This is a genomic window from Nocardia sp. NPDC055321 (genome assembly GCF_053645575.1).
Genome location: NZ_JBSHMS010000004.1, coordinates 222,755 through 280,425, shown reverse-complemented (window position 1 = coordinate 280,425; position 57,671 = coordinate 222,755). Strand labels below are relative to the sequence as shown.

Annotated in this window: 30 protein-coding genes (2 of these 30 running past the window's edge); 8 read left to right on the top strand and 22 right to left on the bottom strand. The window is 70.1% G+C overall.

Annotated features, from left to right (window positions below):
* The 5 genes from ACWIGI_RS08330 to mftF all read right to left on the bottom strand — a co-directional run.
* Window positions 1-9 carry the 5' portion of an MbtH family protein gene (locus ACWIGI_RS08330; RefSeq protein ID WP_354985897.1) on the bottom strand. Its footprint begins 207 nt before the window's first position, so 9 of the gene's 216 nt are visible here — the first part of the coding sequence; the start codon lies at window positions 7-9; its stop codon lies off the left edge, out of view.
* 102 nt (window positions 10-111) lie between these two features.
* On the bottom strand, window positions 112-19,080 hold the full coding sequence (locus tag ACWIGI_RS08325) for a non-ribosomal peptide synthase/polyketide synthase (protein ID WP_454201669.1): 18,969 nt from the start codon (window positions 19,078-19,080) through the stop codon (window positions 112-114).
* Window positions 19,080-30,536 (bottom strand): amino acid adenylation domain-containing protein, encoded by an 11,457-nt coding sequence (locus tag ACWIGI_RS08320; protein ID WP_454201668.1) that lies wholly within the window; start codon window positions 30,534-30,536, stop codon window positions 19,080-19,082. Before ACWIGI_RS08320 ends, ACWIGI_RS08325 begins: the two co-directional genes overlap by 1 nt.
* A gap of 571 nt (window positions 30,537-31,107) precedes the next feature.
* Window positions 31,108-32,457 carry a GAF domain-containing protein gene (locus ACWIGI_RS08315; protein WP_454201667.1) on the bottom strand — a complete coding sequence of 450 codons (1,350 nt, stop codon included), beginning with the start codon at window positions 32,455-32,457 and terminating at the stop codon, window positions 31,108-31,110.
* 360 nt (window positions 32,458-32,817) lie between these two features.
* The gene (gene mftF, locus ACWIGI_RS08310) at window positions 32,818-34,218 is read right to left on the bottom strand and encodes a mycofactocin biosynthesis glycosyltransferase MftF (protein WP_454201666.1); all 1,401 of its coding nucleotides are present in this window, start codon (window positions 34,216-34,218) and stop codon (window positions 32,818-32,820) included.
* Between the two features lie 230 nt (window positions 34,219-34,448).
* Between mftF and mftR2 the strand changes: the two genes are divergently transcribed.
* Window positions 34,449-35,069, top strand: a complete 621-nt coding sequence (gene mftR2, locus ACWIGI_RS08305) for a mycofactocin system transcriptional regulator MftR2 (protein WP_454201665.1) — start codon at window positions 34,449-34,451, stop codon at window positions 35,067-35,069.
* A 43-nt stretch (window positions 35,070-35,112) separates the two neighbouring features.
* Window positions 35,113-36,168 (top strand): 2Fe-2S iron-sulfur cluster-binding protein, encoded by a 1,056-nt coding sequence (locus ACWIGI_RS08300; protein ID WP_454201664.1) that lies wholly within the window; start codon window positions 35,113-35,115, stop codon window positions 36,166-36,168.
* A gap of 122 nt (window positions 36,169-36,290) precedes the next feature.
* Here ACWIGI_RS08300 and ACWIGI_RS08295 read toward each other — a convergent pair whose 3' ends face one another.
* Together ACWIGI_RS08295 and ACWIGI_RS08290 are read right to left on the bottom strand one after the other, a co-directional pair.
* Window positions 36,291-36,830 carry a transglycosylase SLT domain-containing protein gene (locus ACWIGI_RS08295; protein ID WP_454201663.1) on the bottom strand — a complete coding sequence of 180 codons (540 nt, stop codon included), beginning with the start codon at window positions 36,828-36,830 and terminating at the stop codon, window positions 36,291-36,293.
* 211 nt (window positions 36,831-37,041) lie between these two features.
* The gene (locus ACWIGI_RS08290; RefSeq protein WP_454201662.1) at window positions 37,042-37,785 is read right to left on the bottom strand and encodes a DNA alkylation repair protein; all 744 of its coding nucleotides are present in this window, start codon (window positions 37,783-37,785) and stop codon (window positions 37,042-37,044) included.
* 90 nt (window positions 37,786-37,875) lie between these two features.
* Here ACWIGI_RS08290 and ACWIGI_RS08285 point away from each other — a divergent pair, with 90 nt between their 5' ends.
* On the top strand, window positions 37,876-38,196 hold the full coding sequence (locus ACWIGI_RS08285) for a hypothetical protein (protein ID WP_454201661.1): 321 nt from the start codon (window positions 37,876-37,878) through the stop codon (window positions 38,194-38,196).
* A gap of 40 nt (window positions 38,197-38,236) precedes the next feature.
* Here the strand turns inward: ACWIGI_RS08285 and ACWIGI_RS08280 are convergent, their stop codons facing one another.
* The 5 genes from ACWIGI_RS08280 to ACWIGI_RS08260 form a co-directional block, all read right to left on the bottom strand.
* Complete coding sequence (locus ACWIGI_RS08280; protein WP_454201660.1) at window positions 38,237-38,536, bottom strand: hypothetical protein; 300 nt, start codon at window positions 38,534-38,536, stop codon at window positions 38,237-38,239.
* A gap of 104 nt (window positions 38,537-38,640) precedes the next feature.
* Window positions 38,641-41,463, bottom strand: a complete 2,823-nt coding sequence (locus ACWIGI_RS08275) for a hypothetical protein (RefSeq protein ID WP_454201659.1) — start codon at window positions 41,461-41,463, stop codon at window positions 38,641-38,643.
* 152 nt (window positions 41,464-41,615) lie between these two features.
* Window positions 41,616-42,830 (bottom strand): lipase family protein, encoded by a 1,215-nt coding sequence (locus ACWIGI_RS08270; protein WP_454201658.1) that lies wholly within the window; start codon window positions 42,828-42,830, stop codon window positions 41,616-41,618.
* Window positions 42,831-42,948: 118 nt separating this feature from the next.
* Complete coding sequence (locus ACWIGI_RS08265) at window positions 42,949-43,566, bottom strand: TetR/AcrR family transcriptional regulator (protein ID WP_454201838.1); 618 nt, start codon at window positions 43,564-43,566, stop codon at window positions 42,949-42,951.
* A 5-nt stretch (window positions 43,567-43,571) separates the two neighbouring features.
* Window positions 43,572-43,925: an SPW repeat protein gene (locus ACWIGI_RS08260; protein WP_454201657.1), complete on the bottom strand. Its 354-nt coding sequence runs from the start codon at window positions 43,923-43,925 to the stop codon at window positions 43,572-43,574.
* 150 nt (window positions 43,926-44,075) lie between these two features.
* Here ACWIGI_RS08260 and ACWIGI_RS08255 point away from each other — a divergent pair, with 150 nt between their 5' ends.
* The 4 genes from ACWIGI_RS08255 to ACWIGI_RS08240 all read left to right on the top strand — a co-directional run bounded on the left by ACWIGI_RS08255 (window position 44,076) and on the right by ACWIGI_RS08240 (window position 46,901).
* Window positions 44,076-45,263 carry an NAD(P)/FAD-dependent oxidoreductase gene (locus ACWIGI_RS08255; protein WP_454201656.1) on the top strand — a complete coding sequence of 396 codons (1,188 nt, stop codon included), beginning with the start codon at window positions 44,076-44,078 and terminating at the stop codon, window positions 45,261-45,263.
* Window positions 45,264-45,385: 122 nt separating this feature from the next.
* Window positions 45,386-46,177 (top strand): glutamate racemase, encoded by a 792-nt coding sequence (locus ACWIGI_RS08250; protein WP_454201655.1) that lies wholly within the window; start codon window positions 45,386-45,388, stop codon window positions 46,175-46,177.
* A 10-nt stretch (window positions 46,178-46,187) separates the two neighbouring features.
* Entirely contained in the window at window positions 46,188-46,517 is a 330-nt protein-coding gene (locus ACWIGI_RS08245; protein WP_454201654.1) for a hypothetical protein, read from the top strand.
* 63 nt (window positions 46,518-46,580) lie between these two features.
* Window positions 46,581-46,901 carry a hypothetical protein gene (locus ACWIGI_RS08240; RefSeq protein ID WP_454201653.1) on the top strand — a complete coding sequence of 107 codons (321 nt, stop codon included), beginning with the start codon at window positions 46,581-46,583 and terminating at the stop codon, window positions 46,899-46,901.
* A 90-nt stretch (window positions 46,902-46,991) separates the two neighbouring features.
* On the opposite strand, the gene tuf is transcribed toward ACWIGI_RS08240, so the two are convergent.
* From tuf to hppD, 7 genes are all read right to left on the bottom strand, one after another.
* Window positions 46,992-48,182 carry an elongation factor Tu gene (gene tuf / locus ACWIGI_RS08235; RefSeq protein WP_454201652.1) on the bottom strand — a complete coding sequence of 397 codons (1,191 nt, stop codon included), beginning with the start codon at window positions 48,180-48,182 and terminating at the stop codon, window positions 46,992-46,994.
* 119 nt (window positions 48,183-48,301) lie between these two features.
* Window positions 48,302-50,407: an elongation factor G gene (gene fusA / locus ACWIGI_RS08230; RefSeq protein ID WP_454201651.1), complete on the bottom strand. Its 2,106-nt coding sequence runs from the start codon at window positions 50,405-50,407 to the stop codon at window positions 48,302-48,304.
* Window positions 50,408-50,570: 163 nt separating this feature from the next.
* A complete protein-coding gene (rpsG, locus tag ACWIGI_RS08225; RefSeq protein ID WP_030525248.1) occupies window positions 50,571-51,041 on the bottom strand; it encodes a 30S ribosomal protein S7 in 471 nt (156 codons plus the stop codon).
* Window position 51,042: 1 nt separating this feature from the next.
* Entirely contained in the window at window positions 51,043-51,417 is a 375-nt protein-coding gene (gene rpsL / locus ACWIGI_RS08220) for a 30S ribosomal protein S12 (RefSeq protein ID WP_019049359.1), read from the bottom strand.
* Window positions 51,418-51,727: 310 nt separating this feature from the next.
* On the bottom strand, window positions 51,728-52,306 hold the full coding sequence (locus ACWIGI_RS08215; protein ID WP_454201650.1) for a DUF3558 domain-containing protein: 579 nt from the start codon (window positions 52,304-52,306) through the stop codon (window positions 51,728-51,730).
* 11 nt (window positions 52,307-52,317) lie between these two features.
* Complete coding sequence (locus tag ACWIGI_RS08210) at window positions 52,318-52,848, bottom strand: DUF3558 domain-containing protein (RefSeq protein WP_454201649.1); 531 nt, start codon at window positions 52,846-52,848, stop codon at window positions 52,318-52,320.
* 101 nt (window positions 52,849-52,949) lie between these two features.
* Window positions 52,950-54,158, bottom strand: a complete 1,209-nt coding sequence (gene hppD, locus ACWIGI_RS08205; RefSeq protein ID WP_454201648.1) for a 4-hydroxyphenylpyruvate dioxygenase — start codon at window positions 54,156-54,158, stop codon at window positions 52,950-52,952.
* Between the two features lie 139 nt (window positions 54,159-54,297).
* On the opposite strand from hppD, the gene ACWIGI_RS08200 reads away from it, so the two are divergent.
* The gene (locus tag ACWIGI_RS08200; protein ID WP_454201647.1) at window positions 54,298-54,816 is read left to right on the top strand and encodes an Lrp/AsnC family transcriptional regulator; all 519 of its coding nucleotides are present in this window, start codon (window positions 54,298-54,300) and stop codon (window positions 54,814-54,816) included.
* A gap of 189 nt (window positions 54,817-55,005) precedes the next feature.
* On the opposite strand, the gene ACWIGI_RS08195 is transcribed toward ACWIGI_RS08200, so the two are convergent.
* The 3 genes in view from ACWIGI_RS08195 to ACWIGI_RS08185 are tightly spaced (at most 26 nt apart) and all read right to left on the bottom strand, a layout consistent with a single transcriptional unit that may run on beyond the window.
* Window positions 55,006-55,650, bottom strand: coding sequence for a GntR family transcriptional regulator (locus ACWIGI_RS08195; RefSeq protein WP_454201646.1), 645 nt, complete (start codon window positions 55,648-55,650; stop codon window positions 55,006-55,008).
* Window positions 55,651-55,676: 26 nt separating this feature from the next.
* Window positions 55,677-56,663 carry an isopenicillin N synthase family dioxygenase gene (locus tag ACWIGI_RS08190; RefSeq protein ID WP_454201645.1) on the bottom strand — a complete coding sequence of 329 codons (987 nt, stop codon included), beginning with the start codon at window positions 56,661-56,663 and terminating at the stop codon, window positions 55,677-55,679.
* 25 nt (window positions 56,664-56,688) lie between these two features.
* A protein-coding gene (locus ACWIGI_RS08185) for a nitrate ABC transporter substrate-binding protein (RefSeq protein WP_454201644.1) crosses the window boundary here: on the bottom strand, window positions 56,689-57,671 show its 3' portion. It continues 181 nt past the right edge of the window; only the last 983 of its 1,164 coding nucleotides appear in the window; its start codon lies beyond the right edge, outside the window — the gene reads right to left on this strand; it ends in the stop codon at window positions 56,689-56,691.

Below are 57,671 nucleotides of genomic sequence, written 5' to 3'. Positions count from 1 at the left end.
ATTGCTCAACGAACTGCCTTTCTTCACCGACACAGCAAGCTGTGAAAACGATGCTTTTCAGAATGTACATCAGGCGTCAGTTCGACGCACCTGAAACTTCGAACTGTGGAATTACCGGTGACCCACCTGCCTGCGGAGGGCGTTGAGCACCCGGGCGACGCGCGCCAGGGCCTCGGGCGAGGCCATCTGCCAGTGCGTGGCCTCGACCGCGTAGCTGTGCACGATGCCGTCGACGACATCGCGCCAGCCCGAGACCCCGATGGCGCCGCTCGGATCGTCCAGGGCCGCAGCGAAATACAGGAGGTTGCCCTTGAAGCTGCGGGGTTCGTAGGCGCCGATCAGGCCCAGCGAGGCGAGACCGGAGTCGATGATGCGCGCCACCCGCTCCGCGGTGACCGAGGCGAACGGCTCCGGCAGCACCGACAGGCGTTCGGCCAGCGCGACGGGATCCGGATCGGCCGAATCCGCGGCGGCGTCGTCACCGAGCAGCCCGCCGAGCAGTTCGGCGACCGGCAGTCGCACCGGTCCCCGCACCTCGCCGGTGTCCAGTGAACTGTCCAGCATGGCCAGCGTCGCGACCTCCTGGCCCTGTTCCTGCAACTGCACCGCCATGGCGTGCGCGAGCACACCGCCCAGCGACCAGCCCAGCAGGTGGTACGGGCCCTCGGGCTGCACCGCGCGGATCTCCTCGACGTACCGGCGCGCCCAGCTCTCGATCGAATCCGGCAGCGGCGCATCCGATCCCAGCGTCGGGGACTGCAGACCGTAGATGGGCCGGTCCTCGTCCAGCTCCGCCGCCAGCGCGGCGAAGGACCAGGCGACGCCGCCGACCGGATGCACGCAGAACAGCGGCGCGCCCGCGCCCTGCGGGCGCAGCGGCAGCAGCACCTCGAACGCCGCGTTGGCGTCGAGATCGCCCGCGCTCCTGGACAATTCGGCCACGATGTCGGCCGGGGTCGGCGCGGTGAACAGCAGCACCACCGGGATCTTGCGGCCCAGGGCGGCGCCCAGTTCGGCGGCCAGGCGCACCGCGATCAGCGAGTTGCCGCCGAGCTCGAAGAAGTTGTCGTCGAGCCCGACCGGATCCCGGTCCAGCACCTCGGCGAAGACCCGGCACACGGTGACTTCCACCTCCGCGGCGGGCGCCCGGAACTCGCGGGGTGCGAACTCGGGCTCGGGCAGCGCGGCCCGATCCAGCTTGCCGTTGGTGTTGAGCGGCAGTTCGGCCAGCACCACGAACGCGGACGGCACCATGTACGACGGCAGGCGCTCGGCCAGTGCCGCGCGGATGCGGGCCGGATCCGGTGCGGCGTCGTTCTCACCCGTGCCGACCAGGTAGGCGACGAGGCGATCCGAGCCGGCCGCGCCGTCCGCCTTGGCCAGCACCGCGGCGCGCGTGATCTCGGGCTGGGCCAGCAGCGCCGCCTCGATCTCGCCGAGTTCGATGCGGAAGCCGCGGATCTTCACCTGGAAGTCGGTGCGGCCCCGGTAATCCAGTTCACCGTTCGCGTTCCACGCCACCAGGTCACCGGTGCGGTACATCCGCTGTCCGGGCTCGAACGGGTTGGCCACGAAGCGATCCGAGGTCAGATCCGCCCGCCCGAAGTACCCGCGGGCCAACTGCGCGCCCGACAGGTACAGCTCACCCGAGACACCCACCGGCACCGGACGCAGACGCGCGTCCAGCACGTACACCCGGCTGTTCCACTCGGGCGCGCCGATCGGCACCGAGACCCGATCCGCCCCGGTCACATGGTGATTGGTGATCGAGACCGCGGCCTCGGTCGGACCGTAGAGATTGAACAGCGCCGCGCGCGGATAGGTCCGCCGGAAGCGCTGGGCCACCGCGGCCGGCAGTGCCTCGCCGATCGCCAGCACCCGGCGCAGCGGCGCGGCCGCCCGGCCGGTCCCGGCGATCAGCAGCGCGTCCAGCATGGACGGCACCGCGTGCAGGGTGGTGACGTTCTCGCGGACCATGAGGTCGTTGAGGTAGTCCGGATCGCGGTGCCCGTCCGGGGCCGCGATGATCAGGCGGCCGCCCGCGACGGCGGCGGACCAGAACTCCCAGACCGACAGGTCGAAGGTGGCCGGGGTCTTGAGCAGTACGGCGTCCTGCAGGCCCAGTCCGAATTCGGCTGTCTTCCACTGCAACTGGTTGGCGATGGCGGCGTGCGTGACGGTCACGCCCTTGGGCCGGCCGGTCGAACCGGACGTGAAGATCACGTACGCGGCGTGCTCGGGACGTAGCGGCGCGCGCCGCTCCGCGTCGGTGACCGGGGTCCCCGGGTACACCGCGAGCTCACCGTAGGACTCCAGCAGGTCGATGCGGACCTGCGCGGTGTCGATCGGCAGATCGTCGCCTGAGGTCAGCACCGTCACCGGATCGGCGGTGTCCAGGATGTATTCGATGCGGTCGGCGGGCTGATCCGGATCGATGGGCAGGTACACACCGCCCGCGACCGCCACCGCGTACATCGCCACCACCAGGTCGGCCGAGCGCCGCAGCGCCAGGCCGACCCGGACCTCCGGGCCGACGCCCATGGCGATGAGGTGCCGCGCCAGGCGGTTCACCCGGCCGTCGAGCTCGCCGTAGGTGACCTCGGTGCGGACGCCGTCCGCGCCGTCGCCGACCAGCGCGATGCGGGCGGGTGCGGCGGCCACCGTCCGCGCCAGCAGCGCGGGCAGCGTGGCCGTGGCGTCCACCACGTGCGCGGTGTCGTTCCAGGAGCGCAGGATTCGCTTGCGCTCGGGGACCGCGAGCAGGTCGTAGTCGCCGACCGGCAGGTCCGGGGTCAGCGCCGCGATATTGAGCAGGGTGCGCAGCCGGCCGACGATCGCGGCCGCGGTGCTCTCGTCGTACAGCGCCGTCGAGTAGGTGAGCTGGGCGGTGAGACCGTCCGGCGCGCCCTCGGCGGTGTACCGGTCCACGATCACCAGGTGCAGGTCGAACTGCGAGATGGTGGTCTCGAAATCGGCAGCGCCGATGCGCAATCCGGCCAGTTCCAGTTCCGGCGCCTCGGTGTTGTTGAACGAGAAGCCGACCTGGAACAGCGCGTGCCGCGCGGTGGAGCGAACCGGGTCCAGGGCCTCCACCAGGCGTTCGAAGGGCACGTCCGCGTTCGAGAGCGCGGCCAGGTCGGCCTCGCGCACCCCGGCGAGCAGCCCGGTGAATCCGGCGCCGGTATCGACCCGGGTGCGCAGCACCAGGGTGTTGACGAACATGCCGACCAGATCGTCCAGCGCGTCCTCGCCCCGGCCCGCGACCGGCGTGCCGACCGCGATGTCGGAGGTGCCGGACAGCCGCGCGAGCAGCAGCGCCCACGCGGCGTGCATCACCATGAAAAGCGTTGCGCCGTTGGCGCGCCCGAGCTTGACCAGACGATCGTGCAAATCGGCGTCCAGGTCGAACTCGACCGCGCCGCCCGCCGTGGACAGCACCGGCGGCCGGGGCCGATCGGCGGGCAGCTCCAGCTGATCGGGCAGACCGGTCAGTGTCTCGGTCCAGAACTTCAGCTGGCGCGCCAGCAGCGACCGCGGATCGTCCTCGGTGCCGAGGCGGGCGCGCTGCCAGACCGCGTAGTCGGCGTACTGCACCGCCAGCGGCGCCCAGCCCGGTTCCTGCCCGGCCTGCCGGGCGGCGTAGGCGGTCATGACGTCCCGCGCCAGCGGGGCCATCGACGCGCCGTCGGCCGCGATGTGGTGCACGACCACGACGAGCACGTACTCGTCCGTGGTGCCCGCCGGGGCGAACAGCCGCCCGCGGATCGGCACGGTGGTGGTGACGTCGAAGCCCGTCGAGACGAATTCGGTGATGACACCGAACAATTCGTCGGGGGCGACGGCGACCGGGGTGAGCGCGGGCAGGTCCACCTCACCGGCGGGCTTGATCACCTGCACCGGCCCGGCGTGGGTCAGCGGGTACACCGTCCGCAGCACCTCGTGCCGCTCCACCAGGTCGGCCATGGCGGCTTCGAGCGCGGGGATGTCCAGGGCGCCGGTCAGGCGAATGGCCATCGGCATGTTGTAGGCCGAGGATTCGCCGTCGAACCGGTTCAGGAACCACATGCGCTGCTGCGACAGCGACAGCGGGACCGGATCGTTGCCGGTGCGCGGCACCAGCGGCGGAATAGCCCACAGCGCCACCGATTCGGCGTCGACGGTGGCCGCCAGGGCCGCGACCGTCGGATGCTCGAAGACCGTGCGCATGGCCACCTCGACCCCGAGCCGGGCCGAGAGCCGGGCCGAGAGCTTCACCGCGCTCAGCGAATTACCGCCGAGGGCGAAGAAGTCGTCGTCGAGACCGACCCGCTCGGCGCCGAGCAGTTCGGCGATGACCTCGGCCACGACCGATTCCACCTCGGACTCCGGCGCGCGGAACTCCGCGGTCCGGAACACCGGTTCCGGCAGGGCCTTTCGATCCAGCTTGGCCATGGGGGTGAGCGGGATCGCGTCGATCACCATGATCACGGCGGGCACCATGTAGGAGATCAGCGAGCGGCCCGCGAAGGCGCGCAGCTCTTCGGGATCCACCACGTGCCCGGCCGCGGGCACCACGTAGGAGACCAGCGACACGTCGCCGCTGCGGCCGGTGTGGCCGATGGTGACCGCGAAATCGACGCTCTCGTGGGCGAGCAGCGCGGAGTCGATCTCCCCGAGCTCGATGCGCAGACCGCGCACCTTGACCTGGTCGTCGGTGCGGCCCAGGTATTCGATCGTCATCTCGCCGGCGCGCTCGACCCAGCGCACGAGGTCGCCGGTGCGGTAGAGCCGGCCGCCGGGCGCGCCGTACGGGTCGGCGACGAAGCGGTCCGCGCTCAAGCCCGCACGGCCGTGATAGCCGCGGGCCAGACCGGGTCCGCGCAGGTAGAGCTCGCCCGCCGAACCGTCCGGCACCGGGCGCAGCCGCGGATCCAGCACCACCGCGGACTGGCCGTCGACCAGATCGCCGAGCACCACGCGTTCGCCGGGGCGCAGCGGGGAACTCTGGTGGCTGATGATGGTGATCTCGGTCGGTCCGTAGCCGTTGTACAGCTCGCGGGTGCCGCCCCAGCGATCGACCAGGTCCGCGCCGAAGCCCTCGCCGCCGACGATCAGGTACGGCATGCCCCGCAGGGTCTCGGGATCGAGGGTGTTGATCACCGCGGGGGTGAACACGCCGTGCGTGACGCCCTCGGATTCGATCAGCTCGCGCAGCTCCGCGCCGCCGATGATCTCCACCGGCGAGACGACCAGCGCCGCGCCGACCGGGAGCGCCATCAGCAGCTCCAGGATGTTGGCGTCGAAGCTGGGCGAGGTGCGGTGCAGCACGCGGGAGTTCGCGTCGGTCGGCGAGTGCGAGTGGTGCACCGCCGCGATGCCGATGATGCCCGCGTTGCCGACGACCACGCCCTTGGGGCGGCCGGTCGAACCGGAGGTGTAGACCATCCAGGCGGCGTTGTCGGTGTGCACCGGGCGCACCAGCTCAGCGGCGGTCGGGCGGGCGCCGGACAGCCCGGCCAGATGCTCCTCGATCATCGGATCGTCGAGCACGATCCAGGTGTCGCCGGGCAACCGGTCGACGTACTCGCGCAGGGTGATGCCCACGGCCGCACCGGAATCGGACAGCATGAAGCCGATGCGCTCGGCCGGGTAGGTGGGGTCGACGGGCAGGAAGGCCGCGCCGGTCTTGGCGACCGCGAACAGCGCGACCACCGACTCCACCGACCGCGGCACCGACAGCGCCACGAATTCCTCTGCCCCGACGCCGCATTCGATGAGCAGCCGGGCCAGGCGCGAGGAGCGCTCGTCCAGCTCCCGGTAGCTCACGTGCGCGCCCCGGTAGATGAGCGCGGTGGCCTCGGGATCGAGATCCACTGCCGCGTGCAGGATCTCGGCCAGGCTCCGCGGCGCCAGCGCCGCCGGGCCGCGCCGGGCCAGGATGGCGGCCTGCTCGCCCTCGGACAGCACCTCGACGCTGCCGATGGTGCGACTCGGATCCGCGGTGACCGTGCCGAGCACCCGGGCGAAGCGGCGCAGCAGGTCCCGGGCGGTGGACTCGTCGTACAGGTCGGTGGCGTAGACGATTTCGACCATGAGGTTGCCGTCGGCGTCGAGTTCCTCGCCGACCGAGAAGGTCAGGTCGAACTTCGCCACGGTGTCGTCGAACTCGACGGGCTCGAGCACCAGGCCCGGGACCGCGTGCGTGCCCGAGTCCAGGTCGAGGTAGTTCAGCGTCACCGTGAACAGCGGATGCCTGGACTGATCGGCGGTCACCCCGAGCGCGGTCACCACCTGCTCGAACGGCACGGTGGCGTGCGCGAACGCGGCCAGGTCCACCGCGCGGCTCTCGGCGAGCAGTTCGGCGAACGTGCGGTCCTGCGCCGGATTGGTGCGCAGGGCAAGGGTATTGACGAACATGCCGACCAGGTTGTCCAGCACCGGCTCGTCGCGCCCGACCACCGGGGTGCCGATCGCGATGTCGTCGGTGCCCGAGAGCCGCGCCAGCAGTGTGGACAGCGCGGCGTGCAGCACCATGAACGGCGTCGCGTGATGCCGCTTGGCCACCTCGCGCACGCGCTCGCCCACGCCGCCGCCGATCCGGCCGCGCACCACCGCGCCGCGGAAGGAGGGCGCCGGCGGGCGCACCCGGTCCACGGGCAGGGTCAGCTCGTCCGGCAGACCGGTGAGCGTCTCACGCCAGTAGTCCAGCTCGGCGGGCCCGACCTCGTCGAGCACCCGGGTACGCCACAGCGCGTAGTCCGCGTACTGGACCGGCAGCGGCTCCCACAGCGGCGCGCTGCCCGCGGCGCGGGACAGGTACGCCGTGATCACGTCGCGCAGCAGCGGATCGGTCGACGCGCCGTCACCGGCGATGTGGTGCAGCACCGCCACCAGCACGTGGCTGGAATCGGATTCGCGCAGCAGCATCGCCCGCAGCGGCAGTTCGGCGGTGACGTCGAAACCGGTGGCGGCGAAGCGGTAGAACCGTTCGACCACCGAACCGGTGACGGTCTCGACGGGCAGGTCGATGACGGTCTCGGGCGGCAGGATCACCTGGTGGCCTTCGCCGTCGGCGTCCATCGGGTAGATGGTGCGCAGCACCTCGTGCCGGGCCATGACATCGGCCATGGCGGCGCGCAGGATGTCCTCGTCCAGATCGCCGATCAGGCGCACCGCGAACGGGATGTTGTAGGCGGGCGAGCCCGGGTCCAGGCGGTTCAACAGCCAGATACGGGTCTGGGCGGCGGACAGCGGAATACGCTCCGGGCGTTCCAGCGCGAGCAGCGGCGGCAGGGTGCGGCCGGCCGCGCCGGTGATGTGGCGCGCGAGTTCGGCCACGGTCGGGGCCTCGAAGACCGCGCGTACGCCGATGTCGCGGCCGAAGGCGGCGTTGATCCGGGCCACCAGCCGCATGGCCAGCAGCGAGTTGCCGCCGCGGTCGAAGAAATCGTCGTCCGCCCCGATCGGAGCGCCGCCGAGCAGCTCGCCGACCAACCCGGCCAGCACGGACTCCGCGCCGTCGCGGGGCGCGCGGTAAGCGGTTGCCGCGGCGGTGAACTCGACCTTCGGCAGCGCCTTGCGATCCAACTTGCCGACGCTGGTGCGCGGCATGTCGGCCAGCACCACCAGGTGCGCGGGCACCATGTACGCCGGCAGCGCGGAGCGCGCGTGCGCCAGCAGCGCCTCGGCGGAGATCTCGGTGCCCGAGACGTAGCCGATCAGGCATTCGGTCCCGGCGCTGTCGCGATCGAGCAGGACCGCGGCGTTGGCGACCCCGCCGCCGGCCAGCAGCGCCGCCTCGATCTCGCCGAGCTCGATGCGCTGACCGCGCAACTTCACCTGGAAGTCGTTGCGGCCCAGGTAGACCAGATCACCGGCCCGGTTCCAGCGCACCAGGTCGCCGGTGCGGTACATCCGGGCGCCGGGCACCCCGAACGGATCGGCGATGAAGCGCTCGGAGGTGAGCCCGCCCCGATCCTGGTAGCCGCGGGCCAGCTGCTCACCGGCCAGGTAGAGCTCGCCGACCACGCCGGTGGGCACCGGCTGCAGTCGCGCGTCCAGCACGTAGGCCCGGGTGTTCCAGTTGGGCAGGCCGATCGCGACCTCGTAGTCCGGGTCGGCGTCGGTGAATTCGTGATAGATCGCCGAGATGGCGGCCTCGGTCGGCCCGTAGGCGTTGTGCACCGCGCCGCTCACCTGCGCGCGCAGCGCGCCGAGCAGCTCGGCGGGCAGCGCCTCGCCGCCGGTGTGCAGATGCCGGAACGAGCGCAGCGCCTCGCCGTGGCCCTCGGCCACCAGCGCCGCCAGCACGGACGGCACGTGCTCGGCGATGGTGACGCCGTGCTCGCGCATCCGCGCGGCCAGGTAGTCCAGATCCTGGTGCCCGCCGGGCTTGAGCAGCGCCAGCGGCGCACCGGTCAGCGCGGGCAGGAAGCACTCCCACACCGAGACGTCGAAGGCCAGCGGAGCGCGCTGCATGATCCGGTCGGCGCCGGTCACCTCGTAGCGGTGCTCGAGCCAGCGCAGCTGGTTCATGATGGCGCGATGGCTGGTGCCCACGCCCTTGGGCTGACCGGTCGACCCCGAGGTGAACAGGACGTAGGCCAGGTTGTCCGGCCGCAGCCGGGCCACGCGCTCGCTCGGGGCGATGGGCTCGGCCGAGAATTCGGCGGTGTCCAGGCCGGCGATCGCGACGGTGGACACCCCGTACAGCTCGGGCACGGTGGCCCCGCCGACCGCGAGCACCAGCCAGGTGTCCGAGGTGGTCAGCACGTGGGCGATGCGGTCGGCCGGGTGCGCCGGGTCCACCGGCACGTAGGCCGCGCCCGCGTGCACGACGGCGTAGAGCGCGACCATCATGTCCAGACTGCGTTCAGCGGTGACGCCGACGATGTCGTCCGGGCCGATGCCCTCGCGAATGAGCCAGCGCGCCAGGCGATTCGACTCGGCGGCCAGTTCGGACCAGGTCATGGACTCGCCGTCGAGCGAGACCGCGATCGCGTCGCCGTCGGCCCGCGCGCGCAGGTCCAGCAGATCGGCCAGGGTCTCCTCGGGCAGGTCCCGCGCGGTGGCGTTGCGATCGGACAGCAGCCCGCCGCGCTCGGCCACCGACAGCAGCGGCACCTCCCCCACGACGAGGCGCGGGTCGCCGACGAGCGCGCGCAGCACGCGTTCGTACCAGGCCAGGAAGTCGGCGATGGTCTCCGGATCGAACAGATCGGTGGCGTAGTGCAGGTGCACGTCGATGCCGGCGGGCGCGCCGTCCGCGTGGCGATCGCTGAGCGTCCAGTCCTGATCGAACTGGATGGGCAGCACGCCCGCGTCCAGGCTCCTGATGCCGAGCCCGCGCAGCTGGAACTCCGGCTGCGCCATGTTCTGCATGGTGAAGCCGACCTGGTAGATCGGCGAATGCGCCTGCGAGCGCACCGGATTGAGCGCGTCCACCAGGGTCTCGAACGGCACCGCGGAGTGATCGAACGCCGCCAGGTCGGCGTCGCGGACCCCCGCGAGCACCTCCGAGAGGCGGGCGCTCGCGGGCACCGCGGTGCGCAGCGCCAGCGTGTTGACGAACATGCCGACCAGCTCGTCCAGCGCCTGATCGCCGCGACCGGCCACGGGGGTGCCGACCACGATGTCCTCGGTCCCCGACACCCGCGCCAGCAGCACCGCCAGCGCGGTGTGCAGCACCATGAACGGGGTCACCCGGTGCGCGGCCGCGAATTCCACGACGGCGGTGTGCAATTCGGCGTCCAGGACGGCGGTGCGCACGTCCGCGCGGTTGGAGTGCACCGCCGGGCGCGGGCGATCGGTGGGCAGGGCCAGCAGATCCGGGGCCCCGGCCAGCTGCCGGGTCCAGAACCGCACCTGGCGCGCGAGCACCGAGTTCAGTTCCTCCGGCGAGCCGAGGGCCTCGCGCTGCCAGATGGCGTAGTCGGCGTACTGCACCGGCAGCGGCTGCCAGGTGGGGGTGCTGCCCGCGCAGCGAGCCACGTAGGCGTGCGCCAGATCCCGGGTCAGCGGGGCCAGCGACCAGCCGTCGGCGGCGATGTGGTGCACCACGATCAGCAGCACGTAGGCGTTGGGCTCGTCGGCCACCTGGAGCAGCCGCACGCGCAGCGGCACCTCGGCGGTGACGTCGAAGACGGTGCGCGCCAAGCCTTCCGCGAGCGCCGGCAGTTCGGCGGCGGTGACCTCGCGGGGCTCGAGGTCGACCAGGCGGGTGCCCGCGGGCAGCACCACCTGACGCGCCACCCCGTCCTGTTCCGGGTACAGGGTGCGCAGGGTTTCGTGCCGGTCGATCAGATCACCGACCGCGGCCCGCAGCGCCTCGATGTTGAGCGAGCCGGTCAGGCGCAGCGCGAACGGCAGGTTGTACCCGCCGCCCGCGGTGTCGAAGCGGTTCAGGAACCACATGCGCTGCTGGGAGATAGACAGCGGCACGGAGTCCCCGCGCTGCTGCGGAACCACCGGCGGCAGTGCGGCGTTCACCTCGCCGGCGTCGGCCAGTGCGATGAGTCGCGCGGCCAGCTCGCGCACGGTGGAGGCGTCGAAGACGGTGCTCAGCGGCACCGCGAGGCCGGTCGCCTGCGACAGCCGGGACACCAGCTGGGTGGCGATGAGCGAGTTGCCGCCGCGGGCGAAGAAGTCGTCCCCGGCCCCGACCCGCTCCAGGCCGAGCAGCTCGCCCATGACCGAGGCCACGAGCAGTTCGGAATCCCCGGCGGGATCGACGAATTCGGCGGCGGCGAAACTCGGAGCGGGCAGCGCCCGGCGATCCAGCTTGCCGTTCGCGGACAGCGGCAGGGCCGCCAGCTCCACGAACACCGCGGGCACCATGTAGGCCGGTAGTCGTTCGGCCAGTTCCCCGCGTAGCGCGCCGGTGTCGACACTCGCGCCGGGCACGGCGGGCACGAGGTAGCCGACCAGCAGCTCACCGGTGTGCTCGGCGGCGTGCACCAGCACCGCGGCCTGGGCGACGGACTCGTGCGCGGCCAGGGCGGCCTCGATCTCGCCGAGCTCGATGCGCAGACCGCGCAGCTTGACCTGGAAGTCGGTGCGGCCCAGGTATTCCAGTTCACCGTCGGCGGTCCACTTGACCAGGTCGCCGGTGCGGTACATGCGCTCGCCGGTGCCGAAGGGGTTGGCCACGAAGCGATCCGCGGACAGATCGGGCCGCGCGACATAGCCCACGGCCAGCTGGGCGCCGGCCAGGTAGAGCTCGCCGGGTACACCGGCGGGGACCGGCGCGAGATGCGAATCCAGCACGTAGACGCGGGTATTGAAGACCGGGCGGCCGATCGGCACGGTCCGGGTGTCGGCGTCGGTCACCCGGTGGTAGGTGACGTCGACCGCGGCCTCGGTGGGGCCGTAGAGGTTGTGCACCTCCGCACCGGTGAGGGCGCGCAGGCGCTGCGCGGGCGGCGCGGGCAGCGCCTCCCCGGAAGCGAACACCATGGTGAGTCCCCGGCCTTCGCTCCGCTCCGGCGCGTCCGCGGATCGGGTTTCCAGTTCCGTCACGTAGAGCTCGAGCATCGACGGGACGAAGTGCGCGACCGTGATCCGCTCGTCGGCGATGGTCGTCGCCAGGTAGGCGGGATCACGGTGGCCCTCGGGCCGGGCCAGGACCAGTCGGGCGCCGATCTGCAAGGGCCAGAAGAACTCCCACACCGAGACGTCGAAGGTGGCGGGGGTCTTCTGCAGGACGGCGTCGGCGGGGGTCAGCGCGTACTCGGCCTGCATCCAGGCCAGGCGGTTCACGATGGCCGCGTGCGAGACGGCCACGCCCTTCGGGCGGCCGGTCGAGCCGGAGGTGAAGATGATGTACGCGGTGTGCGACGGGCGCAGCGCGGCACGGCGATCGGCGTCGGTCAGCGGCGCGGTCGCGTACCCGGCGAGCGTCGCAGCGTCGGCGGTCAGCTCGTCCAGGCGGATCTGGCGCACGCCGAGCGGTTCCAGATCCGCGCCGGAGGTGAGCACGCAGACCGGGGCGGCGGTGTCGACGACGTAGCGGGTGCGCTCGATCGGGTGATCCAGATCCAGCGGCACGTACGCACCGCCCGCGGCGATGACCGCGTACATGCCGATCACCAGGTCCAGTGAGCGGCGCATGCCCAGCGCCACCGGGACGTCGGGGCCGACGCCCTGCTCGACGAGGTAGCGCGCCAGGCGGTGCACGCGGGCGGCGAGTTCGCCGTAGGTCAGGCTCTCGCCTTCGACGGCGAGGGCGATCGCGTCGGGCGCGGTGCGCGCGCGGTCCTCGAACAGCGCGAGCAGGGTCTGCTCCGTGTCCACCGCGGCGGTGGTGTCGTTCCAGACACGCAGCACGCGTTCACGTTCGGCGTCGTCGAACAGATCGATGTCGCCGAGCCGGATCGAGGAGTCGGCCACGACGGCCGCCAGCACGCGCTGCCAGCGGGCCAGCAGCGTCTCGATCGACGCCCGATCGAAGAGCTCGGCGGCGAAGCGCAGAGCTCCGCCCAGGGCGCCGTCGGTGCCGTCCTCGATCACCAGCTGCAGATCGAATTTGGCGGTCGGGTCGGCCAGGGGCACCGGGCGTACGGTCAGGCCGGGCAGCTCCAGTTCCACGGCGGTGTTGCCGTTGTCGCCGAAGCTGATCATGACCTGGAACAGCGGGTGGGCGCCGGTGGTGCGATCGGTGACGATGTCGTCGACGATCTGCTCGAACGGCAGGTCCGCGTTGGCGAAGGCCGCCAGGTCGGTGTCGCGCACCGAGTTCACGAACTCGGCGAAGCCGGCGGCGCCGTCCACCGCGGTGCGCAGCACAGCGGTGTTGACGAACATGCCGATGAGACCGTCCAATTCGCGTTCGCCGCGACCGCCGACCGGCGTGCCGATGACGATGTCGCCGGTGCCGCTGACGCGGGCCAGGGCGGCGGCGAAGGCCGCGTGCACGACCATGAACAGGGTCGCGCCCTGTTCCCGGGCGAGGGCACGCAGTCCGACGGCGACCTCGGCGGGCACCGCGAAGTCGACGGCGTCGCCGATGTTGCGGGGCTGCGCCGGGCGCGGGCGGTCGGTCGGCAGCGCGAGCCGCGCCGGGGCCCCGGCCAGGGTGTCACGCCAGAACTCCAGCTGCTGGTGCGCGAGATCGCCCGGGGTGCCGGCGGATCCGAGCACCTCGCGCTGCCACAGCGCGTAGTCCGCGTACTGCACCGGCAGCGGCTCCCAGCCGGGGGCAGTGCCGGAGTGCCGCGCGTGATAGGCGGTCATGAGGTCGGTGATCAGCGGGCGCAGCGACAGCGCGTCGGCGGTGATGTGGTGCACGACCACGACCAGCACGTACTCGTCGGTGGCCGGCGCCTCCTCGGCGCCGTGATCGAGCACCAGCAGCGCTATGCGCGAGGGCAATTCGGCGGTGACGTCGAACGGGGCCTGGGCCAGCGCGGTGACCGTGCCGGTCACGTCCTGCGGGCGCACCGGCACCGGGGTCAGGCTCAGCCCGACGTCGGTCGCCGCGAGCAACTGCTGGAAGGGACCTTCGGCGTCGGCGGGGAAACTCGTGCGCAGCGACTCGTGCCGGGCGAGCACGTCCAGTACCGCCTGCTCCAGCGCGGTCACGTCGAGCGTGCCGGTCAGGCGCAGCACCACCGGCAGGTTGTAGAGGCTGGGCCCGTCCTGCTCGTTCTCCAGGCGGTTCAGGAACCACAGCCGCTGCTGGGCCGGGGACAGCGGTACCCGGTCCGGGCGCGGGCGCGCGGTCAGCGCCGGGCGCGGTGCGGCATCGGACAGCAGGCCGACGGCCGCGGCGAAGCCGGCCACCGTGCCCGCCTCGAACAGCACGCGGACCGGAATCCGCACGCCCAGTTCGGCGCCCGCGCGCGCGGTCACCTGGGTGGCGAGCAGCGAGCTGCCGCCGAGGGCGAAGAAGTCGTCGTCGAGCCCGACCCGGGGCAGGCCGAGGACCTCGCCGAAGACGCGCGCGACGACGCGCTGGGCGGCGTCGACCGGCGCGCGGAAACGCTTGGCGGCCAGCACCGGAACCGGCAGGGCGCCGCGATCGAGCTTGCCGCTGGTGCCCATGGGGAACTCGGCCAGCTCGAGCACGACGGTCGGCACCATGTAGGACGGCAGCAACCGGGTGAGCCGCTCGCGCAGATCCGCGGTGTCGAGGCCGGCGTCCTCCGCGCGAATCACGTAGCCCGCCAGGTAATCCCCGGTGTCGGCGGTGATGAGCCGGACGGCCGCCTGACCGACCTCGGGCTGGGCGAGCAGCGCGCTCTCGATCTCGGCGAGTTCGATGCGCTGGCCCCGGAACTTGATCTGGAAGTCGATGCGGCCCAGGTAGGCCAGCTCGCCGTCCGCGGTCCACTTCACCAGGTCGCCGGTGCGGTACATGCGACCGCCCACGGCGCCGAAGGGGTTGGCCACGAAGCGATCCGAGGTGAGGTCTGCGCGCCGGTAGTAGCCGCGCGCGAGCTGCACGCCGGCCAGGTAGAGCTCGCCCGGAACGCCGATCGGCGCGGGGCGCAGGCGCGAATCCAGTACGTACACCTGGGTGTTCCACTCGGGCTCGCCCATGGGCACCGCGGGGGTGCGCTCGTCGGCCTCGCGGTAGGTGACGGTGACCGCGGCCTCGGTCGGGCCGTACAGGTTGTGCAGGGTGGCGTCCGAGAGCGCGCGCCAGGCGGTGACCGTCTCCACCGGGAAGGCCTCGCCGGCGACGAAAACGTCGCGCAGCGACGCGAGTTCGCTCGCCGCGGCGTGCGCGGTGAACACCGCGAGCATGGAGGGCACGAAGTCGGTGAGGGTGACCCCGCGCTCGGCGATGGTCTCGGCGAGGTAGCGGGCGTCGCGATGACCGTCCGGGGTCGCGAGCACGAGGACCGCGCCGACCCGCAGCGGCAGGAAATAGCCCCACAGCGAGACGTCGAAGGTGCTCGGCGTCTTCTGCAGGTAGACATCGGAGCGCGAGATGCCGTACTCGGCCTGCATCCACGCCATCTGATTGGCGATGGACCGGTGGCTCACCGCGACGCCCTTGGGCGTACCGGTCGAGCCGGAGGTGAACAGCACGTACGCCGGGTGCTCCGGGTGCAGCGGGGCGCGGCGGTCCCGGTCGGTCAGCTTGGCGGCCGAGAACCCGGACAGGTCGAGCTCGTCGACGCGCAGCAGCGGGGCCGCGGTGGTCTCGAACGCGTCGGCGGCGGTGGTGAGCACCAGGGCCGGTGCGGCCGTGGTCAATACGGTGGCGATGCGCTCGGCCGGATGGCTCGGGTCGACCGGCACGTAGGCGGCGCCGGCGCGCAGCACGGCGTACATGCCCGCGACCAGATCCACCGACCGCGCCATGGCCAGCACGACCAGGGACTCCGGGCCCACGCCCTCGGCCACGAGCAGCCGGGCCAGGCGGTTGGCCCGCTCGGACAGCTCCCGGTAGGTGAGCGACTCCGATCCCGAGACCAGCGCGACCGCGTCCGGGGTGCGCTGGGCCTGGGCGTCGAATCCGGCGTGCAGCAGCGTGTCCTGGACCTTCGCGCCGGTGGCGTTCCAGCTCTCGAGCACGTAGTCCAGCTCGCTGCCGTCCAGTAGCGCGATGTCACCGACGGCGCGGTCGGCGTCGGCGGTCGCCGCGGTCAGCAGGCGCACGAACTTGGCCGCGAACTCGCGAACGGTGGCTTCGTCGAACAGATCGGTGGCGTAGGTGAATTCGACGTTGTAGCCCGAATCACGCTCCACCACGTTGAGATTCAGGTCGAACTTGGCGAAGGCGAGTTCGAAGTCGATCAATTCGGCACGCATGCCGGGCAGTTCGGGCGTCGTGACGCCCTGGTTCTGCATGAACAGCGCAACCTGGAACAGCGGGTGCCGGTTGCGGGCGCGCACCGGGTTGAGCACCTCGACCAGGCGCTCGAACGGGACGTCGCGATGGGAGAAGGCGCGCAGATCCCGTTCGCGGGCATGCGATACCAGCTCGGCGAAGGAGCGGTCCCCGCGCACCTCGGTGCGCAGCACCAGGGTGTTGACGAACATGCCGATCAGATCGTCCAGCGCGGCCTCGCCGCGACCGGCGACCGGGGTGCCGATGGCGATGTCGGTGGTGCCGGACAGCCGGGCCAGCAGGGCCGCCAGCGCCGCGTGCAGCACCATGAACGGGGTCGCCTGGCCGCGGGCGGCGACCGCGTCGACGGCGGCGCGGAGTTCGGCGGAGAGCTCGACGTCGAACGTCGCGCCCCGGTAGCTCGAATCGGCCGGGCGGGGCCGGTCGGCGGGCAGGTCGAGCTGGGCGGGCAGCTCCGCGAGTTCGTTCGTCCAGAAGGCGAGCTGACGGGCGGCGAGCGATTCCGGATCGGCCTCGTCGCCGAGCACCTCGCGCTGCCACAGCGCGTAGTCGGCGTACTGCACGGCCAGCGGCTCCCAGACCGGCACGAAGCCCGCCTGGCGGGTGGCGTAGGCCAGCACCAGGTCGCGCACCAGCGGGCCGAGCGAGAAGCCGTCGGCGGCGATGTGATGCACGACGAGCACCAGCGCGTGATCGTCCGCACCCAGGCGCAGCAGCCGCAGCCGCAGCGGAACACCCTCGGCCACATCGAAACCGCGCCCCGCGGCCGCGTAGACCGCCTGCGGCAGTTCCTGTTCGGTGACCTCGGCGGGCGTCAGGTCGAGTGCGGCGGCCGCGTCGAAATCGGCGGCCGGGAGAACCACCTGGACCGGTCCGGCGGGCGTCTGCGGGTAGTAGGTGCGCAGGATCTCGTGCCGGGTGACCAGGTCGGTCACGGCCGCGGTCAGCGCCGCGAGGTCCAGCTCACCGCGCAGCCGCAGCGCGGCCACCACGTTGTCGACCGCGGCGGCGTCGAAACCGGCGGTCGCGCCTTCGGATTCGGTGTGGGCGAGCCGATTGAGGAACCACATGCGCTGCTGCGCGGGCGAGAGCGGAATCGCCTCCGGCCGCGGACCGGCCACCAGCGGCACCGCCGGCGCACCGGCGGCCGCGCTCTGCCCGGCGGCCGCCGCCAGCGCGGCCACGGTCGGGTTGTCGAAGAAGTCGCGCACGTCCACCGCCGCGCCCAGGGTGTCCCGGATCCTGGCGATGGCGCGGGTGGCGACGAGCGAATTGCCGCCGAGGGCGAAGAAGTCGTCGTCCGCCCCGACCCGCTCGCGCTCGAGCAGCTCGGCGAAGATCGCGGCGACCGCGGCCTCGGCCTCGGTCGAGGGCGCGCGGTAGGCGGCGCTCGCGTCGGCGAACACCGGTTCGGGCAGCGCGCGCCGATCCAGCTTGCCGTGCACGGTGATCGGGAACTCGGCCATGACGACGAGCGCGGACGGCACCATGTAGGCGGGCACGTGCGCGCGGGCGCCGGACAGCACGGCGGCGGTGTCGATCACGGCGCCGCGCGCCGGAACCACGTAGCCGACCAGGGACTGCTCGCCGTTGGCGCCGGTGTGCAGCAGCACCGCGGCCTGGGCCACCGTGTCGTCGCGCAGCAGCGCCGACTCCACCTCGCCCAGCTCGATGCGCTGGCCGCGCAGCTTGACCTGGAAGTCGGTGCGGCCCAGGTATTGCAGCTCGTCCGCGCCGCCGTCGACGCCGTGCACCCAGCGCACGAGATCGCCGGTACGGTACATGCGGTCGCCCGCCGGGCCCTCGGGGTTGGCCACGAAACGGTCCGCGGTCAGGCCGGGGCGCGCGAAATAGCCACGCGCCAGCTGCATTCCGACCAGGTAGAGCTCGCCGACCACACCGTGCGGGACCGGGCGCAGATCCTCGTCCAGGACCAGCAGCTCCACCTCGTCCCCCGGGTGACCGAGCGGGACCGAGTCCACGTCCACCGCGGTGACCTCGTGCGAGGTGACCAGGACGGTGGCCTCGGTGGGGCCGTAGATGTTGTACAGGGTCGCACCGCTGACGCCGCGGAAGCCGGCGGCGGTGGCGGGCGGCAGGGCCTCGCCGCCGACGTAGACGAAACGCAGGGAATCGGACAGGCCCTCGGGATCCTGCTCGGCCTCGGCGATCAGCACCGAGAGCATCGAGGGCGGGAAGAACGCGGCGGTGACCTGGGATTCGCGCATGGTGCGGATCAGGTAGGCGGTATCGCGGTGCCCGTCCGGCACCGCGATGACCAGGCGCGCGCCGGTCTGCAGGGTCCAGAAGATCTCCCACACCGAGGCATCGAAGGTGGTCGGGGTCTTGAAGAGCATGGCGTCGGCGGCCGAGAGCTGCAGGCGGCGCTGCTGCGAACGGAACAGCGCCAGGATCGCGCGGTGCGAGATCGCCACGCCTTTGGGCCGGCCGGTCGAGCCGGAGGTGAACAGCACGCACGCGAGATTGTCCGCGCCGGCCTGGGTCAGCTCGGTGTCATCGGCCGGGGACAGCGCGGCGCCGGGGACCGATTCCCGTGCGGTGCGCTCGAATTCGTCGATGCGCAGCACCGGCAACGCGGTGTCGAGCCCGGCGCTGTCGGCCGTGGTGGTCAGCACCAGCACGGGCGCGGAGACCTCGAGCACGTACGCGATGCGCTCGGCCGGGTGATCCGGATCCAGCGGCAGGTACGCCCCGCCCGCCTCGAGAATGGCGTACATGCCGACCAGCAACTCGAAGGACCGGCGCGCGGCCAGGCCCACCAGCACGTCCGGGCCCACACCCAGCTCACGCAGGTGCCGGGCCAATACCGTGACCCGGTCGGCGAATTCGGCGTAGGTGAGCTCGGCGCCCTCGAACTCCATGGCCACCGCGTCCGGGGTGCGGCGCACCTGGGCTCGGAACTTGGAGGTCAGCGTCTCGATCGGCGCCAGTTTGGGTTCGAGCAGACCGGAGGCCGCCAGCACGGCGTCGTCGACCAGCGCCTCGAGCACCGCGGTCAGCTCGCCCTCGGGGCCGTCCATGAGCGCGGGCAGCTGCCCGGACACCACGACCTGCACCAGCGCCTCGGGCTCGAGCGCACCGCCCATGGCCTCGCTCAGCATCGCCACCTCGGCGGCGAGCGCGCCGTAGGCGATGGTCTGCTCGGCGTAGCGCAGCGCGATCCGATCGGCGTCCAGCTCGGCCACCAGGGGAATCAAGGTGGGCAGATCACCGACACCGTAGGCCCTTCGCAGGGCCGAGCGGCCGGTTCGGCTGGTAGCGATCGACTCTGCGTAGTGCATCAGAGGTTTCCTTCCGACGAGCTTTCCGAGCGAAGAACCACTGCCTGGGCCTGTGTTGCGAGGTCGCCCAGGACTTGACCGAGACCCGCACCGCCGAGCGCGGTGAGGATGCCGGGCACCAGCCCGGCGAGTGCGACGTTGACCAGGGCTTCCGGTTTCGCCGCGGCACCCATGGCCCGGGCGGTGAGGCCGATCTTGTCGGCCAGCGCCCGGTAGGTGACGGTGTGATCGCCGTGGGTGAGCGCGATCGAATCGGGGTCGATCGCGGCGGCCGCCGCGATCAGGGTCGGCAGATCGGCGGTCGGCCGGTCGTCCGAAACACGCTGCGGCCGAGCCGCTTCGGTGGCCGCGGCCGGCGCACCGGGGCGGCGGTCGCGCTCGGCCGCGGTCCGGATGTCGATGGCGCGCACCGGCGCCGCCGGATCGGCCACGATCGCGCGCAGCACCAGCAGCAGGCGCTGGGCCAGCAGTCGAACGGTGTCCGCCTCGAAAATGTCCGTGGCGTAACCGAATCGCATGTCGAGCCCGACCACGCGGCCCAGCTCGTCCCGGCGCTCCATGCCGGTGAGCTGCAGGTCGAACTTGGCCTCGGTGAGCTCGGGCTCGATCGCCTCGAGCGCGAGACCGGGCAGCGAGACCGGCCCGGCCGCGATGTTCTGGAACGACAGCGCGACCTGGAACAGCGGGTTCACCGCGCTGGAACGCGGACGGCCGGTGGCCGCGAGCACCGCTTCCACCACGCGCTCGAAGGGCACGTCGGCCTGCGCGAACGCCGCCAGGTCCCGATCGCGCACCTGGCGCAGCAGCTCGGTGAACGAGAGCTTGGCGTCCACCTCGGTGCGCAGCACCACGGTGTTGACGAACATGCCGATCAGGTCGTCGAGCGCGCGCTCACCGCGGCCCGCGACCGGCACGCCGATCGAGATGTCGCGCTGGCCCGAGAGCTTGGCCAGCAGCACCGCGAACGCGGCGTGCACGACCCCGAACAGGGTGGCGCCCTGGGCGCTCGCCAGCTCGCCCAGGCGGCCGGTGATCTCGTCGGAGATCTGGAAATCGAACTCGGCGCCCAGCATGTCGCGGCGCGTGGGACGCGGGCGATCGGTGGGCAGCTCCAGCTGGGCGGGCGCGGTGGACAGCTCGTCCACCCAGAAGGCCAGCTGCCGCGACAGCAAGCTCTCGGGATCGGTGTCCGCGCCGAGCACCGCGCGCTGCCAGGCGGCGAAATCGCCGTACTGGATCTCCAGCGGCGACCAGCCGGGCTCGCGCTGCTCGGAGCGGGCCAGGTACGCCTGCACCAGATCCCGGGTCATCGGCAGCACCGAGTACCCGTCCGCGCTGATGTGGTGCAGCACCACGATCAGCACGTGTTCGGCCGGCGACAACTCGAACAGCCGGATGCGCAGCGGCGGGGCCGCGGTGACATCGAAACCGGCGGTGGCGATCTCGATCAGGCGCAGCTGGATCTCGGCCTCGGACACCCGGATCGGGTCGAGGTCGGCGTTCAGCTCGTCGATGCCCAGGACCAGCTGCACCGGCTCGCCGTCCTTCTCGGGATAGCGGGTGCGCAGAATCTCGTGCCGGGACAGCACATCTCGCAGCGCCGCAGCCAGCGCGGGCACGTCGAGCGCACCGGTCAGCCGGATCGCGGCCGGGATGTTGTAGGCGCCGGACTCGGGATGCAGGCGGTTGAGCACCCACATGCGCTGCTGGGCCAGCGACAGCGGCGCGTGCCCGGAGTCCGCGCGCCGGGTCAGTGCCGGACGCAGTTCGGCGCGGTCCGCGGTGGCCAGCCAGGCGGCCAGCTCACCCACGGTCGGAGCCTCGAAGAGCGCCGAAACCGGAACCCGCACACCCAGATCCGAGCCCAGGCGGGCCGCCAGCCGGGTCGCCATCAGCGAGTTGCCGCCGAGAGCGAAGAAATCGGTGTCCAGGCCGACCAGGTCGGCCCGCTCCGCGGCGACGCCGCCGACGACCTCGGCGAAGCCCGCCGCGACCAGTCGCTCGAGTTCGGTGACGGGCTCGCGGTACACCGCGGTGGCGAACACCGGTTCGGGCAGGCGGGCCCGGTCGACCTTGCCGTTGGCGTTGAGCGGCAACGCGTCCAGGACGGTGACCGCGGCCGGGACCATGTACTTCGGGAGCGCCGCGGCCAGCGCGGACCGCAGGGTGGCCGACAGCGCGTCGCGCTCCGGCTCGTCCGCGCCGGGGACCGCCGCGTAGGCGACCAGGCGCGCACCCGCGGCGCCCTGATGCGCCACGGCGACCGCCGCGGCGACGCCGGGCTGCCTGCGCAGCGCGGTCTCGACCTCGCCGAGTTCGATGCGGAAGCCGCCGATCTTGACCTGGAAGTCGGCGCGCTCGACGTACTCGAGGGTGCCGTCGGCCCGCCAGCGCACGATGTCGCCGGTGCGGTACATGCGGCCCGGACCGAACGGATCGGCCACGAAGCTGCCCGCGGTCAGAGCCGGGCGGCCGTGGTAGCCGCGCGCCAGCTGCGCGCCGGACAGGTACAGCTCACCGGGAACGCCGATCGGGACCGGCGAGAGCCGGGCGTCCAGCACGTAGACCCGGCTGTTCCAGGCGGGGGCGCCGATCGGAACGGCCTGCTGATGCCGGGCGCGGACCGGGAACGAGGTGATCGACACCGCGGCCTCGGTGGGGCCGTACAGGTTGTACAGCGATCCCACGCCACCGTCCAGGAAGTCCGCGGCGGTCGCGGCGGGCAGGGCCTCGCCGATGGCGAGCACCGCGCGCACCGAGGACGGCAGCGGGCCGCTCGCGAGCAGCATCCCGAGCAGCGACGGGACCGGATGCAGCACGGTGACCCCGTGCGCGTCGATGACCGCGCGCAGGCGATCGGGATCGCGCTCGTCACCGGCCGCGGTCACCACCAGGCTGCCGCCGCTGGTCGGCTGCGACCAGAACTCCCAGACCGACAGGTCGAAGGTCGCGGGCGTCTTCAGCAGCGCGCGATCGGCGGCGCTCAACTCGAAAGTCTCACGCAGCCAGTGCAACTGGTTGACGATGGCGGCGTGCGGGATGGTCACGCCCTTGGGGCGGCCGGTCGAGCCCGAGGTGAAGATGACGTAGGCCGGATGCTGCTCGCGCAGCGGGCGCACGCGCTCGGCGTCGGTCACCGGCGCGGCGGACACGCCGGTCAGGTCGAGGGCGTCGACCTCGAACACCGGAACCCGGGCGGTGAACGGCAGGCCGTCCGCGACGGTGGTGAGCACGACCGCCGCGGCGGCGGTGTCGACGATGTAGGCGATGCGGTCGGCCGGGTGATCGGGGTCGATCGGCACGTACGCGCCGCCCGCCTTGACCACCGCGTACATGGCGATCACCAGCTCGACGCCGCGGCGCATGGCCAGCACCACGCCGGTCTCCGGGCCGACGCCCGCGGCGATCAGATGCCGGGCCAGACGGTTCACCCGGGCATCGAATTCCGCGTAGGAGAGCGTGATCTCGCCGTCGGCGGACAGCAGCGCCACCGCGTCCGGGGTGCGCGCCGCCTGCGCGTCGACCAGATCGGCCAGGGTGGCCGGGGCCAGCGGGCGCGCGGTGTCGTTCCACTCCCCCAGCACCCGGGCACGCAGGTCCGCGCCCAGCAGATCGATGTCGCCGATCACGGTTTCCGGTGCGGCCGAGACGGTTTCGAGCACGCGGGCCAGCGCGGCGAGGATGTGCCGCGCCGTGCCCTCGGTGAACAGATCGGTGGCGTAGCCCAGGGTCAGGGCCACGCCGTCGGGCGCGCCGGCCGCCGCGTAGCGATCGGTGGCGAACAGGTGCAGGTCGAACTGCGCGATGTGGTTCTCGAATTCGAGCTCGGTCACGGTCAGATCGGGCAGGCGCAGTTCGGCGTGCTCGTAGTTCTGGAAGGACAGGCCCACCTGGAACAGCGGGTGCCGGGCCTGCGAGCGGACCGGGTTCAGGACCTCGACCAGGCGCTCGAACGGCACATCGGCGTGGGCGAAGGCGGCGATGTCACCGGTCCGGACCCGGGCGAGCAGCTCGGTGAACGGCTCGGCCGGCGCCACCCGGGTGCGCAGCGCGAGGGTGTTGACGAACATGCCGATCACGTCGTCCAGCGCGCTGTCGCCGCGACCCGCGATCGGGGTGCCGACCGCGATGTCCTCGGTTCCGGACAGGCGGGCCAGCAGGGCGCTGAACGCGGCGTGCACCACCATGAACAGGGTCGCGCCCTGCCCGCGGCCGACCTCGGTGAGGCGGGCGTGCAGCGCGGCGTCGAGTTCGAGGTGGATCTGCTTGCCGCGCAACGTCTGCCGCGCGGGGCGCGGGTGATCGGCGGGCAGATCCAGCTGATCGGGCAGCCCGGCCAGGGCCTGCTTCCAGTAGGCGAGCTGCTGGGCGGCCACCGAGTCGGCGTCGTCCTCGGCGCCGAGCAGCGCGTGCTGCCACAGCGCGTAATCGGCGTACTGGACCGCGAGCGGGGCCCACGCGGGCTCGGTCCCGCTCAGGCGCGCGCCGTAGGCCACCATGAGATCGCGCACGAACGGCACCACCGAGGAGCCGTCGGCCGAAATATGGTGCAGCACACCGGCGAGCACGTGCTCACCGGTGAACTCGCCGGCCTCGTCCAGCACCCGCAGCAGCTCGACGCGGATCGGGACCTCGGCGGTGACGTCGAAGGTGGTGGTCAGGATCTCCGGAACCCGCACCGCCAGTTCGGCTTCGGTGAGCGAGGTGGTGCTCAGGCCCGAGAAGGTCTGCGCCACCGGCGCGATCACCTGCACCGCGCCGGCCTCGGTCTCGGGGTAGTAGGTGCGCAGGGTCTCGTGCCGGGCCAGCACGTCGCCGAAGGCACTCGACAGCGCGGCCGCGTCCAGCGCGCCGGTCAGGCGCAGCGCGATCGGCAGGTTGTAGGCGATGGACTCGCGATCGAAGCGGTTGATGAACCACATGCGCTGCTGCGCGGGCGACAGCGGCAGCTGCTCGGGGCGCTCGCCCGCGACCAGCGCCGGGCGCTGGGCCTCGCCGAGACCGGCGTCCACCCGCGCGGCCAGCCCGGCCACGGTGGAGTCCTCGAAGAGCACGCGCACGCCGACGGTGGTGTTCAGCACCGTGCCCAGGCGCGCGGCGGCCTTGGCCGCCAGCAGCGAGCTGCCGCCCAGGGTGAAGAAATCGTCGTCCGCGCCGACCTGCTCGACATCGAGCAGCTCCGCGAAAACGCCCGCGACCAGCTCTTCGGTGACGGTACTCGGGCGGCGGTAGACCGCGCTCTCGAACACCGGCTCGGGCAGCGAGCGGTAGTCCAGCTTGCCGTTGACGGTGAACGGGATCTCGTCGAGCACCACGAACGCGGACGGCACCATGTAGGGCGCGAGCCGTCCGGTCAGCCCGGCCTTGACCGCGGCGACGTCCAGTTCGGCCACATCGGAGACCAGGTAGGCGACCAGCTGATCGCCGCGGGTGGCGTGCGCGTGCTTGACCGCCACCGCCCGGCGCACCTGCGGGTGCTCGGCCAGCACCGACTCGATCTCGCCCAGTTCGATGCGGTAGCCGCGCAGCTTGACCTGGGAGTCGTTGCGGCCCAGGCACTGCATGGAACCGGTCGGGGTCCAGCGCATGAGATCGCCGGTGCGGTACATGCGCTCGCCCGGCGCCCAGGGGCACGCCACGAAACGACCGGCGGTCAGCGCGGCCTGGCCGCGGTAACCGCGGGCCAGCTGCGGTCCGCCCACGTACAGCTCGCCGACCATGCCGATCGGCACCGGGCGCAGGCGCTCGTCGAGCACCCATTCGCACACGCCCGCGAAGGGCGGGCCGATGTGCAGTTCGTCGGTGGCCGCCAGCGGCACCGAACCCTGTGTGACACAGGTGGTTTCGGTCGGGCCGTAGCAGTTGACGAACGAGCGCCCGGCCTCGGCCCAGCGCCGCGCCAGCTCCGGCGGGCAGGGCTCGCCGCCGACCACCACGACCTCGGTGTCCGGCGCCTCGAGCGGATCCACGGTGCCCAGGGCCGACGGGGTCATGAACGCGTGCGTGACCCGGTGCGCGCGCAGCACCTCGGTGAGTTCGGCGCCCATGACGGCCTCGGGCGGCGCGACCACCAGGGTGGCCGCGGCCTCGATCGCCATGGCGAGTTCGCCGACCGAGATGTCGAAGGCCGGGGAGGCGACGTGCAGCACGCGCGAGGACCGTTGCACCAGGAAACGCTCGACCTCGCCCGCGGCGAAGGACGGCACACCCTCGTGGGTGACCATGACGCCCTTGGGCACACCGCTCGAGCCGGAGGTGTAGATGACGTAGGCGACATCGGCGGTGCGCAAGGGGCGCAGCCGATCCCGGTCGGTGACCGCGTCGTCGGAGTAGGCCGCCACCGCGGCGCGGAACAGCTCGTCGTCCAGCGCCAGCCAGGACACCGTGTCCGGGAGCCCGGCCCGGGCGCCGGAGAGCGTGAGGCCGAACTCGGCGCCGGCGTCGGCCACCATGCGCGCGATGCGCTCGGCCGGATAGGCCGGGTCGACGGGGGCCCAGCCCGCGCCGGTCTTGCTGATCGCCCAGGTCGCCAGCACCGATTCCAGCGAACGCGGCATACCGAGGGACACCAGGTCACCCGGGCCGACCCCGCGGCCGATCAGCAGGCGCGCCAGCCGATTCGAGGCCGTGTCGAGTTCGCGGTAGGTGAGCTCGCGCGGGCCGTCGACCAGGGCGACGCCGTCCGGATTGGCCGCGACGGCCGCCGCCAGCAGGTCCGGAATAACGCGACCGGTCTGTACGGGACCGCCGGAACGATCGGTGAGATCGGCGTATTCGGCTTCGGACAGCAACGGCAGCGCGGCTACGATCGTGGCCGGATTCGCGGTGATCGCCGTCAACAACTGGACAAAACGGGCAGCGAAGACGTCAATAGTGGTGGCGTCGAACAGATCTGCCGCGAACTCGAACTCCGCGGTGATCCCCGTCGGTGCCGGACCTTCCCCGGGACCGGCACCGACGAAGCTTTCGGTGACCGCGACCGACAGGTCGAATTTGGTCACTCCCGTCTCCAGCGTACCCGCCGTGGCAAGCAATCCGGGCAGTTCGACACTGATATCACCCGAGGCGGTGAAGGACAGCGCCACCTGGAACAGCGGATGACGCGACTGCGAGCGCGCCGGATTCAGGGCTTCGACGAGCTGCTCGAAGGGCACGTCCGCGTGCGCGAAGGCCGCGAGGTCGGCGTCGCGCACCCGCCGCAGCAGCGCGCGGAATTCCAGGGCGTCGTCGATCTCGGTGCGCAGCGGCAGCGTGTTGACGAACATGCCGATGAGATCGTCGAGTTCGCGCTCACCGCGGCCGCCGACCGGCGTGCCGATCACGATGTCGGACTCACCGGACAAACGGGACAGCAACACCGCCAGCGCGGCGTGCACCAGCATGAAGGTCGAAACGCTCTCGGCCCGGGCCGTTTCCACGATCCGCGCGTGCAGCTCGCCGGGGAGCTCCACCGAACGCTTACCGCCGCGGCCGCTCGCCTGCACCGGGCGCGGGCGATCGCCCGGCAGCTCCAGCAGATCGGGAGCGCCCGCGAGGGTCTGCCGCCAGAACGCCAATTGCGTTGCCAGCAGCGAGTTCTCGTCGTCGGCGGCGCCGAGGCGATCCCGCTGCCAGAGGGTGTAGTCCGCGTACTGCACCGGCAGCTCCGCCCAGCCCGGCCGCTGACCGGCCGAGCGCGCGGCGTAGGCCAGCATGAGGTCGCGGGCCAGGATCGGCAGCGACAGCCCGTCCGCGGCGACGTGATGCAGCACCATCGCCAGCGCGTAGCGCCCGGACGCGGCGGCGGCCTCGATCTCCGAGACCGGATCGACGGCCGCGGCGTCCGCCGCGACGGTGTCAAGCACTGTAAAAACGCGAGCACGGAAAGGAATCTCGTGTTCGAGATCGAATCCGCGCGCGGCGATGGCGGACAGCGCGGCCTCGAGTTCGGCGCCGTCGGTCACCACCTCGTGCGCGACGAGTTCGGGCAGCCGATCGACCGGCAGCACCCGCTGGCAGGCCTGACCGTCGGCGACGACCGGGAAGAGCGTGCGCAGCGCCTCGTGCCTGGCCAGCACATCGGCGACCGCGGCGCGCAGGGCCGCCAGATCCGCGGTGCCCTGCAGCCGCACCACGAACGGCATGTTGTAGTTCGCGGCCGAGGTGTCGAAATGGTTCAGGAACCAGATGCGCTGCTGGGCCGGGGACAGCGGCACGTTCTCCGGCCGCTCGTCGCCGCGCCGCGCCGTGAGCCGCAGGGCCGCACCGTTGTTCGCGTCCTCGTCGAGGAACTGCGCGTCGATGAGCGCGCCCAGCTCGGCCACGTTGGTGGCGGCGAACATCTCGCGCACCGTCAGGCGGCAGCCCAGCTCGGCGTTCAGCCGCGCGGCGACCTGGGTGGCGTTGAGGCTGTTGCCGCCCAGGGCGAAGAAGTCGTCGGTACGCCCGACCCGCTCGGCCGCCAGGGTCTCGGCGAACACGCGGGCCACGGCCTGCTCCACCACCGAGATCGGCGCCTCGTAACTGGCGGCCACGCGCACCGGGGCGGGCAGACCCGCCCGATCCAGCTTCCCGGAAGCGTTGACCGGCAACGCCTTCAGGACCATGTAGGCGGCGGGCACCATGTACGCGGGCAGCGCGCGGGCCACCGCGGCGCGGAGCCGGGTCTCCTCGATCGCGAGCTCGGACACCACGTAGGCGACCAGCTGCTCCTCGCGCACCAGCACCACCGCGCGCTCGACGCCGGGCACGGCCGCGAGCACCGCTTCGATCTCGCCCAGCTCGATGCGCAACCCGCGCAGCTTGACCTGGAAGTCGGTGCGGCCCAGGTACTCCAGCTCGCCGTCTTCGGTCCAGCTCACCAGATCGCCGGTGCGGTACATCGATTCGCCGGCGCCGCCGTGCCCCGCGCCGCCCGCGAACGGATCGGCGACGAAACGCTCCGCCGTCAGCGCGGCATTGCCCACGTAGCCCCGGGCGAGCTGAACCCCCGACAGATACAGCTCACCCGGAGTTCCTACGGGAACCGGCCGCAGACGTGCGTCGAGCACGTACAGCCGGGTATTGGACACCGGCGCGCCGATCGGCACGAACTCGGTGTCCGCGGCCGTGACCTCGTGAAAGGTGACATCGACCGCGGCTTCGGTGGGACCGTAGAGATTGTGCAGCGCGGCGGTCGCGCCCGCGCGGCGCAGCACCGTGCGCAGCCGCTGGGCCGTGCGCGCGGGCAGCGCCTCGCCCGAGGCGAAGACGTGCCGCAGGCCGGCCAGGCCCGTGACCTGCTCGTCCGCCAGCCCGGCCAGGAACGCGTCCAGCATGGACGGGACGAAATGCGCCACGCTCACGCCGTAGTCGGCGATGACCGCGCGCAGGTAGGCCGGATCGCGGTGGCCGTCGGGCTGTGCGAGCACCAGCGTCGCGCCGGTCTGCAACGGCCAGAAGAACTCCCACACCGAGACGTCGAACGTGGCGGGGGTCTTCTGCAGCACCACGTCGGCGGCGCCGAGCTCGTACGCGCTCTGCATCCAGACCAGGCGATTCACGATGGCCGCGTGGGTGACCGCGACGCCCTTGGGGCGGCCGGTCGAACCCGAGGTGAAGATGACGTAGGCGGTGTTCGCGGGCCGCAGCGCGGACCGGCGCTCGGCGTCGGCGATCGGCGCGCCGGACACGGCGTCCAGGTCCAGCTCGTCCACGCACACGGCGGCGATCGACTCCGCCGGGCGATCCGCAACCTTGGTCAAAACCAGTGCGGGAGCGGCTGTTTCGAGAATGTGCGCGATGCGGTCGGCCGGGTTGTCCGGATCCAGCGGGACGTACGCCGCGCCCGCCGCCTGCACCGCGTACATCGCGATGACCAGCTCGGGCGAGCGGCGCATGTGCAGCGCGACCCGGTCCTCGGGACCGACTCCCGCCGCGATCAGGTGCCGGGCGAGCTTGTTGACGCGGTCGGCGAAACCCGCGTAGTCGAGATCGCGCGCGGGCTCGTTCGCGAAACGCAGCGCCGGAGCGGCCGGGGTGCGCACGGCCTGCTCGGCGAACATCGACACCAGGGTCACGCCGGCCTCGACCGGGCGCTCGGTGCTGTTCCACAGCCGCAGCACCACTTCGCGTTCCAGCTCGGTGCTCACGTCCAGGGCCGCGATCGGGGTGGCCGGATCGGTGTCCACCAGGCGCTCGAGCAGACGCAGGAACCGCGAGTGGTGGCGGGCGATCTCGCTGTCGGAGTACAGATTCGGATTCACCTCGAAGTCGAGGTGGACCCGGTCGTTGTCGCCGTAGAAGACATTGAGACTCATGTCCTCGATGGGGCCGGTCGACATGATGTGCAGCCGCCCGCTCAACTCGCCGAAGTCCAGGCGGTTGTGGAACAGCATGATGTTGACCATCGGGCCGAACAGCGCGCGGGTGGCCGGGCGGTCCTCGTGCTCGGCGTCGCGGCGAATGTCCTCGTGCCGGTAGCGCTGATGCCGCAGCGCGCCCGAGACCTCGACCCGGGTGGCGGTCAGCAGATCGCCCCAGGTGGCCTCGTCGCCGAGACCGATGCGCAGCGGCACGATGTTGGACAGCATGCCGACCGAGCGGCGCATGACCGCGGTGGTGCGCGCGGTCACCGGCAGGCTGATCACCACTTCCGGCTTGCCGGTCATCAGGCCCAGGTAGGCCGCGAACGCCGCGAGCACCACGACGGGCAGACCCGAATCACTCTGCGCGCCAACCTCTTCGATGCGCTCCTGCAGCTGCGCGGGCAGGGCCGCGCCGAAGACCCGGTTACCCGCGTTGCGCGGGGCGGTCCGGCTGTTCAGGGTGGTCGCGCCCTCCAGCCCGCGGGTGCGCTCGGCCCAGTGCGCGCGATCGACCGCGAAGCGGGTGCTCTCGCGGTAGGCGAGCTCGCCGGCCACGATCTCCTGCGGGGTGCCGACCTTGACCACCTCGGGCTCGGTACCGAGCTGATGCGCGGTGAAACGCTTGGCGGTCCACTGCATGACGCTCATGGCGGCGTAGCCGTCGCCGACGATGTGGTGGGCGCGGACGTACCAGAAATATCGCTGGTCGGCGACGTGGATCAGGGTCGGCGCGAACAGCTGATCGGTCAGCAGATCCAGCGGGCGGACCAGGTCGGCGCGCATCCACGCGTGCGCGGTGGCGATGGGATCGGCCTCGCCGCGCAGATCCATGTAGACCTGCGGGGAATCCACCGCCGTCAGGTCCAGGTACTGCTGGGGTTCACCGTCGATCTCGGCGAAACGCAGCTGCGAGGTGCGCCAGATCGCGACACCCTCGTCACCGACGCGCAGCAGCAGGTCGACGTCGAGATCGCCCTGGATATCCACGTACTGGGCCATGTTCACCGGCACGTCGGGTTCGAGCAGCTGGGCGTACCACAGGCCGACCTGGGCGGGACCGAGCGGGAAGGGCTCCGAGGCGCCCGGCGGGAGGTGCGTGGCGTCCGTGTTCGGAACACCGCCGGTGGTCACCGCATCGCCTCGCGACGCGTTGTCTCCACCGATACTCCCCAACTCCGTACCCTGCACCAGAGCCTCCTTCTTCAAACTTGCCCGCCATGCGGCCGAACGGGTTTCCGGGCAGCACGAAATAGGCCTGGGGTACCGGAGGATCCGATGCCCGAAGCCGCGAAATTCGCACTGCTCCTGGGTGATTCGACGAATGCGCGACGTCTTTCCCGACGTGTACGCGCGTGCTTCAACTAGCGCTCGAACCGATCGCGGTCCCCGCGATCCGCGCTCGGGATGTGACGGCGAGACGGCCGTTCACATCGTGGGTGTACTGCTTGCCGATCTCCTCCAACTCACCGCCGAGCGATGCGTACCGCGACCTGTCGCGAACCTCGCGTTGTCGCCTGCATCACACTTGCCGTCCATGCATTGCGAAGACTAGGCGGTACGTGAATAAAACGGAACTTTTTGCCCGAAAAAAGTTGGACGAGCGTCTAGTTGGTTCCGGAGATTACGCGGCGACCGCGATAAATGTGGGTGCAACCACATGACAAGGCCCAGGTGTGACCGAGGGCACTTTCGAATGCGAAGACTATGAGTCGAAACGTTGCATCTGCGTTGCATCCGCACCGAGGCGGCGATCGAGCACGCGAATCTTCGCCTCGATCTGCGCATACAGAGGTGAATCGCGGTCGACGGTGGCCCGGTAGGCCGCCCACGCGGCCGCGTCGTCGCGTCCCTCGGCACACGCGGTCCATCGGCTCAGCACCGAGGTTTCACCCGAACGCAGCACGGCGGTCCGCAACCGCACGCGCAATTCATCGCGAATGTCTATAACTCCTGGAGCGTTCGACCGCGGCAGCGCAGGGCCCGAATACAGCCGCACCGCCGAGTCCACGTCCCCGGAATCGAGCGCGGCGCGCAGCGCCTCCACGTCCGTGGCGATCGGAACCCGCAGCCGGTAGGGGCGCGAGCCGAAGACATTGGGACCGACCACCGAGCGCAACCGGGACATGGCCGCGCGAATCGTGGCGTTGTCCAGATCCGCGTCGTCGAGCAGCAGCGCCAGATGATCCGCGGACAGGCCCTCGGGATGCTCGCCCAGCAGCAGCAAGATCTCGGCGTGCCGCTGCGACAGCGGAACTCGCTCACCGGCCACGGTCAACTGCGGCTGCCCCAGCCCCAGCACCTCGAGTCCGAGACGCTCGGGCACCGGCGCCTCCCCAGCACGGCGATCCTGGCCCGAACGCACCGCGGCCAGCAGCAGATCCATCTCCATGGCCGTGGCCGCCGCCTTCACCAGCGCCAGAATCTCCGGCCGCGCCACCCGGACGCCGCCCGCGATCATGAGCACCCCGACCAACCGGCCGTCCGGATCATGCACGGGCGCAGCGGCTCCGGTGATCTGATGCATGCGATGCAGGAAATGCTCCGGGCCGTGAATCCAGGCCGCGCGCCCGGTGCGCACCACCAGGCCCACCGCGTTGGTGCCGACCCGGCGCTCGCTCAGATCGTTGCCCTCGCGCACACCCGCCTCGGACGCCGCCTGCACCCGGTCGGGATTGCCGTGCACCGACAGCACCCGGCCGAACTGGTCGGCCACCACCACGATCAGGCCCGTGCTGGTGGCATCGCGCAGCAGCAGCTTGTCCACCAGCGGCATGACCGCCGCGATCGGATGCGCGTCGCGATAGCGTTCGAGATCGGCTCCGCGCAGTCCGCGGCCGTCGTTTTCATCGAGTGGATCGACCCCGCCGCGCAGGCTGCGCAACCACGACTCCAGCACCATGGGTCGCAACAGACCCGGTAGCTGACCGAGCTGGTCGCCGCCCACACTGAGGTATCCGTGGGCTTGCGCGGCATAGGCCTCGAGCGCACCCAACTGAGTGCCCGGCTCGGCGCCGTGCTGCGGACTGCTCCCACCTGCGAGATTGCTAACCATTTGCCTTTCTTTCCCGAACCAAAGAGTACCGACGGCGATCCGAACCGAAGTACGAAGCCGTTCGTTTGTCCCGCAGGTCACACCCGAATCCGAGCCTCGCGAAATGTGACCCTCGCCAAGTCGGGTATGCCCGTCGGGCGCACACCTCACGGTGTAAGCGCAGGCTCTGCGAGGATTTCGGCGCGCGAGCGGAGAGGCCGGCGCGGTGCTCGAACTACGGGAACGGGCCGTTTGCGGGCGGTACGGGAAGGGACGCGCACGCGCGCTGTCCGGGACCGCCGCGCGGTGCGCGGCGGGGATCCGCACCCGCGTCCGGCGCCTGGCGGCACGGCCGGCCGGGCGCGGGTACGGGGTGGGAATTCAGTTGGGCGGCAGGGTGGGCCGCAGGACCGCGGCGCTGCGCAAACGCGCCGCACCCCACCACAGACCGGTGCCGTAGGCGACGTCGTCCAGGGTCTTGCAGGCCACGTAGCGGGCGGGATCGAGGCTGCCGGACTCGCGGTGAATGAACCAGTCGGCCAATCCGTCGGCCACCGCGATGGTGATCGCGAGATGCCGGATACGGCGCGAGCAGAGCATGCCGAGCAGGGTGACCGGCCAATAGTGCCGGCACAGGGAGGAAGCCAAACGCCAGAGACCGCCGGAGAAGCCGCGCGCCATATATATGGCCGCCACCCGGGTCGGATTGTCGAGATCCGCGAATACTCTGCGTAGTCGGAACAGCGTGGCGACCAGGGTCAGCGCCCCGCCCAGCACACCCCAGCGGGTCATCGTCCCGAACAGCAGCGCGGCCACCGCGGTCCAGATGGGAATCGACAGCGGCGCGGCCATTCCCGCGTGCCGCCGGCCCAGCGGCGCCACCCCGGTGCCATGGGTGACTTTGTGAGCGAACCACTTTCGCAGGGACACCGGATTGCTGTGCGCGACACGGGCGGCGGGTTCGTACCGCAGGCGCCAGCCCGCGCTGTCCAGCCGCCAGCACAGGTCGATATCGCCGCCGGCCGCCATGGATTCGTCGAATCCGCCCTCGGACAACAGCGCCAGCCTGCGCACCAGCAACGCGGTGCTCGGCACGTACGGCACCGCGCCGTGCGCCTGTACCGCGGACTCGCGCCGGCCCCGGTGCACCGACCCGCGGGTGTGCTCGTAGCGGGCCAGTAGCGTGGAATCGGGATCCATGGCCAGGATCCGCGGGGCGACCAGGGCCACCTTGGGATCGCTGAAATGACCGAGCATGACCTCCAGCCAGCCGGTGCGCGGTACCACGTCCGGATCCAGGAAGGCCACGAATTCGGTGGCGGCCGAGCGTAATCCGAAGTTGCGAGCGGCCGCGAGGCCGCGGCGGCGGTCCCGGCGCAGCACGGTCACCCGGCAGCGATGGGCCCGGTTGACCGGAATGCGCACGGGTTTGTCGGAGCCGTCGTCCACCACGATCACGGTGTAGCCGCGCAGCGCCGTGAGCAGGCGCGCGAGTCCCTCCGGATCGTTGTGCACGGGCACGATGACGGTGACGTCCTCGAGCGAAGGCAGCAGGCGCGGACGCGGATTCGCCACCCCGGAATCGAGCAGACGTCTGGCAACTCGAGCGGACGTAGGGTCTGTCACCTCGAGGTACCCGTCACCGATCATGGCCGCAGCCTCCGGTGCGAGGCGGAGCATTCGGGTCGGTGAGCCACCGACCAGGAACCGTCCACCGGAGTAAGTGCGCACCCTGGGATCGATCCGCACCCCGAAACCATCGGGAAGACGATCATGGCGCATTCCAAGAATGCTAGGCCAGCACACAGTTGGCAATCATGATTGGCGCGCCGCCGCTCTCCGGATAGTCCGTTTTCCTCATCGCGTCTCCCGGGGCCGGACCACCGCGCCGGACGGCGCTCTAGACTGCGGGATGGCTGACGCGCCTGCGAAAAACAGGAAAAGCGGCAGGTAACAGGCAGGGTCGGAAATTCCGGGCCCACGGTGGTCGAGGTGGTATGGGAGTCGGGCGCATGCAGACAGGCGGGGGCGGCAACACCCTCTCGGAATCGGAGATCGTCGAAGCCGCGTTGCGCGTGGTTCGACAGGACGGGGTGGAGAAACTCTCCATGCGGCGGCTCTCCCGCGAACTCGGCGTCTCCCCGATGGCCCCCTATTACTACGTCGCCGACAAACGCGAGCTACTCGATCTCGTCGCGACCGCCGCGCTCACCGGAGTACGCAAGCCCCCACCGGAATTCGGCACCTGGCAAATGCGCCTGCGCGACCTCATCGACCAGATCGACGAGAAATTGCGCAGGCACCCGGGCCTCGGCGATGTGCTCATCGAGCAGATGCTCGGCAAACAGCTCGACCTCATCGCGGCCGTGATGGAAATCCTGTTCGACGCCGGATTCGACGAGCGCAATGTGCTGTCCTCGTATGCGACCATCCACACCTACCTGTTCGGCCGCGGGAAGGTGAACCCGCGCGATCACGGCGCACTCGCGGATCGGGTGCTGCCCGAGGCCGTCGAACGGGCCATGAAGCATATGGGCGACCTGCGTGGGAAATACTCCTACGACTTCTCCATGGACGTGCTGATCGCCGGACTCGAGGCTCAGCTTGTCCGGCAGCGCGACAGCCACGTATAGTCAAACTAGAACACGTTCTAGTTTGTCGGTTCGAGAGGACACTATGACCACCGTCGACGTACCGCACAGCTCGCGGTCAGCCGTGCTGCGGGTCTCCGCGGTCATCAATGAGACGGCCGACGCCTGCTCGCTGGTATTCGACATTCCCGAGGAACTCCGGGAGCGCTTCACCTACCAGCCGGGCCAATTCCTGACCCTGCGCATCCCCAGCGAGCTCACCGGGTCCGTGGCCCGCTGCTATTCGCTGGCCAGTTCGCCGCACGTCGACGACAAGCTCAAGGTGACCGTCAAGCGCACCGTCGACGGCTACGGCTCGAACTGGGTGTGCGACAACCTCATCGCGGGGTCCGAGATCGAGGTGCTGCCGCCGTCCGGCGTCTTCACCCCCAAGAACCTCGACACCGATCTGCTGCTGTTCGCGGCGGGCTCGGGCATCACCCCGATCATGTCCATCGCCAAATCGGCGCTCGCGCGCGGGAACGGCCGCATCGTGGTGGTGTACGCCAACCGCGATCTGGAATCGGTCATCTTCGCCGCCGAGCTGCGTGAACTCGCCGACAAGCACCCCCAGCGCCTGGTCGTGCTGCACTGGCTCGAACCGCTGCAGGGGCTGCCGACCGTCGAGGCGCTGGCCGCCCTGACCGCGCCCTACGCCGGCTACGAGGCGTTCATCTGCGGGCCCAAGCCGTTCATGGATCGCGTGCACGACGCGCTCGCCCAGCTCGAGGTGCCGCGCAACCGCACCCACGCCGAGGTCTTCAACTCGCTCTCGGGCGACCCGTTCGCCGATGTCGCGCCCGCCGAGATCAGCGACGAGGAAGCCGCCGACGCGGCGACCGTCGAGGTCGAACTCGACGGGCAGACCCACGAAATGACCTGGCCGCGTAGCCAAACCCTGGTGGACATCATGCTGTCCAAGGGATTGGACGTGCCGTACTCCTGCCTCGAGGGCGAATGCGGCTCCTGCGCCTGCACCGTCGTGGAGGGCTCGGTCGAAATGGAGAACGCCGAAATCCTCGACCCCGAGGACATCGCCAACGGCTACATTCTCGGCTGCCAGGCGCGGCCGGTCACGGACCACCTGAAGATCCAGTTCTAGAACCGGTTCATCGGTAATCGGCCGTCGTGACTTTGTCGCGGCGGCCGATCGGCGTTGGGGCGTGACCTATACCGTTGCGGGAGTTCGGGTCACCGGACGCCGGCCACCGGCGGCGGGTGAAATCAGTACGCGCCGAAGACGTTCGCGATAGTGCCGTAGCGGTGGGCGGCGTAGTTGCAGGCGGCGGCGATATTGGCGACCGGATCGTAGATATCCCAGGAGGTGCCCTCCACGTGGTACGCCTGGAACGTCGGATCGATCACCTGCAGCAGGCCCTTGGACGGAATGCCCATGGCGGCATTGGAATCCCACAGGTTGATCGCGCGCGGATTGCCGCCGGACTCGCGAATGATGTTGCGGTGGATGCTGTCGTAGTCGCCCGGGATGCCGTGCTGGGCCATCACGTGCAGGGCGTTCTTGATCCAGCCGTCGAGGTTGTCCTCGAAAACCGGCGGAAGCAGGTCGTTGTACGGAGCGGGCAGCGTGCGGACGAACTGCTGCACCTGGTCCTGCTGCGGCTCCGGGAGCGTGCGGGCGAACTGCTGCGCCTGCTCGACGGGCTGCTGCAGTTCCTGCGGGACACCGGCGACATCGGCGTGCGCGGTCACGGCGGGGGCCGCGGCGACCGCGGCCAGGACGACGAGGGGGAACAGTTTTCGCAAAGGATGACCTGCTGACTTGTGTGGTGAACACCGCCTCGCCTCGGGGGAGAATTCCGCATGGAGGTCGAGTCATCCGGGCTATAACCGGACGCACGGTCTGTTCTTGGCAAGTCACAGAATGATTGCGTCATGTGAACGTAAACTTAACGGAAGATGAACAAATGGTGCGGGCCGTGCGCCCGCACCCCCTGGAACACGTCTTATAGCAAGGTCAGGGCAGGGATCGATAGTGCGCGCGCTGCTCCGAAGAAAGATGTTCGGTGGCGTAACTCAGGGCCGTACGGCCCATCTTCGCGGCGTGCGCGGCCAGGAAATCGAGCAGCACGCGCTCGTCCACGCGCTTGCCGATCTCGCGCAACATCCAGCCCACGGCCTTCTGGATGAGGTCCCGTTTGTCGGGCAGCAGCACCGCGCAGAGTTCGAGTGTCGTGCTCGGATCCCCGGACTTGATGAAATGGAACGTCGTGAGCAACGCCACCCGGCGCTCCCACAGCGATTCCTGTTCGGCGAGCCGAAAGAGCGGATAGCGCGGGCGCTCGGCGAACCACGGGCCGAGGGTGTATTCCGCCGAGGAGTCCACCAGATCCCAGTTGTTCACCCGCCCGCGCCGCACCGCGTCCAGATAGAACTTCACGATTCGTTCCTGCGTCGCGATATCGCGCCGCCGCGGCGAGACCGCGCGCGCCATCCAGGAGTTCAGAATCACCAGACCCGCCAGCCGATGCTCGTGCACGGCGCTGTCCAGCAATATCGCGATCTGCTCGAGCGGCAGTTCCGCGAAACGTTTGGCCACCTTGCGGGTCTGCGGCACCCGGACGCCGATGAATACGTCACCCGCGCCGTACTCCCCCGGGCCGGTCTTGAAGAAGCGCTGCAAATGCACGGCGTCGCCGGCGTCGGCGACCCCCGCCAATTCGTCCTGCACGGCCGCTGCCGTCAACTGGGGCTCGGTCACCGCCCCATAATCGACGATCACACCGACACGATCCCGAGGCCACGCCGAAATCCCCTTTCCCCCGGCACATTCCCCCGCGAGAATCCGGTAGTGCCCGCCAATTCCCCGCCCGACCCCCCTGCGCTCCCCGAATCCGCGCCCGCCCGCCTCACCGTCCGCGCGGCCTTCGACATCACCGGCCGCGGCGTGGTCCTGGCCGGCACGATCGAGTCCGGCGACTTCCGCCCCGGCCAGTCCGTCCGGGTCATCGGCCCGAACGGCACCTTCGACACGACGGTGCGCGCGATAGACCTCGTCTGCCAAGTGGGCGTGGAACCGTCGCGCCGGCGGTACGACTCGATCGGGTTGCTACTGAACGGGGTTCGCAAGGATCAGTTCGAGGAAGGTCAGCAGGTGATCGGATTGGATTGAGCCGCAGAATGTTTCCACCCTGCCCGGCCTCATGTCCGATCTACAGAATCAGGATCGGTTCCGGATTCGGCCGCATGCGAACAGTATCGTCCATCGCGACCTCGGGGGACGGGAGGCTACCCACCCGCCCGTCCTGCTTGTAGACCACCGTCACACCGCCCGCGATGGCGTAGGAGTGGTCGCCGTCGACCAGGTACTCCCGGCAACCGACATCGAAGACGAAGAACTCGTCGTTTTCTACGATCTTGCGGTCATCCAGACAGAAGGTGCCGTAGCCATCGGGCCAACCGTTCCGGTAATAGTCCAGGACGTTCTCTCGTGCCTGCTCGTAGCTGATCATGGTGCAAACCTTCTGTGGTTCATCAAAGCCGCGTTCGGACCGGCGCGCGGAAAGCCATTTCGGCAGAACCGGTTCGGTCGCAGTGCACGGGCGGGGCTGGGCGACTAGCGCGCGGTTTCGGCCGCGGCCTGTAACAGCACCTCGCCGAAGCGGCGCATGTGGTCGGGGCCGCCGTACCAGGACGCCACCAAATCTACGGCGGCAGAGCGGGTTCGGCGGGCCACCTCGGCGAAGTCGGCGACCGAGATCTCGCCCGCTTCGGCCTGCGCGGCCGCGACATCCAGATCGTGGCTGGCCAGTAGGAGGCGCATGATGCTGTGCAGGTCCAGGTTCGGGGCGTCCTCGGCACGCACGTCGGTCACGCGTGTGGCGGGGCGGATGGGCTGGGCCGCTTCGGGTTCCGGGGCCGCGCGGCGCGAACGGGGGGCGGGAGGGGTGACGGGATCGAGGGGCGCTTCGGCGGATGTCGACTCGGGGTCGGCATCCGAGACACGAGCCGCTCGGCGGCCGGGTGCGACATCGGTATCCGCTGCGGCGCGACGTGAGGTCGCGGCGGGCACGGCGTCAGCGTCCACCGCGGCGCGGCGCGACGGCACCGCGGACACGGCATCGGCATTCGCAGCCTCGGGACCCGAGGCCACGGCATCGGCGGCGTCCACAGCTGCACGGCGAGACGGCACCGGATCGGCGGCATCCACAGCAGCGCGACGCGAGGTCACCGCGGATGGCGAATCGGAATCCACTGCTGAGTACAGGGGCGACAACGCGGGTTCGGCATCGTAATCCTGGGCCGCACGCCGAGAAGGGGCGACCGGGGCTGCATCCGAACCCTGAGCGGCCCAGCGGGTGGTCTGCGGGGGCGCGGACTCGGAATCCTGGTCGGGGCGACTCGTCGTCGCGGCGGGTAGGACATCGGAACCCGTGACGGTGTGGCGCGACGGCGAGGCGAGCTCGGGGGCCGCCACGGCATTCGCGGGGGCCACGGCGGGGGCGGGCTCGCGGTCCGATGTCGTCCGGGAGAGCGTGGATGGGGCGGGCTCGGGGGCGGCGCGGCGGGACTGCGGGGCGAGAGGGGCCTCGGGCTCGGGGGCGGACAGGCGCGACGCCGAGAGGGAGGCGGTGTCCGGGGCTGACGGCGCGGGCAGGCGGGCGGGGACGGATTCCGGGGCGGGGGGCTCGGGGAGGCGGGCCGGAGGCTCGGGGGCGGAGCGGCGGCCGGTGTTCGCGGGCGCCGGTTGGATGGTGACGGCGGCGAAATCCGACACGGGGCGACTCTCGGACGCGCCGGGATCCGCGGGCAGGCGGTGGCCGTTGACCGCGGGCTCCGCGGCTGAGCGACGCGCCGCGAGATCCGAGCCCGTGGGGGAACGGAACGCGCCGGCCACCGGATCGGGCTTGATGCGGTAGGTATCGACTTCCTGATCCGGCGTCGGCCGGTAGGGATTCGACACCGGGTCGGACGTGGGCTGGTAGGAACTCGCGCCCGGCTCAGGCGTCGTGCGATACGAACTCACGCCGGGCTCGCCAGGCGACCGGTAGGCGTTGGCGTCCGGGTCGGACGTCGAACGGTAGGAATTCACGCCCCCGTCGGACGTCGTACCGTACGAACCAGCGGCCGACCCGGACATCGAACGGCGCGCATTGGCGCCCGGCTCCGAGGACGTCCCGTATGAATTGACTGCGGGCTCGGAAGTAGCGCCGTAAGGGTTCGCCCCATCACTCGAGGTTGCGCCGTACGAACTCGGCTCGGAAGTCGTTCCGTACGAGCTGACACCCGGTTCCGAGGCCGAGCCGTACGAGTTCACCCGAGAATCGGAATTCGCCACAGGAGAACTCACGACCGGCTCCGAAGAAGTTCCGAACGAATTCCCACCCGGCTCGGAAGTTGTCCCGTACGAACTCATCCCGGCACCGGCGGTGGTTCCGTACGAGTCCTCGGACGTGCCGTACGAATTCACGCCGGGCCCGGAAGTCGGCGCGTACGAGCTCATACCGAGATCGGACGTTCCGTACGAGCTCATACCGGGATCCGAGGTCGTTCCGTACGAACCCACGCCCGGCTCGGAAGTCGGCGCGTACGAGCTCATTCCGGGGTCGGAAGTCGCTCCGTACGAGCCGGCACCCGAGCCAGAGGTCGATCCGTACGAACCCGCGCCGGGATCCGACGTCGTGCGGTACGAACCCGAGGACGGATCGGGGCTTGTGGCATACGCATTCGCGTCAGAGCCGGGGGTTGTCCAGCGGAGGGACGCGGGAACATCGCCGGTCGTTCCGAGCGGGGCGGGCGCGGGATCGGAGGCGGGGCGGTAGGCATCGACAGCGGAATCCGACGTCGTGCGATAGGAATTCGCTACCGGGTCGGAGCTGAGGCGATAGCCGTTCAGATCCGCATCGGCCCCGGGTCGATAGCCGTTCGACTCCGGATCAGCGCCGAGGCGATAGCCGTTCGACTCCGCATCGGTGCCGGGACCGTAACCGTTCACCGCCGAATCGGTGCCCGGGCGATAGCCGTTCACCTCCGGATCGGCGGTGGTCCGATAGGGATCGAACTGCGCCTCGGAGGCGGCGCGGAGCGAGGCGGAACCGGTGGTGGTGCCGTAACCACCGGTTTCCGAGGTGATGCGGGGCGGCGCCTCGAAGCGGGAATCCGGCTCGCCCGGAATGCGATTGGGCAGGCCGTTGATGCCGGCGGGTTTGCCCTCCGATACCTCCGGCACGCCGCGGCGCACCGGCGGCGCGGACCACTGCACCGGTTGCTCCGGCTGATCCAAGCTGGTGCGGCCGAGGGCGGCGTGCGAGCCGGTGTCACCGGTCAGCGCACGGCTCGAGGACGGGCCCGAACCCGAGGTCTCCGGATTGGTCAAACGGTAGCTGTCCTGACGCGAGTTCAGGGACGAGCCCAAACCGGTGGTGAATTCGGCATCCATGGCCGCCATTCTTACCGCTCCGCACCCCGCCGTGCGACTCGGGTCGCACAGTTCGGCGGGCACGGCACACCCGTCCGCGCGGCCCCGGCGCACCCCGGCAGGCCGGGGCGCGACCGCCTGAAAGCGACTCACGAGCAACGGTATTGGGGCATTTACACCGAATGGCAATTCGACGGCGCGGGTTCACCCCGGAAACGCGCATCGACCCAGGCCAGCGCGGCGGGCAACCCCAGCACGGCGGCCGACAGATGCTCGGGCGAAATGTTCTGATCCATCTGCAATCGCGCACCCGCGGCGCAATACCGGCGATTCGTATCGACTATGGCGTCCACCGGAATCAAGGGGTCGGTGGGCGAATGCCATTCGAACACCGGAATTTCCGGCACCCCGCCGTACAGTTGCAGGCTGTTCGCCTCCACGACCGACCAGGCATCCGGGCTCTCCAGCAGCGACATGCTCGCCGCCAGCTCCGGCGCGCTCTTCCCCGCGCCGAGCGCCATGATCTCGTTGGTGCAGCCGTTGGCCATCGCGTCGCGCAGCGCCAGCCCCCGCGCGTTCAACTGCGTACTCAACGGCAGCCGATCCGGGTACTCGCGCTCGAGCCCGATGGCCGCGGCCATGGCGAGACCGAACGCCGGATGCGATGACGTGCCCAGCGCGCGCACCATGGTCAGCATGTTCATCGGGACACCGCCGTACGCCGCCCCGGCCAGCTCCAGATCCGGTGCGTAGGTCGGCGCCAGCGCGGCCGCCCACGCGGTGGCCATACCGCCACCGGAGTATCCGGCCATCACCACCGGGCTCTGCGCCAGCCCCAGCTCGTCCACCCGCTGCGCCGCGCGAATCCCGTCCAGGGTGATCTGCCCGCCCAAACGCGCCGCGCCATAGGCGAATTGCGGACCCAGATGGTCCGGCAGCGCCACCGACCAGCCACGCCGCAGCGCGACATTGAGCACCGGGGCCTCCCGCACCGCGAGATTCGGATCCGCGGTCCACAGCACCCGGGACACCGCGCACTCCGCGCCCAGCCCGTTGATGATGTGCTGATAGGACAGCAGCGGACCGCCGGCCCGGTGCTCGTGCGGGGTCAGCACCGTGGTGGTCGCCGCGATCGGACCGCCCTGGGAATTGGTGGAACGAAACTTGACCAGGGTGAAGGTCGTCGCGGGGAACAGCGGCAGCGGCGGCATGGCGCGGACCGCGAGCACGTCGCCGGGCTCGTAGTCGGCGATGTTCGCCGGTGCGGCGTAGAACGGATCGGGATCCGGTGCGGGATAAGCGGGTTCGGCTGCGGCCGTGGTGATGGTGCAGCCCAGGATCAGCGTGCTCGCGATACCGAGCACGCCGAGTATTCGGCCAGCCTTCATCGGTCCTCCAGGGCGTATAGCGAACACTCAGCTATTACGAACCCCACGAGTCTGCTAGCGATCGCACGGAAATGTGGAAGACACGCCGCCCAGATCCGAAATGCAGGTCTGACCTGTGTCAACCCATCTGGGTCATCCCCGCGGCCACCACCTGGGCCACATCGAGCATCTCGTCGCCGTTCTGCAGACCATCCAGGGTCCGCAACCGGTCGGTGCTGGCGATCGCGAGCATCGCCGACACCCACGCCGAGGCGCAGGCGCGCAGCGTACCGGGCCGCACCGGGGCCGGCGCACTGGCCTGCAACACCCGCGCGGTGATCTCCAGCAACTGATCGCGCATATGGCGCAACTGCTTTCGCACATCGGGATGGGTGTCGGCCTCGCGCCACATGATGACGCGCAACACCGAGGAGTGATGATCGCGCAGATTCAGCGCGGCATCGAGATTCACCAGACTCTTCGCCGGATCACCGGGAGCGACGACGGATTCGATGTCGTCGATGGGCTGCGGCGGCACGCGCTCGGCCATCAGGGCCGACAGAATCGCGTCCTTGGTCGGGAAATAGTAGAAGACGAGTCCCTTGGGAACACCGGCCCCAGCCGCGATGGCGGCCGTGGGGGTCGCATCGAAACCCTGTGCCGAGAAAAGGGATTCCGCGGCGTCCAGGATGAGCTGACGAGCGTCGCCGTCGATTTTCTTACTCCGGCGACGCCCCGCTCCCTGGGGCCGGTGCATCTGCATCAGCGGCGCGTCACCGCACCCAGTCGATCCGACACCGCGGGCAGCGCGACCAGCGCGAGCACCGCGGTCACACCGCCGGCGACCCACGCGGTCCAGGTGGCACCGCTGTAGGAATCGAAGTCCAGCACCCATGGCGAAACGAACAGCAGGGCGCCGACCAGAACCAAGGCATAGTCGGCGACGGCGCCGATCCTCTTGGCGGCGTGACCCAGACCGATCAGGGCGATGAGCACGCCTCCAACGATAAGGGACCACCGGGCATTGTCGCTATGAGCGACCCAGAGCGGTGACAACGCGGCGATGACGCCGAGTACGACAGCCACAACGTCCTGAACGCGGCTCTCGGTGAACATGGTGCCTCCTAGGGCTGAGAATATGTTCTGATTTCCGTTCTACGCTGACTGACCGCCCGATCAATAAAGTCTCGGCTACGATTCAGCGGCTAGTTGAATGTGGTGCGTGACACAGCGGCGCGGGGCCCACCGAACGACTAAGGTTGCCCTATGTCGTTGTCGGTAGAACACGTTCTAATTGTCGGTGCCGGGCTGGCGGGTCTCCGCACCGCCGAAGAACTGCGCCGCGCAGGTTACGAGGGTCAACTGACCCTGATCGGGGCGGAGGAACACGCGCCGTACGACCGGCCGCCGCTGTCCAAACAGTTCATTCGCGGCGAGATCGACGACACCGCACTGCGCCCCGCCGAATTCTTCGCGGAAAAGCGCATCGACCTGCGCCTCGGGGTCACCGCCACCGGCGTCGACACCGCCGCGCGGCGCGTGCGGCTCGACGACGGCACCGACATCGGCTACGACCGGCTCGTCATCGCGACCGGCCTGCGGCCCCGGCGCATTCCGAGCTTCCCCGACGTACGCGGGGTCCACGTGCTGCGCAGCCACGACGACGCCGCCGGCCTCCGCGCGCACCTGGGCAGCGCGCGGCGCGCGGTCATCATCGGCGCCGGATTCATCGGCTGCGAACTCGCGGCGAGCTTCCGGGCACAAGGAGTGGAGACGGTCCTGGTCGAACCACAGCCCACTCCCCTGTACGCCGCGCTCGGCGAACAGATCGGGGAACTCGTGGCCCGGATGCACCGCGAGGAAGGCGTGGACGTGCGCTGCGGGGCGGGCGTGAGCGAGTTGCTCATCGCCGACGACGCCGTGCGCGGCGTGCGCCTGACCGACGGCACCGAGATCGACGCCGACCTGGTCGTGGTGGGCGTGGGCTCGACCCCGGTCACCGAATGGCTCACCGACTCCGGCATCGACCTGCTGGATCCCGCCGACGGCGGCGGCGTCCGCACCGACGCCACCGGGCGCACCACCACCCCGGACGTCTGGGCCGCCGGCGACGTCGCGGCCTGGCTGCTGGACGACGGGCGCACCAAGCGGGTCGAGCACTGGACCAACGCCGGAGAACAGGCTCAACTGCTCGTCGCCGCCATGCTGGGCACGGAAGCGCCTGCCGCCGTGCGTGTTCCCTACGTGTGGAGCGACCAGTACGACACCAAGATCCAGGTGCTGGGCGTGCCCGCGCTCGCCGACGACGTCCAGATCGTGGAGGACAAGGGACGCAAGTTCCTGGCCCACCTGTTCCGAGCGGGCACGCTCGTCGCGGTGGTCGGCGCCGGCATGACCGGCAAGGTCATGAAGATGCGCGGACAGCTCGCCGAGGCCGCGCAGCCCGTCTCCTGAACCGGGCCCGGATCCCGCGCGACCGCCCCGGCCGGAGATCGGACCAGGTCACCGCGGGTGCGGCGGCGGGTCCCGGGACCACGGTTCGCGAATCGGGCGGGGTGTTCACTACCGTTGCGGGTGTGATCGTCGCGCTCATTGATTCCGGACTGGGGCTGCTGCCCACCGGGGCGTGGTTGCGGAAGCTGCGGCCCGATATCGACCTGCTGCTGCAAATGGATCCCGACGGTGCGCCGTGGGGACCCAAGCCCGAGCGGTGGGTCATCGACCGCGTCCTGGACACCGCGCGTACCTCGCTGCGCGAAGGCGCGGAAGTCATTGTGCTGCCGTGCAATACCGCGAGCGTCACGGCCCTGGAACCGGTCCGCGCGGCCGTCGGCCCGGACATCCCGGTCATCGGCACCGTGCCGGCCATCAAACCGGCCGCCGCCGCCTGCCGCAAGGTCGCGGTCTGGGCGACCGCCGCCACCACCGCCAGCGCCTACCAGGCCGACCTGATCGCCCGCTTCGGCGGCGGCGCCGACGTCACCGGCGTCGCCTGCCACGGCCTCGCCGACGCCATCGACCGCGGCGACCTGCCCGCCATCGCCGAGGCCATCGCCGGCGCCGCCGAGCGCACCCCGCCCGACACCGAGGGCATCGTCCTGGGCTGCACGCACTACCCGCTGGTCCTGGCCGACATCCTGGCCGCGCTACCGGCCGGCATCCGCGTCTTCGACAGCGCCGAGGCCGTCGCGGCCCAGACCCTGCGCCGCATCGACGCGCTCGGCAGACCGGCCGCGGGCGCCGGCACGGTCCGCGTGCTGGCCAGCGGCCGTGCCGCCGAATTGCCCTCCGCCGCAGCCGCTTTCGACTCCGGCCGACTATTGGGCGCGACCGGGACCGGAGAGTTCCGCGTCGTCCCCGCGCCCTGAGACGCCGCGCGTGGACCGCGAACTCACCGAGAACGAACGCGTCGCCCTGGACGCGATGCTCGGCGACGATGTCCCCGGCGTCCGGGAGTTCCGCGCGCAGGCCGCCACCGCCCGCGTCACCGGCAGCTGCCGATGCGGTTGCCCCACAATCGATCTCGCGGTGTATCCGGACGCACCGAGCGCTCCGCCCGGACCGAATCCGATCGCCGAAGCGGGAGCCCCACAGGGTGGACTGCTGCTGTTCGCCACGGACGGACGACTGTCCTGCCTGGAGTACTACTCCCACACCGACGACAAGCCGGACGGATTTCCACCGCCCGAGCAAATTCTGCGCGATTGACACGGTCGGGCAACACCCGCCCGGCAGCGGTTTTCCCGGGGCGGATCCGGGCAGGCCGACATCATGACCGCATTCGACGAACCAGCGCACAGAGATTCGGAACCCGAACCGCCGGCCGCCCCCACGAGCGAGGCCACCGGCCGACCCGCGGCCCAGCGGCCCCCCGAAACCGCCGCGATCCCCGAGCCCGAGGTACTCCCCGAGCACCGCGAACAGGCCCGGCGGATGGCCGAGTCCTACGAGGACGCCCGCCCGCACACCGTGCTGCCGGGCAGCGACGGCATGATCGCGGGCACCGCCGTACACGATTGGCTCGACGACCGGGGCCGGCCGAAATTCGACACCCGCACCGCGGGCGAACACGAGCGGCGCCCGCGCGAATAGTCGCCGAACGGCGCGAAAACCGGCCCCGGACAAGCGAAAAGGGCCGCTCCCCGAAGGGAACGGCCCTGATCGGTGATTCAGGGAATCAAATCACTTGACGATCTTGGTGACGCGACCGGCACCGACGGTGCGGCCACCCTCACGGATCGCGAAACGCAGGCCCTCGTCCATGGCGACCGGCTGGATCAGCTTGACGCTCATCTCGGTGTTGTCGCCGGGCATGACCATCTCGGTGCCCTCGGGGAGGGTAACGACGCCGGTCACGTCCGTGGTACGGAAGTAGAACTGCGGGCGGTAGTTGTTGAAGAACGGGGTGTGGCGGCCGCCCTCGTCCTTCGACAGGATGTACGCCTGGCCCTCGAACTCGGTGTGCGGGGTGGTGGTGCCCGGCTTCACGACGACCTGACCACGCTCGACGTCGTCACGCTTCAGACCACGAACCAGCAGACCGACGTTGTCGCCCGCCTGGCCCTGGTCCAGCAGCTTGCGGAACATCTCGACACCGGTGATGGTGGTCTTCTGCGACTTCTCGCGGATGCCGACGATCTCGACTTCCTCGTTCACGTTGATCACACCGCGCTCGATGCGACCGGTGACGACGGTGCCACGACCGGTGATCGTGAAGACGTCCTCGATCGGCATCAGGAAGGGCTTGTCGGTCTCACGGACCGGGTCCGGGATCGACTCGTCGACGGCGTTCATGAGCTCGAGAACCGAAGCGGCCCACTTCGGGTCGCCCTCGAGGGCCTTCAGGCCGGAGACGCGCACGACGGGGGCATCCTCGTCGAACTCCTGCGAGGCCAGCAGCTCGCGGACCTCCATCTCGACCAGCTCGAGGATCTCGTCGTCGTCGACCATGTCGGCCTTGTTCAGCGCGACCAGGATGTAGGGCACGCCGACCTGACGGGCGAGCAGCACGTGCTCACGGGTCTGGGGCATCGGGCCGTCGGTGGCGGCCACGACCAGGATCGCGCCGTCCATCTGGGCGGCACCGGTGATCATGTTCTTGATGTAGTCGGCGTGGCCGGGGGCGTCGACGTGGGCGTAGTGACGCTTCTCGGTCTGGTACTCGACGTGGGAGATGTTGATCGTGATACCACGAGCCTTCTCCTCCGGCGCCTTGTCGATCTGGTCGAACGCGAACGCAGCGTTCACGTCCGGGTAGGTGTCAGCCAGCACCTTGGTGATCGCCGCGGTCAGCGTGGTCTTGCCATGGTCGACGTGACCAATGGTGCCGATGTTGACGTGGGGCTTCGTCCGCTCGAACTTCGCCTTCGCCACTGTTGTCCTCCTGGACTAGTTAGTGCGTGCTTTTTTTGCAGCAGTGCGGTTTGTATTACAGGGGGTCGTTCGACGACCGATCGGGGCGGCTTCGGGAGAACCCGCCCCGGGGCAGCGAATTACTCGCCGGTCGCCTTGGCGATGATCTCCTTCGACACGTTGGCCGGAACCTCCGCGTACGAATTGAACACCATCGAGAAGTTCGCCCGGCCCTGGGTCTTGGACCGCAGGTCACCGATGTAACCGAACATCTCAGAGAGCGGAACCAGCGCCTTGACGACACGGGCACCACTGCGTTCCTCCATGGCCTGGATCTGGCCACGGCGGGAGTTCAGGTCGCCGATCACTTCGCCCATGTAATCCTCGGGCGTGGTGACCTCCACCGCCATGAGCGGCTCGAGGATCACCGGACCGGCCTTGCGAGCCGCTTCCTTGAGGGCCATGGCGCCCGCGATCTTGAACGCCATTTCCGAGGAGTCGACCTCGTGGTAGGCGCCGTCGAGCAGCGAGGCCTTCACGTTCACCAGCGGGAAGCCGGCGAGCACGCCGTACTGCATGGCGTCCTGGATGCCCGCGTCGACCGAGGGGATGTACTCACGCGGAACGCGGCCACCGGTGACCTTGTTCTCGAACTCGTACGTAGCGCCGTCCTCGGCGTCGACCAGCGGCGCGAGAGCGATGATGACACGGGCGAACTGGCCCGAACCACCGGTCTGCTTCTTGTGGGTGTACTCGTACTTCTCCACCGTCTTGGTGAGGGTCTCACGGTAGGCCACCTGCGGCTTACCGATGTTCGCCTCGACCTTGAACTCGCGCTTCATGCGGTCGACGTAGATGTCGAGCTGGAGCTCGCCCATACCGCCGATGACGGTCTGGCCGGTCTCCTGATCCAGCTTCACGTTGAAGGTCGGATCCTCTTCGGCGAACTTCTGGATCGCGGTGCCCAGCTTCTCCTGGTCGGCCTTGGTCTTCGGCTCGATGGCCACCTCGATGACCGGATCCGGGAAGGTCATGGACTCCAGGACGATCTGGTTCTGCGGATCGCACAGGGTGTCACCCGTGGTGGTGTCCTTCAGACCGATGACCGCGTAGATGTGGCCGGCCACGGCCTCGGGAACCGGGTTCTCCTTGTTGGAGTGCATCTGGAACAGCTTGCCCAGACGCTCCTTCTTGCCCTTGGTCGCGTTCATGACCTGGGCGCCGGAGTCGACCTTGCCCGAGTACACGCGCACGTAGGTCAGCTTGCCGAAGAACGGGTGCGTGGCGATCTTGAACGCCAGCGCCGCGAAGGGCTCGTCCGAAGACGGCTTGCGGGTGAGGACTTCCTCTTCCTTGTTGGGCACGTGGCCCTGCACGGACTCGACGTCCAGCGGGGTCGGAAGGTAGTCCACGACGGCGTCGAGCATGGGCTGAACGCCCTTGTTCTTGAACGCCGAACCACACAGCACCGGGTAGAGCTCGGAGCTGACGGTCATCTTGCGGATGGCGCCCTTGATCTCCTCGATCGAGAGCTCCTCACCACCGAAGAACTTCTCCAGCAGCGTCTCGTCCGACTCCGCGATGGTCTCGAGCAGTTCCTGACGGTAGATCTCCGCGTTGTCCTTGAGATCCTCCGGGATCTCGATGACCTCGTAGGACTCGCCGAGCTTGGTCTCGCCCTTCCAGACCTTCGCGTTCATCTCGACCAGGTCGACGATGCCCTCGAAGGAGTCCTCGGCGCCGATCGGCAGCTGGATGACCAGCGGCTTGGCACCCAGGCGGTCCTTGATGGTCTGCACGGTGAAGTAGAAGTCCGCGCCGAGCTTGTCCATCTTGTTCACGAAACAGATGCGCGGCACGTCGTACTTGTCGGCCTGACGCCACACCTGCTCGGACTGCGGCTCGACGCCCTCTTTACCGTCGAACACCGCGACGGCGCCGTCGAGGACGCGGAGCGAACGCTCCACCTCGACGGTGAAGTCGACGTGCCCGGGGGTGTCGATGATGTTGATCTGGTTGTTGTTCCAGTAGCAGGTCGTCGCGGCCGACGTGATGGTGATGCCGCGTTCCTGCTCCTGCGCCATCCAGTCCATCGTGGCGGCGCCGTCGTGCACCTCACCGATCTTGTACGTGATGCCGGTGTAGAAGAGGATGCGTTCGGTCGTGGTCGTCTTACCCGCATCGATGTGGGCCATGATGCCGATGTTGCGGACCTTGTTCAGGTCTGTGAGCACTTCCTGTGCCACGGAAATCTTCCCCGCTCGTAGCTAGTTGGGATCTTCGGGAACGACCCTGGCTTCTCCAGCGGTCATCACTGTGTCAACGCCCGGCGCGGCAGGTGGGTGCCTACCGCGCCGAACTGCGACTCGATTCCCGGCACGTCCACGAACGGAGTAGCCGGGAGACGAATCACCAGCGGTAGTGCGCGAACGCCCGGTTGGACTCGGCCATCTTGTGGGTGTCCTCGCGACGCTTCACCGAAGCGCCCAGACCGTTGCTGGCGTCGAGCAGCTCGTTCGCCAGACGCTCGATCATGGTCTTCTCACGACGCGCGCGGGAGTAGTTGACCAGCCAGCGCAGCGCGAGGGTGTTGGAGCGGCCCGGACGGACCTCGACCGGCACCTGGTAGGTGGCGCCACCGACGCGGCGGGGCTTCACCTCGAGGGCGGGCTTGACGTTGTCCAGCGCGCGCTTGAGGGTGACGACCGGATCGGTGCCGGTCTTCTCGCGCGCCTGCTCGAGGGCGCCGTAGACGATGCGCTCGGCGGTGGACTTCTTGCCGTCCAGCAGGATCTTGTTGACCAGCTGAGTGACCAGCGGGGACCCGTAGACCGGGTCGTTGATCAGCGGACGCTTGGGTGCGGGGCCCTTGCGTGGCATATCAGCTCTTCTCCTTCTTGGCGCCGTAACGGCTGCGAGCCTGCTTGCGGTTCTTCACGCCCTGGGTGTCGAGCGAGCCGCGGATGATCTTGTAGCGCACACCCGGGAGGTCCTTCACACGACCGCCGCGAACGAGCACCATCGAGTGCTCCTGCAGGTTGTGGCCCTCACCGGGGATGTACGCCGTGACCTCGACCGCGCTGGTCAGGCGAACACGCGCGACCTTACGCAGCGCGGAGTTCGGCTTCTTCGGGGTCGTGGTGTACACGCGAGTGCACACGCCACGACGCTGCGGGCTCCCCTTCAGGGCCGCAGTCTTGGTCTTGGAGACCTTGTCGCGGCGACCCTTGCGGACCAGCTGGTTGATGGTTGGCATAGACCGGCTTTCCTTTTAGTAACCAGGTGTCTGGAACTTCATGTCTGTAATTCGGTTGCGGCGCCGTTGTTCACGCCGCTGTCATTCGAGCTTTCCGCCCAGTTCCCACGGCATTTCCTTGCCACGAGGTCGGGCGTGTCATACGCAGCGTGTGCACCGAATTACGGGCACGCTGGAACGGTCAGCCGCTCTCGCTGGCCTACGTACTGCGCACAAACCTGCCCGAATGCTTCCGGGCACAGCGGTCCACGATACCCGCACCCTTTACAGGGGGCAAAAAGGGGTCCCCGCAGCGGGGCTGGTAGAGACGCTAACGAGCAAGGTTGAGGGTCAACTCGACCAGCTTGCGGGCCGCTTCGCAGGGATCCGGATGGCTCGAGCCCGGCCGGAAGTTCACCCACCACCCGACGATTCCGGTGTCCGCGGCCGGTGCGCTGACCCCGCAGGAATCGGCGTCGCCGGGACGGCGGGTCTCCAGCGATCGGCGGCCCTGCACCGAGATGTCGTTCGTCACATATCCGAGGCGGTCGTTGTTCGCCTTCTCGTTCTTGAGCGAACCCAGTTCGTACCAGCTGAGCGTCACCATGCCGCTGCCGGACGCGCCGCCGTCCAGATCCCACATGCAGACCGCGCCGTTGAACGAGGGCTCGACGTAGGTGCCCTCCCCGACCGCCTTGCCGATGTCCTCGAGGGTGACCACGTCGCATTCGCGCAGCAGCTTGTCGAAGTTGGTGTTGAGCCGGCCGCCGCCGTCGTCGGTGGTGCCGCCCGCGGGCAGCGCGGTGCCGGGGATGGTCTTGCCGCAGCCGCCGATCGCTGCCGTCACCGCGACGGCGGCGAGCAGGGCCGCCGCGGCGCGGGTGCGCCGCCGGGGGGACGGGGTCCGCATGGTCGTCGCTTTCATCCGAGCCGCTGCACTGTCAGTTCGGCCATGCGGCGGGTGCGGTCGCACGGGTTGCCCTGGTTGGCGCTGCCGAAGGCACCGAAGGACATGGACCATTCGAAGAAGTCGTCGTCGAGCTGGATGGCCAGATCGCACACCCGATTGCTCGGGTCCAGGGCCTGGAAGCCCTTGCGGCCGCCGACCTCGATGGTCTCGGGCTCGCGGCCGACGCTGGCCACCCACGCCTTCTCGCGATCGATGGGGCTGCCGCGGTAGGAGGCGAAAGTCACGCTCGCCGAGCCGATCCCGCCGCCCTGCCAGTTGCATCCGGTCGAGTTCTTGAAGACCCGGGAGATGGCGCCCAGGCCCCCGATGTCGCGCACCTCGTCGTCGGTGAGGTGACCGCACTCGCCGACGAACGGGCCCAGCGTCGCCACCTTCGGGGGTGGTCGCAGCGGCCCGGTCGGGGCGTCCTCGTCGCTCCCCCCACACGCCGACAGCAGCAGCGCGAGGCTCAACCCCGTGACGATCGCCGACGTCATACGCATGCCCAGAACTCTACTGTGCGGCCGGGAGTCGAGCCCGTCACAGCGTTTGCCGCGCGTTCGAATTCCCGCTGACACGGGCGGGAACGGAGTCCCGGTCCGGCTCACAGGTTTCCGCGGGACTCCTGTTCGCGCTCGATCGCCTGGAACAGGGCCTTGAAGTTGCCCTTGCCGAAGCCGAGCGAGCCGTGGCGCTCGATGAGCTCGAAGAAGACGGTGGGGCGGTCGGTGACGGGTTTGCAGAAGATCTGCAGCAGGTAGCCGTCCTCGTCGCGGTCGACCAGGATGCCGCGGGCGCGCAGTTCGGCGACGGGCACGCGGACGTGGCCGATGCGGGCGCGCAGTTCCGGGTCGTCGTAGTAGGTGCCGGGGGTGTCCAGGAATTCGATGCCCTCGCGGCGCAGGGCGTCGACGGCGCCGAGGATGTCGCCGGTGGCCAGGGCGATGTGCTGGACGCCGGGGCCGCGATAGAACTCGAGGTACTCGTCGATCTGGGAGCGCTTGCGGCTCGGCGCGGGCTCGTTGAGCGGGAATTTGACCCGGTGGTTGCCGCTGGCCACGACCTTGCTCATGAGGGCGGAGTAGTCGGTGGCGATGTCGTCGCCGACGAATTCGGCCATGTTCTCGAATCCCATGACGCGGCGGTAGAACTCGACCCAGTGGTCCATGCGGCCCAGTTCGACGTTGCCGACGACGTGGTCGATGGCCTGGAATATCCGCTTCGGCGCGCCGGGCCGGGGTTCGTGGGCCGAGCGGCGGGGAACGAAGCCCGGGAGGTACGGGCCGTCGTAGCGGGAGCGGTCGACGAGGGTGTGCCGGGTGTCGCCGTAGGTGGCCAGGGCGGCCGAGCGCACGATGCCGAAGTCGTCGGTGTCGTCGTGCGGTTCGACCAGGACGGTGGCGCCGTGCGTGCGGGCCCAGGCGACGCAGCGGTCGACGTCGGGGACCTCGAGGGCAATGTCGATGATGCCGTCGCCGTGCAGATCATGGTGTGCGACAAGGGAACTGGCGGGATCGACGGCGCCCTTGACGACGAATCTGGCGCCGCCGCTGCGCAGGACGAACGCTTTGTGGTCGCGATTGCCGGTCTCGGGCCCGGAGTACGCCTCGAGCCGCATGCCGAAGGCCGATTCCAGGAAGTGGGCGGTCTGGGTGGCGTTGCCGACCGCCCAGACGAGTGCGTCCCAGCCGATGACGGGGAAGGGATCGGCGCTGGCGTCGTGATCGACGAGCCCGACGAGCCGGCGCAGCTCGTCGTCCTCGGCGGGGTCGGAGGGTTCGGCGGGCCACGTCGGAGCAACCTCGATGGTCATTCTGTAAGGGAACGGCGCGGGGCACCAGCTGGGCAATATCGGCGATTTCGACTAGACACCCTGGCGAATCGCGCCACCATCGGCCGCTCGGTGCTGGACAATTTGAATAGCAGCATCACTCCCGAGCGGAGGTCCCGTCATGGCTCGCACGCCCGCCAAGTTGGATGAACTCGATCTGGCCATCCTCGCGGCCATGCACGAGTACCAGAAGGCCGGAATCCTGGAACTGTCGCGGCGCACGCGGGTCGCGCGGGCCACGGTGCAGTCGCGGATCGCGCGGATGGAGGAGGCGGGGGTCATCTCCTCCTACGACCCGCACGTGGATGTCACGGCGGCGGGGTTCGACGTGCAGGCGTTCGTGACACTGGAGATCGCGCAGGGTCAGCTGGACGCGGTGGCCGCGGATCTGGAGGCGATACCCGGGGTGCTGGAGGCGTACGCCACGACCGGGTCCGGGGATGTGCTGTGCCGGATCGGCGCGGATTCGCACGCGGGGTTGCAGCACGTGCTGCTGAGTATCGACCGCAGTGCGACGGTGGTGCGCTCGCACAGTGTGATCGTGCTGTCGACGGTGGTGGCCCAGCGGACGCTGCCGCTGTTGCGGACGCTGAGCCCGTCCACCTCGAGCAAGGCGCCGGCGTACCGCAACGCGCACTGAACGCCGTTCGAGCCACGGCCACTCGCGGGAGCGGCTGCGCGACGGGCGCTACCGACTGGGCGCGCGGGACACCGCGCGTCCGCGGACCGGTCCGCGACCGTCATGTCCCCGGCGGGCGTCCCGGCCGACCTGTCGTCAGCGCGCCGGTCCGGGGTACCCGGACGCGGCGGGCCGCCTCGCGGGATGTCGTCAGTCGCGGCCGAGGCGGGTTATAAGACCGCAGACGTGGGCCTCGGCCGCGGCGCGGGCGTCGGGTGCGTGGCCGGATTCGAGGGCGTCCAGGATGCGGCGGTGCTCGCGCAGGGCGATGCTGCGGTTGCGGGGGTGCCGCCACAGATCGCCGCGATAGAGGTGGGCCTGGGCGTCCAGGCGCGCGAGTTCGTCTGCGAGCGTGCGGTTTCCGGAACGCTCACGGATGAAGGTGTGGAACTCGAGGTCGAGTTCGGAGTCGCGGGCGGGGTCCGCGGGCTCGCGCAGGTGATCTTCCTGGGTGGCGAGCAGGGCGGTGAGTTTGCTCAGGTCGGCTTCGGTGAGGCGGGTGGCGGCCGTGGCGGCGGCCAGGCCGTCCAGCACGGTGCGCACGGCCAGTACGTCGCGGATCTGGGTGTCGTCCATGCTCGCGACGCGGGCGCCCGCGTGCGGGACATTGACCGCGAGGCCCTCGTAGATGAGCTGCTGCACCGCTTCGCGAACGGGGCTGCGGCTCACCCCGAGGCGCGCGGACAGGGCGAGCACGCTCAGCGGGGCGCCGGGAGCGAGTTCGCCGGACAGCACGAGCCCGCGGAGCTGCCGGTGCACGGACGGGCCGAGCAGCTCGCTGTCCGGTTCGCTCATGGTGGTCCTTTCTGATCGGTTCGAAATTACCCGCGCGGGCGGTAGTTGGCCCGCACGCGCTCGGCGAGGAAGTCCGCGGCGGTGACGGGCGGGTAGGCCCCGCGCGGACCCTGGATGACGGCGTCGCGGTCGGCCTGGGCGAAGTAGGCGATGCTGTAGCGCTCGCCCTGGTACTCGTCGGGTCCCGGGCCGCGGACGCGGTGGAAGTTCGACGGCAGCAGGTCATCGCTCCAGCGGGTGAGCATGTCACCGATGTTGCAGGTGATCAGGCTCGACGACGGGGTGATGGAGGTCCACTGCTGTTCGTCCATTTCCCGGCCGGGGCAGACCTGGAGCCCGCCCTGGCCGTCGCGCTGGAACAGCAGTGTGAGGCAGTCGAAGTCGGTGTGCGCGCCGGCGCGCCAGCGGCCGGGGACGTGGCGCAGTTCGGGCGGGACGGCGAAGTAGTGCAGCAGGCGCAGGGTGGATTGGTAGTGCGGGGAGGCGGGATCGTGTGCGGCGGTGAAGTAGTCGCGGTCGAAGCCGAGGCGGTCGGCGAAGCAGGACAGCACCCGCATGGCCACGGTCCAGCAGGCGTGCTCGAAATCCAGTACGGCGCCGGTGAATCCGGTCAGTTCGGCTGCGGTGGGCCAGCGGCCGTCCATGTGCGGGCGGGTGACCTGGTAGGACTCCTTCTGGTCGGGGACGCCGATGGAGGGGCGCACCTGACTCATGCTCTCCCAGCCCGCGTTGTCGGCCTTCACCAGCGGGTACTGCGCCTTCACGGGTTCGGGCAGCGCGAAGAACCGTGCGGTGCAGTCGAATACGGAGTCGATCTGCTCCTGGGGGATGCCGTGGCCGGACAGCTGGAAGAAGCCGATCTCGGTGGCGGCGGTCCAGAGCTGGTCGGTGATCTCGGCGCGGCGGTCCTCGAAGTCGGTGAGGTCGATGACGCGGATCTCGCGGGCGGCTTCGGCGCCGAGCCCGCCCATGCGCATCTCGCGGGCGACCTCGGTGGTTTCCTGGCTGGTCATGGGTATCCTTTCCGATCGAAGTGAGTCAGCTCGCGGAGATGGCGGGGTCGAGGAATTCCTTGGTGACGAGGGCGCGGGCGGTGAGGCCGTCGGGTACCTGGGCGCCGCCGCGGCGCAGGATGGGCGCGAATTCGTCGATGACGCGCTGCACCCGGGCCTCGTCGAAACTGCCTATGACGCCGTCGGTCTCGTTGCCGATCAGGCCGTTGTCGATGAGGACGCGGGAGCCGAAGGCGGCCAGTTCCGCGCTGTAGGGCGAGAAGTTGGCGCTCTGGGCGACCACGTCCACCACCACGTCGTTCACCGGGCCCGGATCGGCGCGGAACTGTTCGGTGGCGCGCTGGATCATGGGCACCAGGCGACGCAGGCAGGGGCGCAGTTCGTTCAGTTTGTCGGCGCGCACGTTCACCGTGCGGGCGTAGCCCTCGTAGCCGACGTCGCGCAGCAGCTGGTAGGCGACCGGCTTGTTCCAGGCGCGCACCTCGTGTTCGTAGACGTAGGGCTCGGAGTTGGCGAAGCCCTGCTGGGCGAACGAGGGGTCCGAGACGAAGCGCGAGGGGCCGTTGTCGTAGGAGGTGTCGATCTGGTTCGCCTTCAGCAGGCCGCGCGAGACCAGCCACTCGGGATACAGCTGGCCCTGCGAGACCACCACGGGCGCATCGGTTTTGCCGATGTCGGCGATGCCGCGCCAGCCGGGGCGGGTGGCCGGATCCCACATGAGCATCTGTGGGCTGTAGCGCAGCAGGGTGGTGACCGCGACGATGGGCTGGGTGGCGGCCGCGGCGATGGCGTGCTCGGAGTGGGTCAGGCCCAGGGTGATCGAGGAGTCGACGTACATCTGCGAGGGCACGGTCTGGAAGCCGATGGCCGGGCCGCCCGCGCGCAGTTCGAGGTCGACGCCGGTGTCCTTGCCGTCCACCACGAGTGGGCCGGTGACCTTGTTGGCGTCGGAGTCGACGCGGTAGCCGGGGCCGAGCAGGCCGAAGAGCGGGCCGGAATCGGTTTCGG

Coding starts and splice junctions, on each gene's coding strand:
- ACWIGI_RS08325 (WP_454201669.1), bottom strand. CDS start 19,080: ATGCACTACGCAGAGTCGATCGCTACCAGCCGAACCGGCCGCTCGGCC.
- ACWIGI_RS08315 (WP_454201667.1), bottom strand. CDS start 32,457: ATGGTTAGCAATCTCGCAGGTGGGAGCAGTCCGCAGCACGGCGCCGAG.
- mftF (WP_454201666.1), bottom strand. CDS start 34,218: ATGCGCCATGATCGTCTTCCCGATGGTTTCGGGGTGCGGATCGATCCC.
- mftR2 (WP_454201665.1), top strand. CDS start 34,449: ATGCAGACAGGCGGGGGCGGCAACACCCTCTCGGAATCGGAGATCGTC.
- ACWIGI_RS08300 (WP_454201664.1), top strand. CDS start 35,113: ATGACCACCGTCGACGTACCGCACAGCTCGCGGTCAGCCGTGCTGCGG.
- ACWIGI_RS08280 (WP_454201660.1), bottom strand. CDS start 38,536: ATGATCAGCTACGAGCAGGCACGAGAGAACGTCCTGGACTATTACCGG.
- ACWIGI_RS08275 (WP_454201659.1), bottom strand. CDS start 41,463: ATGGATGCCGAATTCACCACCGGTTTGGGCTCGTCCCTGAACTCGCGT.
- ACWIGI_RS08270 (WP_454201658.1), bottom strand. CDS start 42,830: ATGAAGGCTGGCCGAATACTCGGCGTGCTCGGTATCGCGAGCACGCTG.
- ACWIGI_RS08265 (WP_454201838.1), bottom strand. CDS start 43,566: ATGCACCGGCCCCAGGGAGCGGGGCGTCGCCGGAGTAAGAAAATCGAC.
- ACWIGI_RS08260 (WP_454201657.1), bottom strand. CDS start 43,925: ATGTTCACCGAGAGCCGCGTTCAGGACGTTGTGGCTGTCGTACTCGGC.
- ACWIGI_RS08255 (WP_454201656.1), top strand. CDS start 44,076: ATGTCGTTGTCGGTAGAACACGTTCTAATTGTCGGTGCCGGGCTGGCG.
- ACWIGI_RS08240 (WP_454201653.1), top strand. CDS start 46,581: ATGACCGCATTCGACGAACCAGCGCACAGAGATTCGGAACCCGAACCG.
- rpsG (WP_030525248.1), bottom strand. CDS start 51,041: ATGCCACGCAAGGGCCCCGCACCCAAGCGTCCGCTGATCAACGACCCG.
- rpsL (WP_019049359.1), bottom strand. CDS start 51,417: ATGCCAACCATCAACCAGCTGGTCCGCAAGGGTCGCCGCGACAAGGTC.
- ACWIGI_RS08215 (WP_454201650.1), bottom strand. CDS start 52,306: ATGCGGACCCCGTCCCCCCGGCGGCGCACCCGCGCCGCGGCGGCCCTG.
- ACWIGI_RS08210 (WP_454201649.1), bottom strand. CDS start 52,848: ATGCGTATGACGTCGGCGATCGTCACGGGGTTGAGCCTCGCGCTGCTG.
- hppD (WP_454201648.1), bottom strand. CDS start 54,158: ATGACCATCGAGGTTGCTCCGACGTGGCCCGCCGAACCCTCCGACCCC.
- ACWIGI_RS08200 (WP_454201647.1), top strand. CDS start 54,298: ATGGCTCGCACGCCCGCCAAGTTGGATGAACTCGATCTGGCCATCCTC.
- ACWIGI_RS08195 (WP_454201646.1), bottom strand. CDS start 55,650: ATGAGCGAACCGGACAGCGAGCTGCTCGGCCCGTCCGTGCACCGGCAG.
- ACWIGI_RS08190 (WP_454201645.1), bottom strand. CDS start 56,663: ATGACCAGCCAGGAAACCACCGAGGTCGCCCGCGAGATGCGCATGGGC.